This window comes from Buchnera aphidicola (Acyrthosiphon lactucae) (genome assembly GCF_005083565.1).
GTDB lineage: Bacteria > Pseudomonadota > Gammaproteobacteria > Enterobacterales > Enterobacteriaceae > Buchnera > Buchnera aphidicola_AH.
This window is the reverse complement of sequence record NZ_CP034891.1, coordinates 230,687-288,357: the sequence shown is the minus strand read 5'-3', so window position 1 is coordinate 288,357 and position 57,671 is coordinate 230,687. Positions and strand designations below refer to the sequence as shown.

General features: G+C 24.7%; 49 protein-coding genes, 3 tRNA genes, 1 rRNA gene and 2 pseudogenes (2 of these 55 running past the window's edge). 32 read left to right on the top strand and 23 right to left on the bottom strand.

Annotated elements, in window-relative coordinates:
* Positions 1-515 carry the 5' end (the start) of a tRNA 2-thiouridine(34) synthase MnmA gene (gene mnmA, locus D9V61_RS01330; RefSeq protein ID WP_158339447.1) on the bottom strand. The gene continues 592 nt to the left of window position 1, outside the view, so 515 of the gene's 1,107 nt are visible here — the first part of the coding sequence; its start codon is at positions 513-515; its stop codon lies off the left edge, out of view.
* 237 nt (positions 516-752) lie between these two features.
* On the opposite strand from mnmA, the gene lepA reads away from it, so the two are divergent.
* The 5 genes from lepA to acpS all read left to right on the top strand — a co-directional run bounded on the left by lepA (position 753) and on the right by acpS (position 5,668).
* Positions 753-2,546, top strand: a complete 1,794-nt coding sequence (gene lepA, locus D9V61_RS01325) for a translation elongation factor 4 (protein WP_187308782.1) — start codon at positions 753-755, stop codon at positions 2,544-2,546.
* A gap of 15 nt (positions 2,547-2,561) precedes the next feature.
* Entirely contained in the window at positions 2,562-3,506 is a 945-nt protein-coding gene (gene lepB, locus D9V61_RS01320; protein WP_158339445.1) for a signal peptidase I, read from the top strand.
* Between the two features lie 126 nt (positions 3,507-3,632).
* Positions 3,633-4,313 carry a ribonuclease III gene (gene rnc / locus D9V61_RS01315; RefSeq protein ID WP_158339444.1) on the top strand — a complete coding sequence of 227 codons (681 nt, stop codon included), beginning with the start codon at positions 3,633-3,635 and terminating at the stop codon, positions 4,311-4,313.
* Positions 4,310-5,167: a GTPase Era gene (era, locus tag D9V61_RS01310; protein ID WP_410049989.1), complete on the top strand. Its 858-nt coding sequence runs from the start codon at positions 4,310-4,312 to the stop codon at positions 5,165-5,167. Before rnc ends, era begins: the two co-directional genes overlap by 4 nt.
* Positions 5,168-5,287: 120 nt before the next feature.
* Positions 5,288-5,668, top strand: a complete 381-nt coding sequence (gene acpS / locus D9V61_RS01305) for a holo-ACP synthase (RefSeq protein ID WP_158339442.1) — start codon at positions 5,288-5,290, stop codon at positions 5,666-5,668.
* Between the two features lie 25 nt (positions 5,669-5,693).
* Here acpS and tadA read toward each other — a convergent pair whose 3' ends face one another.
* Entirely contained in the window at positions 5,694-6,155 is a 462-nt protein-coding gene (gene tadA / locus D9V61_RS01300) for a tRNA adenosine(34) deaminase TadA (RefSeq protein WP_158339441.1), read from the bottom strand.
* A 22-nt stretch (positions 6,156-6,177) separates the two neighbouring features.
* On the bottom strand, positions 6,178-6,651 hold the full coding sequence (smpB, locus tag D9V61_RS01295) for an SsrA-binding protein SmpB (RefSeq protein WP_158339440.1): 474 nt from the start codon (positions 6,649-6,651) through the stop codon (positions 6,178-6,180).
* A 78-nt stretch (positions 6,652-6,729) separates the two neighbouring features.
* On the opposite strand from smpB, the gene D9V61_RS01290 reads away from it, so the two are divergent.
* Entirely contained in the window at positions 6,730-7,029 is a 300-nt protein-coding gene (locus D9V61_RS01290) for an RnfH family protein (protein ID WP_158339439.1), read from the top strand.
* 77 nt (positions 7,030-7,106) lie between these two features.
* On the opposite strand, the gene D9V61_RS01285 is transcribed toward D9V61_RS01290, so the two are convergent.
* From D9V61_RS01285 to dnaQ, 5 genes are all read right to left on the bottom strand, one after another.
* Entirely contained in the window at positions 7,107-7,685 is a 579-nt protein-coding gene (locus tag D9V61_RS01285; protein ID WP_158339438.1) for a nucleotide exchange factor GrpE, read from the bottom strand.
* 116 nt (positions 7,686-7,801) lie between these two features.
* Positions 7,802-8,281 (bottom strand): xanthine phosphoribosyltransferase, encoded by a 480-nt coding sequence (gene gpt / locus D9V61_RS01280; RefSeq protein WP_158339437.1) that lies wholly within the window; start codon positions 8,279-8,281, stop codon positions 7,802-7,804.
* A gap of 103 nt (positions 8,282-8,384) precedes the next feature.
* A complete protein-coding gene (gene lpcA / locus D9V61_RS01275; RefSeq protein ID WP_158339436.1) occupies positions 8,385-8,966 on the bottom strand; it encodes a D-sedoheptulose 7-phosphate isomerase in 582 nt (193 codons plus the stop codon).
* 78 nt (positions 8,967-9,044) lie between these two features.
* Positions 9,045-9,118 (bottom strand) — tRNA-Asp (locus D9V61_RS01270).
* Between the two features lie 71 nt (positions 9,119-9,189).
* Positions 9,190-9,906, bottom strand: coding sequence for a DNA polymerase III subunit epsilon (gene dnaQ, locus D9V61_RS01265; protein ID WP_158339435.1), 717 nt, complete (start codon positions 9,904-9,906; stop codon positions 9,190-9,192).
* A gap of 54 nt (positions 9,907-9,960) precedes the next feature.
* On the opposite strand from dnaQ, the pseudogene rnhA reads away from it, so the two are divergent.
* Both rnhA and gloB read left to right on the top strand, forming a co-directional pair.
* A pseudogene (gene rnhA / locus D9V61_RS03140) lies at positions 9,961-10,427 on the top strand (ribonuclease HI).
* A 49-nt stretch (positions 10,428-10,476) separates the two neighbouring features.
* Entirely contained in the window at positions 10,477-11,232 is a 756-nt protein-coding gene (gene gloB, locus D9V61_RS01250; RefSeq protein ID WP_158339432.1) for a hydroxyacylglutathione hydrolase, read from the top strand.
* Here gloB and D9V61_RS01245 read toward each other — a convergent pair.
* The 3 genes from D9V61_RS01245 to D9V61_RS01235 form a co-directional block, all read right to left on the bottom strand.
* Positions 11,224-11,296: transfer RNA gene (locus D9V61_RS01245), tRNA-Ala, on the bottom strand. The genes gloB and D9V61_RS01245 overlap by 9 nt on opposite strands.
* An 11-nt stretch (positions 11,297-11,307) precedes the next feature.
* Positions 11,308-11,384 (bottom strand) — tRNA-Ile (locus D9V61_RS01240).
* 54 nt (positions 11,385-11,438) lie between these two features.
* Positions 11,439-12,984 (bottom strand): 16S ribosomal RNA (locus tag D9V61_RS01235).
* 392 nt (positions 12,985-13,376) lie between these two features.
* Here D9V61_RS01235 and argS point away from each other — a divergent pair.
* Entirely contained in the window at positions 13,377-15,101 is a 1,725-nt protein-coding gene (gene argS / locus D9V61_RS01230) for an arginine--tRNA ligase (RefSeq protein WP_158339431.1), read from the top strand.
* A 129-nt stretch (positions 15,102-15,230) separates the two neighbouring features.
* Here argS and flhA read toward each other — a convergent pair whose 3' ends face one another.
* Both flhA and flhB read right to left on the bottom strand, forming a co-directional pair.
* A complete protein-coding gene (gene flhA, locus D9V61_RS01225; protein WP_158339430.1) occupies positions 15,231-17,318 on the bottom strand; it encodes a flagellar biosynthesis protein FlhA in 2,088 nt (695 codons plus the stop codon).
* Positions 17,311-18,462 (bottom strand): flagellar biosynthesis protein FlhB, encoded by a 1,152-nt coding sequence (flhB, locus tag D9V61_RS01220; protein WP_158339429.1) that lies wholly within the window; start codon positions 18,460-18,462, stop codon positions 17,311-17,313. Before flhB ends, flhA begins: the two co-directional genes overlap by 8 nt.
* A 230-nt stretch (positions 18,463-18,692) precedes the next feature.
* Here flhB and D9V61_RS01215 point away from each other — a divergent pair, with 230 nt between their 5' ends.
* Entirely contained in the window at positions 18,693-20,411 is a 1,719-nt protein-coding gene (locus D9V61_RS01215) for a proline--tRNA ligase (protein ID WP_158339428.1), read from the top strand.
* Positions 20,412-20,698: 287 nt separating this feature from the next.
* On the opposite strand, the gene dnaE is transcribed toward D9V61_RS01215, so the two are convergent.
* From dnaE to rpsB, 9 genes are all read right to left on the bottom strand, one after another.
* On the bottom strand, positions 20,699-24,184 hold the full coding sequence (gene dnaE / locus D9V61_RS01210) for a DNA polymerase III subunit alpha (protein WP_158339427.1): 3,486 nt from the start codon (positions 24,182-24,184) through the stop codon (positions 20,699-20,701).
* 32 nt (positions 24,185-24,216) lie between these two features.
* Positions 24,217-24,672: a 3-hydroxyacyl-ACP dehydratase FabZ gene (gene fabZ, locus D9V61_RS01205; RefSeq protein ID WP_158339426.1), complete on the bottom strand. Its 456-nt coding sequence runs from the start codon at positions 24,670-24,672 to the stop codon at positions 24,217-24,219.
* A 160-nt stretch (positions 24,673-24,832) separates the two neighbouring features.
* On the bottom strand, positions 24,833-27,235 hold the full coding sequence (bamA, locus tag D9V61_RS01200) for an outer membrane protein assembly factor BamA (RefSeq protein WP_158339425.1): 2,403 nt from the start codon (positions 27,233-27,235) through the stop codon (positions 24,833-24,835).
* Positions 27,236-27,465: 230 nt separating this feature from the next.
* Entirely contained in the window at positions 27,466-28,221 is a 756-nt protein-coding gene (uppS, locus tag D9V61_RS01195; RefSeq protein ID WP_158339424.1) for a polyprenyl diphosphate synthase, read from the bottom strand.
* Between the two features lie 80 nt (positions 28,222-28,301).
* Complete coding sequence (gene ispC / locus D9V61_RS01190) at positions 28,302-29,498, bottom strand: 1-deoxy-D-xylulose-5-phosphate reductoisomerase (RefSeq protein ID WP_158339423.1); 1,197 nt, start codon at positions 29,496-29,498, stop codon at positions 28,302-28,304.
* An 84-nt stretch (positions 29,499-29,582) separates the two neighbouring features.
* Complete coding sequence (gene frr / locus D9V61_RS01185) at positions 29,583-30,140, bottom strand: ribosome recycling factor (RefSeq protein ID WP_158339422.1); 558 nt, start codon at positions 30,138-30,140, stop codon at positions 29,583-29,585.
* A gap of 79 nt (positions 30,141-30,219) precedes the next feature.
* Positions 30,220-30,948: a UMP kinase gene (gene pyrH, locus D9V61_RS01180; protein ID WP_158339421.1), complete on the bottom strand. Its 729-nt coding sequence runs from the start codon at positions 30,946-30,948 to the stop codon at positions 30,220-30,222.
* 50 nt (positions 30,949-30,998) lie between these two features.
* Complete coding sequence (tsf, locus tag D9V61_RS01175) at positions 30,999-31,808, bottom strand: translation elongation factor Ts (protein ID WP_158339420.1); 810 nt, start codon at positions 31,806-31,808, stop codon at positions 30,999-31,001.
* 77 nt (positions 31,809-31,885) lie between these two features.
* On the bottom strand, positions 31,886-32,620 hold the full coding sequence (rpsB, locus tag D9V61_RS01170) for a 30S ribosomal protein S2 (protein WP_158339419.1): 735 nt from the start codon (positions 32,618-32,620) through the stop codon (positions 31,886-31,888).
* 256 nt (positions 32,621-32,876) lie between these two features.
* On the opposite strand from rpsB, the gene map reads away from it, so the two are divergent.
* Positions 32,877-33,671 (top strand): type I methionyl aminopeptidase, encoded by a 795-nt coding sequence (map, locus tag D9V61_RS01165; RefSeq protein WP_158339418.1) that lies wholly within the window; start codon positions 32,877-32,879, stop codon positions 33,669-33,671.
* Between the two features lie 63 nt (positions 33,672-33,734).
* Positions 33,735-34,559 carry a 2,3,4,5-tetrahydropyridine-2,6-dicarboxylate N-succinyltransferase gene (gene dapD, locus D9V61_RS01160; protein ID WP_158339417.1) on the top strand — a complete coding sequence of 275 codons (825 nt, stop codon included), beginning with the start codon at positions 33,735-33,737 and terminating at the stop codon, positions 34,557-34,559.
* Between the two features lie 46 nt (positions 34,560-34,605).
* On the opposite strand, the gene degP is transcribed toward dapD, so the two are convergent.
* Positions 34,606-36,042 carry a serine endoprotease DegP gene (gene degP / locus D9V61_RS01155; protein ID WP_158339416.1) on the bottom strand — a complete coding sequence of 479 codons (1,437 nt, stop codon included), beginning with the start codon at positions 36,040-36,042 and terminating at the stop codon, positions 34,606-34,608.
* Between the two features lie 349 nt (positions 36,043-36,391).
* Between degP and D9V61_RS01150 the strand changes: the two genes are divergently transcribed.
* The 20 genes and pseudogenes from D9V61_RS01150 to speE all read left to right on the top strand — a co-directional run.
* Positions 36,392-37,387, top strand: coding sequence for an FAD:protein FMN transferase (locus D9V61_RS01150; protein ID WP_261979467.1), 996 nt, complete (start codon positions 36,392-36,394; stop codon positions 37,385-37,387).
* Between the two features lie 266 nt (positions 37,388-37,653).
* The gene (gene ilvI, locus D9V61_RS01145) at positions 37,654-39,369 is read left to right on the top strand and encodes an acetolactate synthase 3 large subunit (protein ID WP_158339415.1); all 1,716 of its coding nucleotides are present in this window, start codon (positions 37,654-37,656) and stop codon (positions 39,367-39,369) included.
* A 3-nt stretch (positions 39,370-39,372) separates the two neighbouring features.
* Positions 39,373-39,849, top strand: a complete 477-nt coding sequence (gene ilvN / locus D9V61_RS01140) for an acetolactate synthase small subunit (RefSeq protein ID WP_158339414.1) — start codon at positions 39,373-39,375, stop codon at positions 39,847-39,849.
* Positions 39,850-40,072: 223 nt separating this feature from the next.
* On the top strand, positions 40,073-41,011 hold the full coding sequence (rsmH, locus tag D9V61_RS01135) for a 16S rRNA (cytosine(1402)-N(4))-methyltransferase RsmH (protein ID WP_158339413.1): 939 nt from the start codon (positions 40,073-40,075) through the stop codon (positions 41,009-41,011).
* 2 nt (positions 41,012-41,013) lie between these two features.
* Positions 41,014-41,268, top strand: coding sequence for a cell division protein FtsL (ftsL, locus tag D9V61_RS01130; protein ID WP_158339412.1), 255 nt, complete (start codon positions 41,014-41,016; stop codon positions 41,266-41,268).
* Positions 41,269-41,314: 46 nt separating this feature from the next.
* A complete protein-coding gene (gene ftsI, locus D9V61_RS01125) occupies positions 41,315-43,015 on the top strand; it encodes a peptidoglycan glycosyltransferase FtsI (protein WP_158339411.1) in 1,701 nt (566 codons plus the stop codon).
* A 41-nt stretch (positions 43,016-43,056) separates the two neighbouring features.
* A complete protein-coding gene (gene murE / locus D9V61_RS01120) occupies positions 43,057-44,550 on the top strand; it encodes a UDP-N-acetylmuramoyl-L-alanyl-D-glutamate--2,6-diaminopimelate ligase (protein ID WP_158339410.1) in 1,494 nt (497 codons plus the stop codon).
* Positions 44,547-45,362 (top strand): Mur ligase family protein, encoded by an 816-nt coding sequence (locus D9V61_RS03175; RefSeq protein WP_261979466.1) that lies wholly within the window; start codon positions 44,547-44,549, stop codon positions 45,360-45,362. Before murE ends, D9V61_RS03175 begins: the two co-directional genes overlap by 4 nt.
* Positions 45,338-45,910 carry a glutamate ligase domain-containing protein gene (locus D9V61_RS03170; RefSeq protein WP_261979465.1) on the top strand — a complete coding sequence of 191 codons (573 nt, stop codon included), beginning with the start codon at positions 45,338-45,340 and terminating at the stop codon, positions 45,908-45,910. The genes D9V61_RS03175 and D9V61_RS03170 overlap by 25 nt, the downstream gene beginning before the upstream one ends.
* Positions 45,904-46,977 (top strand): phospho-N-acetylmuramoyl-pentapeptide-transferase, encoded by a 1,074-nt coding sequence (mraY, locus tag D9V61_RS01110; protein WP_158339409.1) that lies wholly within the window; start codon positions 45,904-45,906, stop codon positions 46,975-46,977. Before D9V61_RS03170 ends, mraY begins: the two co-directional genes overlap by 7 nt.
* Positions 46,977-48,296, top strand: a complete 1,320-nt coding sequence (gene murD, locus D9V61_RS01105) for a UDP-N-acetylmuramoyl-L-alanine--D-glutamate ligase (protein ID WP_158339408.1) — start codon at positions 46,977-46,979, stop codon at positions 48,294-48,296. The genes mraY and murD overlap by 1 nt, the downstream gene beginning before the upstream one ends.
* A complete protein-coding gene (gene ftsW / locus D9V61_RS01100) occupies positions 48,293-49,492 on the top strand; it encodes a cell division protein FtsW (protein WP_158339407.1) in 1,200 nt (399 codons plus the stop codon). Before murD ends, ftsW begins: the two co-directional genes overlap by 4 nt.
* Positions 49,489-50,553, top strand: a complete 1,065-nt coding sequence (gene murG / locus D9V61_RS01095) for an undecaprenyldiphospho-muramoylpentapeptide beta-N-acetylglucosaminyltransferase (protein ID WP_158339406.1) — start codon at positions 49,489-49,491, stop codon at positions 50,551-50,553. The genes ftsW and murG overlap by 4 nt, the downstream gene beginning before the upstream one ends.
* 41 nt (positions 50,554-50,594) lie before the next feature.
* Entirely contained in the window at positions 50,595-52,043 is a 1,449-nt protein-coding gene (gene murC, locus D9V61_RS01090; RefSeq protein WP_158339405.1) for a UDP-N-acetylmuramate--L-alanine ligase, read from the top strand.
* Positions 52,040-52,959: pseudogene (locus D9V61_RS01085) on the top strand (D-alanine--D-alanine ligase). Before murC ends, D9V61_RS01085 begins: the two are co-directional and overlap by 4 nt.
* 146 nt (positions 52,960-53,105) lie before the next feature.
* Positions 53,106-54,362: a cell division protein FtsA gene (ftsA, locus tag D9V61_RS01080; protein WP_158339404.1), complete on the top strand. Its 1,257-nt coding sequence runs from the start codon at positions 53,106-53,108 to the stop codon at positions 54,360-54,362.
* Positions 54,363-54,416: 54 nt separating this feature from the next.
* The gene (gene ftsZ / locus D9V61_RS01075; protein ID WP_158339403.1) at positions 54,417-55,571 is read left to right on the top strand and encodes a cell division protein FtsZ; all 1,155 of its coding nucleotides are present in this window, start codon (positions 54,417-54,419) and stop codon (positions 55,569-55,571) included.
* Between the two features lie 236 nt (positions 55,572-55,807).
* Positions 55,808-56,152 carry an iron-sulfur cluster insertion protein ErpA gene (gene erpA, locus D9V61_RS01070; protein ID WP_158339402.1) on the top strand — a complete coding sequence of 115 codons (345 nt, stop codon included), beginning with the start codon at positions 55,808-55,810 and terminating at the stop codon, positions 56,150-56,152.
* 65 nt (positions 56,153-56,217) lie between these two features.
* Entirely contained in the window at positions 56,218-56,916 is a 699-nt protein-coding gene (locus D9V61_RS01065; protein WP_158339401.1) for a 5'-methylthioadenosine/adenosylhomocysteine nucleosidase, read from the top strand.
* Positions 56,917-57,182: 266 nt separating this feature from the next.
* A protein-coding gene (speE, locus tag D9V61_RS01060; protein ID WP_158339400.1) for a polyamine aminopropyltransferase crosses the window boundary here: on the top strand, positions 57,183-57,671 show its 5' portion. It continues 372 nt past the right edge of the window; only the first 489 of its 861 coding nucleotides appear in the window; the start codon lies at positions 57,183-57,185; its stop codon lies beyond the right edge, outside the window.

Below are 57,671 nucleotides of genomic sequence, written 5' to 3'. Positions count from 1 at the left end.
CCAATAGGAAATAAAATTCTTTTAAGTTGAATTTTATTTAAAGTATATAAAAAATAACTTTGATCTTTGTTAAGGTCGATTCCTTTAAATAGTAAATATTTACCATTTATTTTTTTTATACGAGCGTAATGACCTGTTGCAATATAATCTGCTTTAAGTTCTTGAATCGAATAATTCAAAAACATATTAAATTTTATTTCTTTATTACATAAGATATCAGGATTTGGTGTTTTTCCTTTTTTATATTCACTTAAAAAATTTTTAAAAACATATTCCCAATATTCTGAAGAAAAGTTAATTTTATGAAGATATATATTTAATTTTTTACATACTTTTTCAGCATCAAATAAATCTTTAGTAGAATTACAATATCCTTCTTTGTCATCCTCTTCCCAATTTTTCATAAACAAACCTTCTACTTGATATTGTCTTTTCTTTAAAATCCATGCGGAAACGGATGAATCTACACCTCCAGACATAGCAACAATCACTTTTTTGTTTTTTTTTATTTTCATATTAAAGAACATTATTTTTAATCTTATTATTATAGATATTTTTTAAAATATTTAATGTTACATTATATATTATAAAAAAAATAATAAATGAATTATATTTTTTGTATTTCTAAAATATATTTTTTTGAAAATATTTTTATTTTAAATTAATTATTTTTATTAAAAATTTATAAAAATGATAAAAAACATTTTTACTGCATGTTAAAATATATAAAAAATAAATATGGTATGAAAAATATGAAAAATATAAGAAATTTTTCTATTATAGCTCACATTGATCATGGAAAATCAACTTTATCTGATCGATTAATACAAATATGTGGTGGGTTATCTGAAAGAGAAATGTCTGATCAAGTATTAGATTCAATGGAGTTAGAAAGAGAAAGAGGAATTACTATTAAAGCTCAAAGTGTTATGATTGATTATAAAAATAAATTAGGTAATCTTTTTAATTTAAATTTTATTGATACTCCAGGTCATGTAGATTTTTCTTATGAAGTATCTCGATCATTAGCTGCTTGTGAAGGAGCATTATTAGTTGTTGATTCTACTCAAGGAGTTGAAGCTCAAACTTTAGCTAATTGCTATACTGCATTAGAAATGAATTTAGAAATCATTCCAGTATTAAATAAAATAGATCTACCAAATGCTAATATAGATAAAGTATCTAAAGAAATCGAAGATATTATAGGAATATCTGCATTAGACATAATCAAATGCTCTGCTAAAACAGGAGAAGGCATAAAAAATCTCATAGAACGTATTATTACTAAAATTCCTCATCCTAATGGTTCAATCAATGCTCCTCTTCAAGCTTTAATTATTGATTCATGGTTTGATAATTATCTAGGTGTAGTATCTTTAATAAGAATTAAAAATGGAATTCTATTTAAAAAAGATAAAATTCAAGTAATGAGTACAGGAAAGCATTATTTTGTTGATCAAATTGGAGTTTTTACACCTAAAAAATTAAATAGAAATGAATTAAAATGTGGTGAAGTAGGATGGATTATTTGCGGTATAAAAAATATTATAGCTGCTCCAGTTGGAGATACTCTAACAACTGCTAAAAATCCAGCAAAAAAAAAATTAGTAGGCTTCAAAAAAATTAAACCTCAAATATATGCTGGTCTATTTCCTATTACATCAGATCAATATGAAACTTTCAGAGATGCTTTAGGTAAACTTAGTTTAAATGATGCTTCTTTGTTTTATGAACCAGAAAATTCTACGGCTCTTGGTTTTGGATTCAGATGTGGATTTTTGGGTTTATTACATATGGAAATTGTTCAGGCACGTTTAGAAAGAGAATATTTTATTGATTTAATTTCAACAGTTCCTACAGTTGTTTATGAAATAGAACTAATTAATGGAAAAATAATTTATTTAGATACTCCTTCTAAATTCCCAAACATGAATAATATTAAAATAATCAAAGAACCTATAGTAGAATGTAATATTTTGTTACCTCCTCAATTCCTTGGATCAGTAATGAAATTATGCATAAAAAAAAGAGGTGTACAAATAAATATGGTTTATCATACAAATCAAGTATTATTAAAATATAATATACCTATGAATGAAGTAGTATTAAATTTCTTTGATGAATTAAAATCTATATCTAGTGGATATGCTTCATTGGAATATGATTTTAAATGTTTTCAACCTGCTAAAATAGTACGAATAGATATATTAATTAACTCAGAAAAAGTAGATGCATTAACAACACTGTCTTACTATAAAAATGCACAATATCGTTCTCGCGAAATAGTAGAAAAAATGAAAATTTTGATACCTCGACATCAATTTGATATTTCTATTCAAGCTATAATTAATAATTCAATTGTAGCCCGTTCGACTATTAAACAGTTAAGAAAAAATGTATTAGCAAAATGCTATGGTGGAGATGTTAGTAGAAAGAAAAAATTATTAAAAAAGCAAAAAGATGGAAAAAAAAGAATGAAAAAAATAGGTAATGTTAACATGCCTAAAACAGTATTTCTTTCAATTTTAAATACTAATAAAAATTAATATAAGGAAATTAAAATGGCTAATATATTAACTATTTTTTTATTAATTAGTACATTAGTAACTGGAATACTTTGGATTTTCTATCATATTAAAAATATTAAAAATTATTTAATTAATAAAAAAATAATTAAGAATAATAATTTATATCAAAAAAATACAGTAATTTTAAAAAATAGAATATATTTTTTTGAATCTCTAGCATCATTTTTTCCGATTTTTCTAATAATATTTATTGTACGTTCATTTATTTATGAACCTTTTCAAATTCCTTCAGGCTCTATGATGCCTACTCTTTTAGTAGGTGATTTTATTTTAGTCGAAAAATTTTCATATGGTATTAAAGAACCAATCACACATAAAATATTAATACATACAAAAAATCCTCAACGTGGTGATGTTGTAGTTTTTAAAAATCCTAAAGATCATAATGTAAATTATATTAAACGTATAATAGGATTACCAGGAGATAAAATTAAATATAATATTAATAATAAACATATACATATATATACGAATTATTTAAATAAAAAACAATGTAAAGAAAAATTATTAATTAATTATTCAAAATCTAAAATAAGTAAATTTATTCAAAAAGTATATTTCTTTAATGAAAAAAATAAAAAAGAAGAAAAAAAAATATATAACTCATTATACTTTGATGTTGTTGAAGAAAATATTAACAATGTTAGACATGATATATTATTACTAAATAATATAAAAAATTCAACAAAAGATTATTTTCAACAAGAAAATATGCCAAAATTAACTTGGATTGTACCTAAAGGTGAATATTTTATGATGGGAGATAATCGTGATAATAGTTTAGATAGTCGTTATTGGGGTTTTGTACCTGAAAAAAACTTAGTGGGAAAAGCCATTAAAATATGGATGAGTTTTGATAAAAATGAAAATGAATGGCCTACTGGTATACGTATAAATAGAATTGGAAATATATATTAGAAAACGTAATATAGTAGGAATATAATTAATATTATATATTTATACTAACGTACACCTTCAATTTTATCAAGTTTTCTGTTTTTCCTGTTATATAATCAATTAAAATATTATTGAAATCGGTATAAAATGAATCACATCGTGACAAAAAAAATACAAAAGGTATTAGGATATACTTTTACTCATAAAGATCTTCTAAAACAAGCATTAACACATCGTAGTGCAAGTAGCAAACATAATGAACGACTAGAATTTTTAGGTGATTCTATTTTAAGTTTTGTAATTGCTAGTGCTTTATATCAACATTTTCCATATATTGATGAAGGTGATATGAGTCGTATGAGAGCAACTTTAGTCAGAGGAAACACCTTAGCAGAAATTGCATATGAGTTTGATTTAGGAGAATATTTAAAATTAGGACAAGGAGAGTTAAAAAGTGGAGGATTTCGTCGTGAATCTATTTTAGCTAACACTGTAGAAGCTCTAATTGGAAGTATTTATTTAGATAGTAACATTAAAACAGTAGAAGAGTTAATATTAAAATGGTATGAAAAACGTTTAGAAAAAATTAGTCCAGGAGATACACAAAAAGATCCTAAAACAAGATTACAAGAATATTTACAATCAAAACATTTAGCTTTACCTATATATTTCATAGTTGAAGTATATGGTGAAGCTCATAATCAATTATTTACTATTCATTGTAAAATCAGCGTAATTTCAGAATATTTAATTGGTACTGGTTCAAGCAGAAGAAAAGCTGAACAAGATGCGGCACAAAAAGCACTAATTCAATTAGGTGTAGAGTGAAAAATAAAAAATATTGTGGATACATCACTATTATTGGAAAAGCAAATGTTGGAAAATCAACATTGCTAAACAAAATAATTGGAAAAAAAATTTCTATTGTATCAAGAAAAAAAAACACAACACAAAATAATATTACTGGTGTTAAAACTCAAAAAAATTATCAATCTATTTATATAGATACACCTGGAATAATGTTTGATAAAAGAAAAAATCAAATTAAAAATCAAGAAAAGAATTTTTATAAAATAATAAAAACTGCAATATTAATAATTTTTATTATTGATCGAGTTAATTGGACAGAATATGATGAAATAATTTTAAATAAAATAAAAAAAAATAAAATACCAATTATTATTATAATCAATAAAATTGATAAAATACATAACAAAATTATTTTGTTACCTTTTATTGACTTTCTTAAAAAAAAATTTAATTTTGTAGAAATTATTCCTACTTCTGCAAAAGAAATAAAAAGCATAATTTCATTAAATAATATCATTAAATCTTATTTACCCCAGAAACCTCATGTATATTCTAAATCTTATATTACAACCAATTCTCAAATTTTTACAGTATCTGAAATTATTAGAGAACAATTAATATTATTTTTAGGAGATGAACTACCTTCTATAATAAAAGTAGAAATTGAATATTTTAATAAGAAAGAAAAAATAATACTTTATATAAGAGCTATAATTTGGGTAAAAAATATAAGGCAAAAAGGTATTGTAATTGGTTTTAATGGAGAAAAAATAAAAAAAATTAGTATTATTTCAAGAAAAAAAATAGAAAAAGAATTTCATATTAAAACTCATCTTCTCTTATGGGTTAAATATAATAATTCAAAAAAGTAGAATCAAAAACATAATTAATTTTTTAAAATTAGTTAAAGTTAAAATATTTAACTAATTTTAAAAAAAATCATCATGTTTTTAAATCAAATAAATTATGTTTATAAAAGGTGTACTTTTATCATGTCAATTATAGGTATAGGAATAGATTTTATAGAAATATTACGTATTCAAAATATTATTTTTAACTATGGAAATAATTTTGCTAAAAGAATTTTATCTATAGAAGAATGGGAAAAGTATATTATCAGTAAGAATAATATTAATTTTCTTGCAAAAAAGTTTGTTGCTAAAGAAGCAGCTTCTAAAGCATTAGGAACAGGTATAAATGATGGAGTAACATTTAATCAGTTAGAATTTTATAATAATAAATCAGGAAAACCAAAATTACGTTTTTTAAAAAATGCTCTAAAAAAATCTCAACAAATAAAATGTAAATCTATTCATGTAAGTATATCTGATCAAAAATTATATGCTCATGCTTTAGTTATTTTAGAAAATTAATTTTAATTATTTATAAATATAAATTTTATTCTTTTCTCTTTTCTTTAAAAAAATCTGTTAAAAGTTTAGAACATTCACGTTGCATAACATTTTTTTTGATGTCTAATTTATAATCTTGTTGTGAATTTAAAAAAATATTTTTAAAAAAATATTTATTATCTAATTTTTTACAATTTGCACCAAATACTAAACGTTTAATACGACTATGTATAATTGCTCCACAACACATAATACAAGGTTGCAAAGTTACATATAATGTAGTGTTTAATAACCGATAATTTTTTATTTTTTTTCCTGCATGCCGTATTGCTATAATTTCTGCATGTGCGGTAGGATCATTTTTAGTAATAGAACAATTCCATCCTATTCCAATTATACGTTCTTTAAATACTAATATTGCACCTATTGGAACTTCACCTTTTTCTTTAGCACAATATGCATATTTTAAAGCAATTTTCATCCAATCTTTATCTTTTTTATATATCATAAAAATTTTTAATATATTTTTATTATTTTTTAAGTATTTTAAATTTTTCTTTTTCCCATTCCTTTTTTTTTAAAATTATTCTTTTATCGTGTACAGTTTTACCTTTTGCTAATCCAAATTCTAATTTACACCAAGATTTCTTCCAGAATAAAGATAAAGAAACGATTGTATATCCTATTTTTTTTTTCTTAAGAGATAAAAAATTAATTTCATCTTTATGTAACAATAATTTTCTTTTTCTCATTGGATTACAAAGAATATGACTTGAAGACATATTCAAAGGTTGAATGAAAGAGTTACAAAGATATAATTCATTAAGATGACTTATTATATAGCTTTCTGAAATATTGACCTGACCTGACCTAATAGATTTAACTTCCCAACCTTCTAATACTAAACCAGATTGAAATATTTTTTCTATAAAATAATTATGATATGCTTTTTTATTAATCACAATTTTAGATAGTTTTTTATGAGATTTTTTTTTATGTAACATAATTAGATTCATTCCAAAATTAAAATCAGTTATTATAAAAATAATCTTTATATACCATTAAAAAAATTTTAATAAAATATGAATATTATAAAAGTGACAGTTATTTATGCTTTATCAGAAATTCAATACATTCGTAAAGTTTATATTAAATCAGGTTCTACTGTAAAAGATGCTATCTTAGCATCAAATTTATTAAATTTAATAAATAATTTTTCGTTCTGTAATAATAGTATAGGAATATATAATAAGATAGTACATATAAAATCAAAAATAAAAGATGGAGATAGAATTGAAATTTATAGAAATTTGATAATAGATCCTAAAGAATGGAGAAGAAAAAACATTTTTTTATTAAAAAAAGATAAAAAAAAATACTGATTTTTTAAAAAGTTATTTTTAGATTTAATAACTATAAAAAATTTAATAATATTATTAAATCTAAAAAGATAATATTTTTATTTTCTTTTCTTTGAAACTATAACCATAGCTGGACGTAATAAACGAGTTTCATGAAGAATATAGCCAGGTTGCATAACTGTGACTATTTGATTAGATTCTAATTGATCAGTATATTGAACTGACATTGCTTGATGAATAGATGGATTAAATAATATATTTATTTTATCTATCTTTTTAATATTAAATAATATAAAGGATTTTTTTAACAAATCATAAATACATTCTAACTTATTGAAGATTTCTATGTAACTCTCTTTTGAATCAGTTGTCTCTATTAAATTCATTGCACGTTCAATATTATCTACAATAGGTAGGAAATCTATAATTAATTTTTCTAAAGAAAATTTTATAGAATTTTCAATTTCTTTATTTAGTCTATTATAGACTGATGCAATTTCTTGTTCAGTAATTTTTTCTTTTTCTATAATTTTTTCTTTAGATTCTTTTAATTGAACTTCTAAAAGCTCAGTTAAATTTTTTTTTATTAAATTGTTGCTTTCATCTTTTTCATTATTATTTATTTTTGTATTTTTGTTATTTATTTTTTCTAATTTTTTTTCTTCTTTATTTGTCATAAAAACATCCTTTTTCAGTATGTATTTATTTTTGAAAAAATTTTTAATTTTATTTTTTTGACATGAATATATTAAAAATTTGTTAATGGAAATAATATTATCTTTTTTAAGATGTTTTATTTGATTTTATAATTTTTAATAAGAGGAGGAATATAAGAAATTGACATATCCCATGGTTGTTCGATCCATATATTTTGAGGTATATCTATAATATAGTCATCGACTAATAAACGGCCCATTGGTTTTGCAAAAATAGTTACAAAATATGCTTTTGGATATAAATTTCGAATAATTTTTGCAGTACCTCCAGTGTCTACTAAATCATCTATTACAATAACTTTTTCTCCATTACCTTCTGCTTTTTTAATTATTTTTCTATTTTTTTTTAAGCAATCATAATTATAACTTTCAATACAAACAGTATCAACGCATCGCAAACCTAACTCTCTAGCTAATAAAGCTGATGGAACAAGTCCACCTCGACTTACAGCAATAATTCCATTCCAAGAATTTATTTTTTTTTTAAGTAATCGACTGGCTAGTTTTCTAGTATGAATTTGAAGCATATCCCAAGTGACAATGTATTTCTCACTCATAAAAAGAAATTCCGAAACTATAAAATAGTATTTATAAGAAAGTGGAAATAACTTGAATTATTATAGGATTTGAATATAGTAAAAAAAATTATTTAATAATTAGTTAGTTTTTTTGCATTTCTTTTTCGATAATTAATATCAATATATGAATAATTTTAATATGCATTTCTTGTATTCGATCTGAAAATCCATAGTAAGGAACACAAATTTCTATATCAGATAATTTTTTAATTTTACCTGCATCATTTCCTGTTAAAACAACAACTTTCATCTTTTTTTTCTGTGCTGCTTCTATAGCTTTTATTATATTTAAAGAATTTCCAGAAGTAGAAATTGCTAATAATACATCGCCTGAGCATCCAACACTTTCAATAAATCGTGAAAATACTTGATCATAACCAAAATCATTTCCTACTGCAGAAATATAACTGCTATCTGAAATAGATATTGCAGGATATCCAGCTCTTTTTTTTCTATATACACTAGTTAATTCTTCTGAAAAATGTAGGGCATCACAATGTGAACCTCCATTTCCACATGATATTACTTTTTTACCGTTTTTAAATGATTGAGCAATAAGAATAGCTGATTTTTGAATTTTTTGTATTTGATTGTCATCTTTTAAAAATTTTTTTAATGTCTTTAATGCATTATTAAATTCAGAAAAAATTATTTTTTTATACATAATTTTAAATTTGTTATTTTTTTGATTAAAAAAATAAATATCTTATTCTAAAAAGATAAATTTATATAATATTTTTTTCGGTGCGGACGGGATTCGAACCCGCGACCCCCGGCGTGACAGGCCGGTATTCTAACCAACTGAACTACCACACCTTGTTAGTATTTTTATATTGTACATTTTTTAAAAAAATCAGTCAATAATCTTTTATATATTTATTTAAGAATTAATGCCATAAACACATACTATTATCTTTCATATATTGTAAATATTTTTTATGAAGATCAACTTCTTTTGGTGTAGAATATAGTATTCTTAAAGAAGAATTTGTTATTTTAATATTCTTTTTTAATTTCTGAGATTGTTTTTTGAGACTAATTATATCAGAAGAAAAAAAAGATTCTTGACCACCAGTCATTAAAAGATATAATTTACCTAAAAGATAAGCATCTACCATTGCACTATGTAATTTTCTATGAGATTTATTTATTTTATAACGTTTACATAAAGCATCTAATGTGTTTTTTTTTCCAGGAAATAATACACGTGCTAATTTTAACGTATCAATAATAGAACAAAATGTATTAATATTTTTTATTTTTTTATTTAATATTGATAATTCTTGATTTATAAATCCTAAATCAAAAGCAGCATTATGAATAACTAATGTAGATTTATTAATATATTTTAAAAATTGATCAGCAATATCTTTAAAAAAAGGTTTATCTAGTAAAAAATCATTAGTAATACCATGAACTTTTAACGCTCCAGATTCTATTAATCTATTAGGTTGAATATAAACATGAAAATTATTTCCTGTAAAACGACGTCCAATAATTTCAACAGCTCCAATTTCTATAATTCTATGATTTATATGAGGAAGATTAGTTTTATTTATACCTGTTGTTTCGGTATCTAATATAATTATTCTTTTTTTATTCATAATACCTTTAAATTATTTACATATAATTAAAATTATTTTGGAATAACTATCATTATGTTAAAAATAGTTAAAATGTTTACAGATGGTTCTTGTTTGGGTAATCCTGGTGCAGGAGGATATAGTACAATATTACGTTATAAAAGACACGAAAAAATATTAACTTCAGGATTTCACTTAACTACTAATAATAGAATGGAATTAATGGCTGTAATATCGGGATTAGAATCTCTTAATCAATCATGTTTTGTTGAAATTACAACAGATAGTTTGTATGTAAAAAAAGGAATTGTTGATTGGATGCCTATATGGAAAAAAAAAAATGGAAAACTACTAAAAAAAAATCTGTAAAAAATATAGACTTATGGCTTCGTATTAATGAAGCTTTAAAAAAACATTTCGTAACTTGGTTTTGGATTAAAGCTCATATTGGTCACTTAGAAAATGAAAGATGTGATATAATAGCACGTCAATCTGCTAAATATCCTTCAATTAAGGACATTTACTATGAAAATAGTAAATAATAAAACATAATCTCTTATATAAAAAAATATATAAATAAAATTAAAAAATATGATTTTAAAAAAAATACTTATATTGGTTGATAACTATGTTTGGGTTCTATATAACAATAATGGTTTTTGTATAATTATAGATCCGGGATTATCTGAACCTATAATACAAGAAATAAAAAAAAGAAAATGGTTTCCTATAGCTATCTTATTAACTCATAATCATATTGATCATACAGGAGGAGTAAAAGATATTATTAAATATTTTCCAAATATAACTGTTTTTGGACCTAATGAAACAAAAAAATATGGTGTTAATAAGATTGTAAAACAAGGAGATAAAATTACTATTTTAGATAAAATTTTTTACGTTATTGGTACTCCAGGCCATACTCTAGGTCATGTTTCTTATTATAGCAATCCATATATTTTTTGTGGAGATACTATTTTTTCAGGAGGTTGTGGACGCGTTTATAAGAATAAACACCTAGAAATGTATAATTCTATAAAAATGATTTCTTCTCTACCTGACAATACTATTTTATGTTGTTCGCATGAGTATACTTTATCAAATTTAAAATTTTCTATGTTTTTTTTACCTAATGATTATTTTATTAAATCATATTTTAAAATAATAAAAATGAAAATAAATATTGGAAAGTCTAGCTTACCTTCTTATATTTTTTTTGAAAAAAAAATTAATTTATTTTTGAGAACAAATGAAAATTGTGTTAAAAAATCACTAGGATTAGAAAATAGTTGCAGTTCTTTTGAAGTTTTTTTAAATTTGAGATTAAAAAAAGATTTTTGGAGCTAAGCGGGATTGAACCGCTGACCTCCTGCGTGCAAGGCAGGCGCTCTCCCAGCTGAGCTATAGCCCCAGATAATTTTATGGTAGGCCTGAGTGGAATTGAACCACCGACCTCACCCTTATCAGGGGTGCGCTCTAACCATCTGAGCTACAAGCCTTCTAATTTTTTATTAGATAATTTGTGTGGGCACCTTCAAAAAAGTATATATTTTTAAGGAGGTGATCCAACCGCAGGTTCCCCTACGGTTACCTTGTTACGACTTCACCCCAGTCATGAATCACAAAGTGGTAGGCGCCTTCCTTTTAAGGGGTTAGGATACCTGCTTCTTTTGCAACCCACTCCCATGGTGTGACGGGCGGTGTGTACAAGGCCCGGGAACGTATTCACCGTGGCATTCTGATCCACGATTACTAGCGATTCCGACTTCGTGGAGTCGAGTTGCAGACTCCAGTCCGGACTACGATTTACTTTATGAGGTTTGCTTGTCTTTGCAGATTTGCTTCTCTTTGTATAAACCATTGTAGCACGTGTGTAGCCCTGGTCGTAAGGGCCATGATGACTTGACGTCGTCCCCACCTTCCTCCGGTTTATAACCGGCAGTCTCCTCTGAGTTCCCGGCCGAACCGCTGGCAACAGGGGATAAGGGTTGCGCTCGTTGCGGGACTTAACCCAACATTTCACAACACGAGCTGACGACAGCCATGCAGCACCTGTCTCATAGTTCCCGAAGGCACTTCTTTATTTCTAAAGAATTCTATGGATGTCAAGACCAGGTAAGGTTTTTCGCGTTGCATCGAATTAAACCACATGCTCCACCGCTTGTGCGGGCCCCCGTCAATTCATTTGAGTTTTAGCCTTGCGGCCGTACTCCCCAGGCGGTCGACTTAATGCGTTAGCTTCGGAAGTCACTTCTCTTGGAAACAACCTCCAAGTCGACATCGTTTACGGCATGGACTACCAGGGTATCTAATCCTGTTTGCTCCCCACGCTTTCGCACCTCAGTGTCAGTATTCGTTTAGGAGGCCGCTTTCGCCACAGGTATTCCTCCAGATATCTACGCATTTCACCGCTACACCTAGAATTCTACCTCCCTCTACGAGACTCTAGTTTTTCAGTTTCAAATGCAGTTCCTAGGTTGAGCCTAGGGATTTCACACCTGACTTAAAAAACCACCTACGCGCTCTTTACGCCCAGTAATTCTGATTAACGCTTGCACCCTCCGTATTACCGCGGCTGCTGGCACGGAGTTAGCCGGTGCTTCTTCTGCGGGTAACGTCACGAAATAAAATTATTAGTTTTATTTTTTTCCTCCCCGCTGAAAGTACTTTACAACCCTAAGGCCTTCTTCATACACGCGGCATAGCTGCATCAGGCTTTCGCCCATTGTGCAATATTCCCCACTGCTGCCTCCCGTAGGAGTCTGGACCGTGTCTCAGTTCCAGTGTGGCTGGTTATCCTCTCAGACCAGCTAGAGATCGTTGCCTTGGTAGGCTATTACTCTACCAACAAGCTAATCTCGTCTGGGTTCATCTAGAAGCATGAGGCCATAAGGTCCCCCACTTTAGTTTTACAACATTATGCGGTATTAGCTACCATTTCTAGTAGTTATCCCCCTCTTCTAGGTAGATCCCCAGATATTACTCACCCGTTTGCCGCTCGCCGACAAGAAAGCAAGCTTTCTTTCGCTGCCGCTCGACTTGCATGTGTTAGGCTTGCCGCCAGCGTTCAATCTGAGCCATGATCAAACTCTTCAATTGAAAAACTTTTCTTAAAGAAGTAAATCTTTAAGATTTTTAAAATAACAAAATAAATTTTGTACTTAATTGTTTGTGCCCACACAGATTATCTAATATATTTTTAAAGAGCATTTTTATATGTAAAACTTTATATCAAGAGATTATACTTTTTTTGTTCTGTTGTCAACATTTTTATAAAAAATTTTTTATTTTTATTCCAAAGTCATTTTTATATGTTTTATACGAAATAAATGATTTAAAATCATATTTAATAAATTACTAAAAAAATATAAAATTATAATATATCTTAAAAGATAAAATATTAATTTTTTTAGTAAAATTTCATAAAACATCTATTTTATTTTTTTAAAAATAATAAACATACTTCATATAATATAAAAAAGGCTTCTATAATGAATCTAAAAAATATAATTAAAAAAGACATTAAAAATGCGTTAATTAAAATTGGTACTATAGATTATGATCCTATTATAACATTAAATAAAAAAATAAAATTAGGTCATTACCAAGTTAATAATTTAATTAAAATATCTAATATATTAAATTTAGAGCCATATGAATTGTCAAATAAAATAATATTTAATATTAAAAAAAAATGTATTTATAAAAAAATGACATTTTCTCAACCAGGTTTTATTAATATTTTCATTAATGAAAATTGGATCTCTGAACAATTAGAAAAAATTTTTATTTCATCTCGTCTTGGTATAAAACACTCTAAATCACAAAATATTGTAATAGATTATTCTTCTCCGAATATTGCAAAAGAAATGCATATTGGACATTTACGTTCAACAATTATTGGAGATGTTACAGCAAGAATATTAGATTTTTTAGGACATAATGTAATTAGAGCAAATCATATTGGTGACTGGGGAACACAATTTGGCATGTTAATTGCATATTTAAAAGATAAAAAAATAAAATATGATAATTTATCTCTTATACAATTAGAAGATTTTTATTGTAAAGCGAAAAAAAAATACGATATTGATCAATTATTTGCAGAAAAGTCTAGAGAATATGTAGTAAAATTACAAAATGGAGACAAATACTGTCATTTTATTTGGAAAAAATTAGTATCTATTACTATGTTAGAAAATTATAAAATATATAAGAAACTAAATGTGACTTTAAAAGAGAAGCATACTATGGGAGAAAGTGTATATAATAAAATGCTTCCTGATATTATTCAAGATCTTAAAAATAAAAAAATAGCAATTGAAAAAAATGGTTCTACTATTGTTTTTTTGAAAGAATTTAAGAATAGATTAGGAGAATATATGGGTGTTGTTATTCAAAAAAAAGATAAAGGCTTTTTATATTCTACTACAGATATTGCTTGTTTTAAATATAGATATCAAAAATTACATGCTAATCGTATTATATATTATACTGATCCTCGTCAACATCAACATTTAATACAAGCTTGGACTATAGCAAAAAAAGCTAATTATATATCTCAAGATTTATTATTAGAACATCATACTTTTGGAATGATGCTTTCAAAAAATAAACGCCCGTTTAAGACTCGTGATGGTAACACTATAAAACTTTCTTCACTTCTTAATGAAGCGAAAGAAAGAGCTATGCGTTTAATTAAAAATAAAAAACCTAAATTATCTAAAAAAAAACTTGTAAAGTTGGCTCAAATTATAGGTATTAGTGCAGTAAAATATGCAGATTTATCGAAAAATAGAAACACCAATTATATATTTAATTGGGATGAAATGCTAAGTTTTGAAGGTAATACGGCTCCTTACATTCAGTATGCTTATACTAGAATTAATTCTATTTTAAAAAAATCTATTATTCCTATAAATAAATTAAAAGAAAAAATTATTTTAAAAGAAGAAACTGAAATTAATTTAGCTATCAAAATATTAGAGTTTGAAGAAATTATTCTTTTAATTGCTCAAAAAGGTACACCTCATATCTTATGTAAATATCTTTATCAACTTGCAACAATTTTCTCTAATTTTTATGAAAATTGTTCTATACTTTTTTCAAAAAAAATAAAAACTTGTAAAAGTAGACTTAAATTATCTATTTTAACAGCTAAAACATTAAAAAAAGGACTTAATATGCTTGGTATAAAAATAATAAAAAAGATGTAAAATATAATTCATACAATCTTTAAATCCTAAAAATTCAGCAAGGTGAGGAAATAATATAGTACGAAAATGTACTACTTACTACCACACCAATCTGTATTCAAAATATGAATAAGCTAATTTTATTTCTTATTAAGAACCAATTATATTAGTCATCTTTATTTTTTTTACATCTACAATTTCAAATTGAGATAAAACAGTTAATTCCGGAAAACTTTGTCGTAAAAATTTAGATAAAAAATATCGTAACGGATGGCTAACTAATAATACAAGAGGAGAGCCTATTAATAGTTGTTTTTTAATAGCTTCTTTTGTTTTTATTAATAAACTTTCAGATAAAGTAGGTTCTATAGTATTAGCACCTGATTTTAAACTATTTAATAATAATTGCTCTAAATTCGATTCTAATCCTATTATTTCAATAATACTATCTTGTTTAAATAATTTTTGTATAAGAATTTTTCTCAATGCAATACGTACAATACTAGTTAATTCAATTGGATCTTTTTGAATATCAGCGCATTCTGACAGTGATTCTAAAATCGTTCTCATATCGCGTATTGGAACATTTTCTAATAATAAATTTTTAAGTACTTTATGAAAAACTGTTAAATTGATTATATTTGGAATTAAATCTTCAGTTAATTTTGGCATTTCTATGCTAACATGTTCTAATAATTGTTGAGTTTCTTGACGACCAAATAACTCATCAATATGATTAGTCATTAAAAAATTTAAATGTGTTGAAATAACAACACTAGATTCTATAACAGAATAGCCTTTTTTTTGCGCTGTATTTTTAAATTCTTCATCAATCCAATATCCAGATAAACCAAAAGTTGGTTCATATATTTTTTCAAAAGGCAAAGGTTCCGTTTCTCTACCTGTATGAATAGCCATAAGACGTCCATAAAAACATTTCCCCTGTCCTACTTCTACTCCTTTAATAAAAATACGATAAACATTTCCTGATAAATTCATATTATTTTTAACACGTACTAGTGGAGGTAAAAATCCAATTTCTTGAGCAATTTTTTTACGAACTACACGAATTCTATCTAATAAATCACCCTTTTGATTAACATCAGTCATGGGTGTTAATTTATAACCAATTTCTATTCTAATTGGATCTTCTAATTGAACATCACTCCAAGATGCTTCTGAAATTGAATCATGTATTAATTTATATTTTTTATTAGAATTTAAAAAATTACTTTCTAAATCATATTTTTTTTCATATAACCACCAAGATAAAATAAACAATAAGACTGTAAAAACTAAAAATATAATATTAGGCATACCTGGCACTAAACCAAGAACACCTAAAACTATTGCACTTAATAAAATAACTTGAGGATTATAAAATAATTGACTAACCATTTGTTCACCAACATTTTGATTACTACTAACACGTGTGACAATAACACCTGCTGCAGTAGAAATAACTAATGCTGGAATTTGAGCAACTAAACCATCTCCAATAGTTAATAATGTATAAACTTCTACAGCTTTTTTTAATAACATATGATGTTGTATTAGACCAATAATTAAACCACCAAAAATATTAATAATCATTATTAAAATTCCAGCAATTGCATCTCCTCGTACAAACTTACTAGCACCATCCATAGAACCGTAAAAATCAGCTTCCTGTGTTATTTTTATACGACGTTTTTTAGCTTTTTCTTCACCAATCAAACCTGCATTTAAATCTGCATCAATTGCCATTTGTTTTCCTGGCATAGCATCTAATACAAATCGTGCACCAACTTCCGCTATTCTACTGGCTCCTTTAGTAATAACAATAAAATTAATAATAACTAAAATTATAAATACAACTATCCCAATAGCAAAATTTCCACCTACTAAAAAATGACCAAATGATTCAATTACTTTTCCTGCTGAATTAGTACCAGTATGACCTCTTAAAAAAATAATACGAGTAGAAGCTACATTTAAAGCCAAACGTAACAATGTAGAAAAGAGCAAAATTGTTGGGAAAGCAGTAAATTCTAAAGTATGACGGGTAAACATAGAAACAAGTAAAATTATTATTGATAATGCAATATTAAAAGTAAAAAAAACATCTAAGACAAAAGGTGCTAATGGCAAAACCATCATTGATAAAATCATCAAAATAAGTATTGGACCTGCAAGTATTTGCCATTGAATTGTTTTTAAACTTTTTGTAAAACGAAAAAAATGAGACAAACTAAACATTATTTTTATGCTCTCCTGTAAAAGTTAATTCTGATGGAACTAATATATTTTTAGGTTTTTCAGGGAAAATACCACCTTCTTTTTTCCATTTTCGTACTTTCCAAACCCATGCTAAAACTTCTGCAACAGCTTTGTAAAGAGGACCTGGAATATATTGTCCGATTTCGGAATAACGGTATAATGAACGAGCCAATGATGGGGCGGAAATAATTGAGATATTATGTTTAAGAGCTAAATTTTGTATTTTAATAGCTACTTCACCTATACCTTTAGCTATTACTTTAGGCGCATTCATTTTTGTTTCATCATATTTAAGTGCTACAGAATAATATACAGGATTAGTTATAATTACATCAGCTTTAGGAACATCTGCGATCATTCTTCTACGCATAGCCGCTTTCATTTCTTGACGAATACGCATTTTGATATTTGGATTTCCTTCTTTTTCTCTTAATTCATCTTTGATTTCTTGACGAGTCATTTTTAATTTTTTATAGTAATTGAATTGTTGCCAAATAATATCAAAAAAAACAATCGGAACTAATCCTAGTATAACTAAAAAAGAACAAATAGAAATTATGTTACATCCATCTGATAAAGAAGATATATAATTTTTATTAATTAAGAATAATATTTCAGGAAAATAAATCCATAAATACCAACAAGATATACTACTCACTATAAACAATTTTAATATTATCTTTAAAAACTCTACTATTATTTGAAAAGAAAAAATTCTTTTTAAACCCTGAAAGGGATTTAATTTTATAAAATTAAATTTTAATGATGTAAAATTTAATTTAATACCACTTAAAAGTATAGAAGGTATCGTAACTACAATTAATAAAGATATTAAAAATGGAAAAAAGACAAAAAAGATATTTTTTAAAGATGCAAATATTTCTAATAAAGTTTTATTTGTATTTAAAAAATCATTTTTATCAAAACAAAAACTATTAGACATTATTTTGCTAAGATTAAAAATAATTAAATCTCTATACCACCATAAATTTATAAATCCAACTAATAAAATGAATAAAGAATTTAATTCTCTAGAATATCGTGTTTTTCCTTTATTACGAAATTTTCTAATACGATGTTCAGTAGGATTTTCTGTTTTTTCCTCATTGATATTATGATTCATAAGAAATATATTTAACCACTATTTTTATGCATAAAAAACTCATTAGACCTCTGTATCAAAAAAAAAACAAGTTAATTTTATTGATTATGTAAATAGACTAACTTTATTTTTTCAAATATATTAATTTTTTTAAAATATATTAATTTAAAATAAATTATTTAAGATAAGATTTTATTATATAATGAAATTACATTCACTATTTAAAAATTTTACTTTTGAGATCTTAATAAATGCTTACAAGTCAATATCTATTATCAACTTTAAAAGATACACCTTATGATGCAAAAATTATTAGCCATCAATTAATGCTAAGAAGTGGTATGATTAGAAAAACATCTTCAGGTTTATATATTTGGCTTCCAACTGGAATTAGAGTACTAAAAAAAATAAAAAAAATCATTAGAAAAGAAATGAAAAAAATAAATGCATTAGAAATATTCATGCCTATAATTCAATCTGAATTTTTATGGGAAAAAAGCGGACGATTAAGTATATACGGAGAAGAATTACTAAGATTTTCTGACCGTCGTAAAAACCATTTTATTTTAGGCCCTACTAATGAAGAAATTGTTACTAACTTTATTAGTAATGAAGTTAATTCATATAAAAAACTGCCATTAATTGTATATCAAATACAAACAAAATTTAGAGATGAAATACGACCTCGCTTTGGTATGATTAGAACACGTGAATTTACAATGAAAGATGCTTATTCTTTTCATATTAATCAAAATTGTCTGGAAAACACTTATAATAAATTCTATCAAAGCTATATAAATATATTTAAAACAATGCAGTTAGATTTTTGTGTAGTAAAAGCTGATTCAGGTTCTATGGGAGGTAATATTTCTCATGAATTTCAAGCTTTTTCTGAGAATGGAGAAGATGAAATAGTTTTTTCGAATGATAAATCATATTCTTCAAATATGAATATGGCTAAATCTATAGAAACAATTAATTTTTTTAAAAAAAAAGATGAATACAAAATTATTCATGGCAAAAAAGACAGTAAAAAATCTACAATAATTTCTAAAAAATTAAATACACCATTAAAAAATCAAATTAAAACTTTTTTAGTTAAAATAAAAACAAAAGATACTACTTCAATAGCAGCATTATTAATACGAGGAGATCATGAATTAAATTTATTTAAAATAGAACAACTTAATATAATAAAAAAGCCTTTATCATTTCTTGATGAAAAAGAAACTATTTCATTAATAGGAGTGAAAAAAAAATTCTTAGGTCCTTTAGGATTAAAAATTCCTATTATTGCTGATATCTCTACTTATGAAATGAAAAATTTTACTATTGGTGCAAATATTAACGAACATTTTTTTATTAATGTAAATTGGAATATTGATTTGCCTATACCAATAATTGAAGATATTAGAAAAGTAAATACAAACGACTTAAGTCCTAATGGTACAGGGTATTTGAATGTAAAAAAAAGCATTGAAATTGGTCATATATTTCAAATTGGACAAAAATATTCTAAAATAATGAAAAAATCCATTAAAATACAAGATGGTAAACAAGAAAATTTTTATATGGGATGTTACGGAATAGGAATAACACGAATTGCAGCAGCTATTATTGAACAAAATCACGATGAAAGTGGTATTATTTGGCCAAATTCTATTGCACCTTTTGAAATCGTTATTTTACCTATAAACATGGAAAAATATAATAAAATAAAAAAAGTAGCAAATATTTTATATCAAAATTTTAAAAAAATAGGCATAGATGTTATATTAGATGATCGATCTGAACGACCAGGAATTATGTTTAATGAAATGGATTTGATTGGAATTCCTCATCAAATTATTGTTAGTATACGTTCTATTAATGATAATAATGTTGAATATCGTGAAAGAAAAAATAAAAAAAATGTTCTAATTAAGATCAAAGATATAACAAATTTTGTTTTACAGAAACTAAAAAAATAATGATTTCTTAAAAATATTATTTTAGTAATAAAAAAAATTCTTAATAAAAAATTTTTTTAAAATTTGATTAAGAATTTTATTCTAAATATTTATATTTTTTTATATATCACTCTATCTAAAAAGAATATCTTATTTAATAAAAATTTAAAAAATAAATATAATTTCTATATATCGATACATATTAAGATATAAATTGTATAAAAAAATTCAGCAATATAATATAGACTAAAATATAAAAAATAATTTCTTTTATTTAAAAAAAAAATTTTATAAATTACTTAATTTTTTTAAATATACTCTAATTGTATTTTTTTTGATCCTACTAATAATTTTAATTCATTTAAAAAATCATCAGTAATTATAACAGACCATTTTTTATTTAATTCTAAGTTTAAAGATACTCTTTTTTTATAATAAGAAATACAAACGGGAATTCTCCCTTTAGATTGATTATCTAAACATTTATATAACTTTTTTAAAAAAAACATATTAGTTTTTTCTTCATTTAATATAATTATTAATTTATGTATATGTTTTTCTCTCATAAATTTTAAATCCATAAGATCATAAGCTATCATTTTAATATTTTTATTTACAAAACTAAAATTTAAAACTCCTCTTACAAATAACAGTGCGTTTAGTTTCAAAAAAGATTCTCGTAAATCTAATAAATCTGAAAAGATTACAACTTCTACACGACTAGTATTATCATCTAATATTAAAACCGCTATACGATTCTTATTTTTAGTTACTTTAAACTTAATAGAAACTATAACTCCTACAACTAGAACTTTTCTATTTTTTTCAAAAAATTTTAATTCTGATAACTTTATATTATTCACATAATATTTTAGTTCTTTTTTATATTGATCAATAGGATGTCCTGTAAGATAAAAGCCTAATACTTGATATTCGTTTTCTAATTTGTTTTTTTCAGGATGAGTTAGGTTAAAAAAATTATTCTTTTTTACTTGTTTTAACTCATTTTTAAAAATACCAAAAAGACTTTCTTGTTTAAAAAATTTTGTTTTACGAGATTCTTTTGATGCATTTATAGCATCATCAATTGATTTAAGTAAATAATTTCGACTTTGATTAAAACAGTCACAACTTCCAGACATTATTAACTTTTCTAAAACTTTACGCGTTACTTTATTAGTATCGATTCTCATACAAAGATCAAATAAGTCATAAAAAAATCCGTTTTCTTCACGTTCTTGAATAAGATTTTGTACTGAGTTTTCTCCTATACCTTTAATGGCACCAATACCATAAACTATATTATTTTGATTATCTACATAAAATTTATATTTACTCAAATTAATATTTGGAGGAATAATTTTTATTCCCATATTTAAAGATTCATTAAATAAAATAATAATTTTTTCTGTATTATCTATATCAGATGTCATTGCTGCTGCCATAAATTCAGCAGGATAATGTGTTTTTAACCACAGAGTTTGATAAGATACTAAAGCATAAGCTACAGAATGAGATTTATTAAATCCATATCCTGCAAATTTTTCTAATAAATCAAAAATTTTTACTGATAATTTTTTATTAACACCATTTTTTAAAGCTCCTTTTTCAAATATAGCACGTTGTTTTGACATGTCTTTTAAATTTTTTTTACTCATTGCTCGTCTTAAAATATCTGCACTTCCTAATGTATAACCTGCTAAAACTTGTGCTATTTGCATTACTTGTTCTTGATATAATATGATACCATATGTTGATTCTAATATAGGTTTTAATAATATATGTTGCCATTTATGATCAGGATATGAAATTTTTTCACGTCCATGTTTTCGATTAATAAAATTATCAACCATTCCAGATTGTAAAGGACCGGGCCTAAAAAGTGCTACCAAGGCAATTATATCTTCAAAACAATCAGGTTGTAGTCTTTTAATTAAATCTTTCATTCCATAAGATTCTAATTGAAAAACACCAGTTGTCTCAGATTTTTTTAATAAATCAAAACATTTCATATCATTCAGAGGAATTGAATTAATATTTATTAGATTTTTTTTTTCAATTTTTAGCTTTATATTAATCATTTCTACTGTACTATTAATAATAGTAAGTGTACGTAAACCAAGAAAATCAAATTTTACTAATCCTACATATTCTATATCATTTTTATCAAATTGAGTTACTGGATTATTTCCTTGTTCGTCACAATATAATGGACAAAAATCAGTAATTTTAGTAGGTGAAATCACTACACCTCCGGCATGTTTCCCAACATTTCTATTTATGCCCTCTAATTTTTTCGCAATATTAATTAAATTTTTAACGTCTTCATTATTTTTATAAAGATTAGATAATTCAGATTCTTTAGAAAAAGCTTCATTTAAAGTTATGCCAGGATCTAAAGGAACTAACTTAGATAGTTTATTAATAAATCCATATGAATATCCTAAAACTCGACCTACATCTCTAATAACAGCTTTTGCTGTTAATGTTCCAAAAGTAATAATTTGTGCTACTGAGTTTCTTCCATATATATCTGAAACATGTTCAATTACTTTATCACGTTTTTCCATGCAAAAATCAATGTCAAAATCAGGCATTGAAATACGTTCTGGATTTAAAAATCTTTCAAATAAAAGATTAAAAGATAAAGGATCTACTTCTGTGATATTTAAAGCATACGCTACAAGAGAACCTGCACCAGAACCTCGTCCTGGTCCTACTGGTATATTATTATCTTTTGCCCATTGTATAAATTCCATAACAATTAAAAAATATCCAGGAAAACCCATTTTGTTAATTACATTTAATTCCATATCTAAACGATTTTTATATTTATCAAATATAATTTGATATTTTTTATTATTTAATCGACAAAAAATTAAACGTTTTTTTATACCTTTATATGATTGTGTAATTAAATAATTTTCAACACTTATCTTTCCCGTTGGAAACTGAGGTAAAAAATATTTTCCTGAATTTATAAAAACATTGCAACGTTTCGCAATTTCTACACTATTTATAAGTGCCTCTGGAATATCTGAAAAAAGATCAGACATTTCTTTTATACTCTTTAAAAATTGTTGATTACTATAATTATTTTGAATTTTTGAATGTTGTAATGTTTCCCCCTCATTAATAGCAATTCTAATTTTATGAATTTTAAAATCTTCTTTGTTTAAAAAACAAACATCATTAGTAGCAACAACAGGAACCCCTGTCGACAAAGATAAATCTACAGCTAAATGTAAATATTTTTCTTCATTTTCTCGATTTGTACGAAATAATTCTAAATAATAAGAATCAGGGAAATATTTCTGATAAAATGATAAACAACTTAATATTAATGATGATTGACCATGAAGTAAAACTTTTCCAAGTTCGCCTTGAGAACCTCCAGAAAGTAATATCAATCCTTTATTCATTTCCAACAACCAATTTTTTTCAATAGTAATATCGTTATTATTAATCTGTCTTTTTTGATAAGCACGAGAAATTAATAAAATTAAATTTTTATATCCTTCTTGATTAGATGCTAATAACGTTAATTTTGTTAATTCATTATTTATTAAATTAGAAAAAAATTTTACTGTAATACCAATAATAGGTTTTATGCCTAATTGATGAGCTATATTGTAAAATTTGATCACACCATATAAATTATTATAATCAGTTATTGCAATAGCTGGCATATTTAAAGATACTGCTTTTTTAACTAATTCTTCAGGTTTTGATAATCCATCAATAATTGAATAATCACTATGTACATGAAGATGAATAAATTTTGGTTCATTCATATATTTTCCGAAATTTATATAAATATATATTTTTAAAATAAATATTTTTTAGCAAAAACAATTTTAGATTTACAAACAACATTATCATTTACTAAAGCCATATTTTTGAAAATTAAAATATTTTTATTAGCTTTTAATAAAAACACCTCTATAAACATTTGATCACCAGGAATAACTATTTTTTTAAAACGAGTATTTTCTATACCTACAAAATAATACAATTCATTTATATTTAATTTTTCTGTACTTTCATATATTAGAACACTTGCTGCTTGAGCCATAGCTTCTACTATTAATACACCAGGGAAAATTGGTTCGTTTAAAAAATGACCTTGAAAAAAAGGCTCATTTATAGTGCAATTTTTTATTGCTTGTAAATATTTAAATTTCTCACATTTTAAAACTCGATCAATTAGTAAAAAAGGATAACGATGAGGTAGAATTGTTAAAATTTTTTTAATATTTAATACATTTTTTATAAAATTCAAAATATTTACCTTATTGTAAATATTTTATTATAATAAATATTATAATTCATAATAAAATATAGATGAAATTTCAATTTTATTTTGTATTTGATATCAAGAAGCAAAATATTTATATTTTTTATAATTATATAAAATAATTTTTTCTTAACTTGTATTTAAATTACCAATTCTTACCGACATTAAATTGAAATGGTTCCAACTGATAATTTTTATTTTTTTGAATAGGAATTGCATAAGAAAAAATTAGCGGACCAATTGGAGAAAACCATTGTAATGAAATACCAACTGATGAATAAATATCATTTAATATGTCATTTTGTAAAAATGAAAAAAAATTAACATTTTTGCTATTATTAGATTGTGTATCCCAAATATTACCAATATCTAAAAAACAAGAAGTACGAAAATATTTAGAATATTTATTATTTATAAAAGGAAAAGGTATAACGAGCTCTAAATTAGAAACTAGGTTTAAATTTCCTCCAATAGAATCGATAGATTCACATGTATTATTATTTTTATATCCAATACAATTGTCTGAATTAATACTATCATAGATTTTTTTAGGACCGATAGTATTCATACGGAAACCACGAATATTATTTGAGCTGCTAGCATAAAAATTTTCGTAAAAAGGAAGTTTTTCTTTATTAAAAATATTCCCTATTCCCATGAAAATATGACTGAAAAATATAAAACTTTTTTCTTTATTTAATGGAATATATTGTTCACTATCAAACATTATTTTATAAAAATTATCATCAGATCCTGGAATAGTATTTTTTCCACTAATATGTATTTGATTACCAGAGATCGGAAAATAAAGATATTCTAAATCATCATATATCCAAGAATAATTTATAGTGAAATCATCTACTAAACTATTTCTTAAAAAAATTGAATTTAATGGTTTTTTTATTAATAGACTTTTATCAATTTTTTTTTCTATATTATTAATATCGTTATGAGTATATCCAAATCCAAAGTTTATTTTATTAGTATTATTAATCAAAAATCCTAAATTACTTTCAAAACCATAAGTTTTTTTAATAAGATTTGAAATGCTATTGAAATTATATTTAAAATCATTATAAAAAAATCTAGGATTAAAATCTGTATTATTACAAAAAAAATATGGATAAATTATTGATATATCTGCATATTTCTGATGATCATTTTTAATAGTACTAGCTTTAAAAGAATTTCCAGAACCAAGTATATTTTCTTGAGAAAAAGAAATATTAAAACTCGTACCGCTATCTATTCCATATCCTAGACCAAAATTTATAGAACCAGTAGGCTGCTCTTGTACCTTATAAATAATATCGATTTGATTAGATTTACTAGGATTTATTTTTTTAATTATTTCAACATTACTAAAATATTTTGTTTTTTCTAATAATTTTTTTCCTGATTCTACTAGTTTTATATTAAAATATTTACCTTCTATTTGTTTAATTTCACGACGTAAAACTTTATCTTGAGTTATTTCATTTCCCATGAAATAAATTTTTTTTACAAAAAAACGTTTTTGAATATCAATATTAAAATCTAATATTATTGTTTTTTTTGCATGATCAATTTGTGGATTCACTATAATTTTAGAATCAATATATCCGTTTTCAGATAACAATCTTTTTATTTTACTTGTTATAATATCAATTTTTTCTTTATTATAAAGTTCATAACGATTAATTTTAATTAAATTTTTAATTAATTCTTGATATGGAAATAAATTACCATTAATAAAGAAATTTGAAATTCTATATTTATTTCCTTCGGAAATATTTATTGTAATATTTACCTTATTTTTATCTTGAAAAAAATCTATTTTTTTATTCGTTACATTAAAATAAAAATATCCATGATTTAAATAAAAATGTTTTAAATTTTTTAAATCATTTTTTAATTCTTTTGGAGAGTAAATACATTTATCTAAAAAATTCCACCAAGAATGATGATCTTTTTGCTTAAATAATGAAAAAATTTTTTCTTTCGAAAAATCTTGAATACCTAATATTTTAATATTTTCAATTTTTATTGGCATACCTTCGTTAATTAATATTTTTAAATCAACAGTATTATTTTTAGAAAAAAATTTTAATATTTTTATATTTGGTTTATATCTTCCAAGATCATCATAAAAATCTTTTATTGTTTTAATAAATGTATCATTAAAAAAATTATTAAACGGTTTTCCTTTTTTAATATTTATTTTTGTTAAATATTTATTTAAAATAGAATTACTAACAATATGATTACCAGAAATAGCAACATTAGAAATAATAGGTCGTTCTCTAATGTTAAAGATAATAATTTTTTCTAAAAAAACTACATTAATATCTTCAAATTTTCCAGTTTTAAATAAAGATTTAATGCTATTTTGTATATCATATTGAGATATTTGACTTCCAATACTAAAAAGAATATTTTTTAACGCTTCATTTTGTGAAAAATTTTTTAATCCTTTAAACTGAATATCTTTTACAATGAATGTATCATCCGCATGTACTGCTACACTAAAAAATATTAAAAAAGCTATAAAAAAATTTTTAATTAACATTATTATTATAATTTTTCCTGAAAAATATTTCTTCTTTTATAAAATTTATTAAAAACTTTATAATTTAGGAGGAATTATAAATTAAAAATAAAATTTAAAAGACACTTATTTGTTATTTATGTTTTTTATTAAATTATTGAGTGATTTTTTTTTAAATAGATTTATAAAATTATTATTTAACATAAATTAAAATTTTATTTACGTAAAAAAATGAATAATATAAAAATATTCTATTTTTCATATTTTTTAAATCCACCAAAACGACGTTCGCGAGATATGAAAGTATCTATAGCATGTTGAAAAATATTCTGATTAAAATCAGGCCATAAAACATCAGTAAAATACAATTCAGAATAAGCTATTTGCCATAACAAAAAATTACTCATTCTCTTTTCTCCTCCTGTTCTAATTACTAAATCTACTGGAAGAAGTTTGCTAGTTGACAAATATTGAGAAAGAGTTTTTTCTTTAATATTATTTACATGTAAAACTCCTTGTTGAACTTTGTTAATAATTTTTTTAATACTTTGAATTATATCCCATCTTCCACCATAATTTGCAGCTATATTTAAAATTAAACCGCTGTTATTTAAAGTCATTTTTTCTGCATTATAAATACTATTCTGTAGTTTTTTATCAAAATATTTTATATCACCAATAACTTTAAATCTAATATTATATTTTTTTAAATTTTGAATTTCACTATCTAATGCATAAGAAAATAATTCCATTAACGATTTAATCTCAAATAACGGACGATTCCAATTTTCACTACTAAAAGCATACAATGTTAATATCTTTAAATTATTGATAAGAGAAAATCTTATTGCTTTTTTTACTGCTTTAAAACCTTCTCTATGACCTAAAATACGCATTTTACCTTTTTTATTAGCCCATCGTCCATTCCCATCCATAATAATTGCTACATGACGTGGATTGTGTTTATGATATTTTTCGTTATTTTCTAATGAAGATTTATACTTCATAGTATGTATATATTTCTCTCAAAAATAGAATTTTTTTAAAAAATTCTAAATAAAATCATTAATACATTAATAATGTATGTTTAAAAAACTAAAGATGAAATTTTATTTTTAGCTAATATTCTTGCTTTCCTATCAATTTCTAAAATATCTTCAATACAATTAGGTTCAGAAAAACAGGAAGACATTAATATTTCAAAATTTATCTCATAAATTTTAGTAAAAGAAATTCTAGAGTCAAGAAAAGCTGATACAGCGATTTCATTAACAGCATTTAAAACAATCATAGAAGATTGACCTTGAGCGAAAGAATCAATAGCTAATTTTAAACACGGAAATTGAATAAAATTAGGTTCAAAAAAAGATAGATTATTTATTGCATAAAAATCTAAATACTTAGCTCCTGAATAAATACGATTAGGCCAAGACATCGCATATGAAATAGATATTCTTATATCAGGTATTGATAATTGCGCTAATAAAGAACCGTCGCAATACTGTACCATAGAATGAATTACTGACTCAGGATGAATTAAAATTTTAATTTCTGATTCTGAAGCATTAAATAACCATCTTGCCTCAACATATTCTAAACCTTTATTCATCATAGTTGCTGAATCTACAGAAATTTTTTTCCCCATTAACCAATTTGGATGAGAACATGCTTGAACTGGAGTTACATTAGATAAATCAGATGAAGATAGTTTATAAAATGGTCCTCCAGAACCAGTTAAAACTATATGTTTAATACTATTTTGTTTTAAACTAGAAACACCTAAATTTTTTTGCATTTCTATAGGCAAAACTTGAAAAATAGCATTATGTTCACTATCAATAGGAAAAATTTTAGCACCACTTAAAGCAAGTGCTTTCATGAATAAATAACCACATGTAATCAAAGACTCTTTGTTAGCTAATAATATTGTTTTACCAGCCTTTATTGCAGATAACGTTGGTAATAAACCTGCTATTCCAATGATTGCAGATATAACTTGATCAGTTTCTTTTAATGAAGCTAATTTACAAATATCTTTTTCCCCGGAAAGAACCTGAGTTTTGATTTTTCTACGTTTTAATTTTTTTCTTAATATATTAGCAGATTTCTCGTCTCCCATTGCTACCCAATCAGGTGAAAACAACTCACATTGCTCTAACATGGTAGCAATGTTAGTATTAGCTACTAAAGCGATTACTTTAAATAAATTCGGATTTTTTTTAATAACAGATAATGTACTAATACCAATAGAACCAGTTGATCCTAGAATAGTAATTTTTTTCATAAATATTCTTAATTATAAGAAATTAATAAATTTTTTAATTTATAGTTTATTAGATAATATCTATATATTTTAAAAATAAAAATCTTAAAGTTTCATCAATTCTATTTCTTTTTTAGATAAAATATAATCTATTTTTTTAATATATTCATCTGTCATAATTTGTATTTTTATTTGAGAAGTATGTTCATTATCTTCACTAATAGTTTTATTTTTAAGAAGTTTTTTAATTTTATCATTAGTATCTCTACGAATATTACGTATATTAATACGACTATTTTCAGCATCACTACGAATTACTTTAATTAATTTTTTTCTTCTTTCTTCTGTTAATGAAGGTATGGGTATTAATATATCTTTACCTTGTAGAATTGGATTCAAATCAAGATTAGAATTTAAAATAGCTTTTCTAATTAAAGATGTAATAGAATTATCAAAAACATTAATTTTGAGAGTATGAGAATCTTCAACTATTATATTAGATACTTGACGTAAAGAGGTCTTAGAACCAAAATATTCAATATAAATATTATGAAGTAATGTTGGTGATGCTCGACCAGTTTTAATATTATTAATATTATTCTGAAATGTTTGAATACATATTTCCATTCGTTCACGAGCCTTTATATTAATCTGATTAATCACATGATTACCTATATAATATATTCTTAACTTAATAAAATATCGTTTTATAAAATATATACTATTAAAATTTTTAAAAAATTTATCTAGTAATAAGAGTACCTTCGTCATTACCGATCATAATACGATATAAAGATCCAGGTTTATTTATATTAAAAACTCGAATAGGTAAATAATAATCTCGAGCAAGTGTAAAAGCAGCTAAATCCATTACTTTTAATTCTTTTTTAAGAACATCTTTATATGTTAGTTGTTTGTATAAAATAGCACGATTATCTTTTTTAGGATCATTTGAATATACTCCATCTACTTTAGTCCCTTTTAAAATAATATCAGATTCCGTCTCAATACCACGTAAACAAGCGGCTGAATCCGTTGTAAAAAAAGGATTACCTGTTCCAGCAGCAAAAATTATAATAAAATTATTAGATAACAAATTTATTGCTCGTTCAGAACTGTATATTTCGCAAATACCATTTAATGGTACTGCGGACATCAAACAAGTCTTAATAGAAGAAATTGAATTTATTGTATCTCTCATAGCTAAACTATTAATAACTGTTGACAATATACCAATATGATCAGCAGAAACTCGATTGAGACCTAATTTAGATAATTTTGCACCACGAAATAAATTACCACTTCCAATAACTAAACCTACTTGAATACCAATTTCTACTATAGATTGAATTTCTTTAGCTATTCTTTTTAAAGCATTTATATCAATACCAAATTGATTAACGCCTTGTAATACTTCTCCACTTATTTTCAATAAAATACGTCGATATATAAATTTCTTATTCGCAGACATATTTGTTAACCTAAATATATTTTATATTAACATGTTTTTAAATCTATAATTTATTTAAGGATAACTTCACCTAACTCAAATCTTATAAATGATATAATGTAAGAATTATGTTCCTTTAAAATTTCTCCGACTGTTTTTGTAGGATCCATAATAAAACTTTGACCTGTTAAAGAAATATTATTAATAAATTTATTCATTCTTCCATCAATAATTTTTTTTAATAAATTAGGTGGTTTTTTAAGATTTTTTGCTAATTCTAATTGAATCTCATATTCACGATTAAAAACTATACTGGATACATTTTCTGGACGTAAATATTCTGGTTTACTTGCAGCTATATGCATTGCAATATTTTTTAATATTTTTTTATTTAAAGAACTTGCACTAACTAATACACCAATTCTATTCCCATGAAGGTAGGAAGAAAGATTCTCGCCTTCTATAAAATGAAAACGATTTATATTGATGTTTTCGCCTACTTTTAAAATTAAATCAGTTCTTCTTAATTCAAAAATATTTTTTAAATGATTAATATCTTTTATTTTTCTTTCTAATGCTTGTAGTATAATCTCTTCACCTAAGAAAATAAAAGAATTATCTTTAGATACAAAATCAGTTTCGCAATTTAATTCAAGCATAACACCAATATTATTTTGAATTTTTAAAAAAATTGCACCTTGATTAGTAACATTATTGATTTTTTTTTCAGCATTTAACTGTCCTTTTTTTCGCAAATTATCAATTGCCGATTCAATATTCCCTTTTTCTTCCAATAATGCTCGTTTACATTCTAAAAAACCTACTCCTGTACGAGATCTTAATTCCTTAATAAGACAAGTATCAACATTAGTATTCGTCATATATTAGTTTCCTTTTTTATAAATAATTTATGTAAAATTTATCAATTTATTTTTATAAAATTTTAATAAATCTTTTTTTATTCAATATCTAGACTATTTTTAGAATCAATTAAGACTTTATCTGATAAATTTTGATTTTTTTCTTTAGAAATAATAAGTTCTACAGATTTTAAATAGAGATTGACTGATCGAATTGCATCATCATTACCAGGTATAATATAGTCTACACCGTCAGGATTCGAATTAGTATCAACTATAGAAAATACAGGAATGCCTAAATTATTAGCTTCTTTTATTGCAATATTTTCATGTGCAGCATCAATAACAAATAGACAATCAGGTAATCCTCCCATATTTTTGATGCCACCTAAACTGTTTTCTAATTTACATAATTCTCTTGATCTTATTAAAGCTTCTTTTTTAGTTAACTTAGTAAAAGTACCATCTTTGGATTCTATTTCTAGATCTTTTAAACGTTTTATAGATTGTCTAACAGTTTTCCAATTTGTTAGCATTCCACCTAACCAACGATGATTAACATAAAATTGTTCGCAATTAATAGCTACTTCTTTAATTCCTTTGCTTGCAGCCTTTTTAGTACCTACAAATAATATTCTTCCTTTTCTTAAAGAAATTTTTTTTAATTCAGAAAGAGCAAAATTAAACATTGGAAGAGTTTTTTCTAAATTAATAATATGTACTCTATTACGAGTTCCAAAAATAAAAGGTTTCATTTTTGGATTCCAATAACGTGTTTGATGACCAAAATGAACACCTGCTTTTAACATATCGCGCATTGATACTATTTCCATAATTACCTCTAATGTGAAAATATTAAATACTTAGTAAGTATTATATTAAATAAAAATAAAGATCAATATATTAATTTTTATTTTTCTTTTATATACCACATAAAATAATTTATATCATTTTTTATGTTAATAAAATAAAAAGTTATTGATTTTTTTTATATTTTTACAATTAAATTTTAAAAAAAATATATATTTTACAGTATAATTTAAATAAATCTTAAATTTTTAAAATTGATATAAAAAACGGCTGAATATTATGAGTTGTATAATTAAAACAGAATCAGAAATTAAAAAAATGCGCATATCTGGAAAATTAGCAGCTGAAGTGTTAGAAATGATAGAAAAATATCTTAAACCAAAAATAAGTACAGAAGATATTAACCAAATTTGTCATGATTACATTGTTTACGAAAAAAAAGCTATTTCAGCATGTTTAGGATATCATGGATTTCCAAAATCAATTTGTATTTCTGTTAATGATGTAGTATGTCATGGAATTCCAAATAAAAATAAAATATTAAAAGAAGGAGATATTCTTAATATAGATATTGCAATTATTAAAGATAATTATCATGGTGATACTTCAAAAATGTTTTTTATAGGTAAAACTAGTATTTTATCTAAACGTTTATGTAAAGTCGCTCAAGAAAGCCTTTACCTATCTTTAAAACTAGTAAAACCAGGTATACCCCTCTATAAAATCGGAGAAATTATTCAAAATCATGTAGAAAAGAACAATTTTTCTGTTGTAAAAGAATATTGTGGCCATGGAATTGGTCGTAATTTTCATGAAGAACCTCATGTACTACATTATAAAAATAAAGAAAATAGCATTATCTTAGAAAAAGGTATGATTTTTACTATTGAGCCAATGATTAATGCTGGAAATCCTCAAGTAAGATGCATGAAAGATAAATGGACTGTAAAAACTAAAGATCGCTCTTTATCAGCACAATATGAACATACTGTATTAGTAACGGAGTATGGATGCGATATTTTAACATGGCAAAAAAACGAAAAGATTTCTCAAAAACTATTTAATAAAAATTAACTTTTATCCAATTTTTTATAAAAAATTTTTATTCATTAATAATAAATAAGGTTAAATTAAAAAATGCAAGAACTAAAAAAAATAATTGAAGAAGCTTATGAAAATAAAAATAAAATTGACTTTAATGATATTGAACATGATATTTTAAAAACCATTTTTCATGTAATTAAATTATTAAATAATGGAACAATTAGAATCTCAGAAAAAAAAGACAGTACTTGGATCACACATGAATGGTTAAAAAAAGCAGTTCTACTATATATGTATATCAAAAAAAATAACTTCATAAAAGGTAGTCATACTAATTATTACGATAAAATTCCATTAAAATATGAAAAATATGACGAAAAAAAATTTAAAAAAGAAAAAATAAGAATAGTACCACCAGCAACAATAAGATATGGCGCATTTATCAATCATAGTACAATAATTATGCCTTCTTATATAAACATAGGTGCATATATTGATCAAGGATCTATGATAGATACTTGGGCTACAATAGGATCTTGTGCTCAAATTGGTAAAAATGTACATATTTCTGGAGGTGTAGGTATAGGAGGTGTTCTAGAACCTCTTCAAGACAATCCTACCATTATTGAAGATAATTGTTTTATTGGTGCTCGATCTGAAATTGTAGAAGGAGTTATTGTAGAAAAAGGATGCGTAATTTCTATGGGTGTTTTTATTGGACAAAGTACTAAAATATACGATAGAGAAAATGGAAAAATTTTTTATGGGAAAGTGCCTGCTAATTCTGTAGTAGTTTCTGGAAGTTTACCATCTAAAAATAGAAATTATAATCTTTACGCAGCTATTATTGTAAAAAAAGTAGACTTCAAAACATTAAAAAAAACAGAAATAAATAAATTATTAAGAAATATAACATAAATAAATAAAAACCGCCCGTATTTTTTCGGGCGGGAATATAGCACAATTATTCACTTACTAAATATATACTATCATTGCCTCTTTTTACACTAAAAACTAATATTTTAGGTTTGGTATCTAATATTTTTTTTAATTCTTCTAAGTTACTTATTAATTTCTGATTAACTCCGATAATAATATCATCTTTTTTAAAGCCAATTTTAGATGCAGATGTATTTAATTTTACATTTTCTACTTTGACACCTTTTTGTTGATTAGATGTATAATTACTTAAATCTATACCTTCAATTCCTATATAAATATTCTCTGAATTTGAATTATTTTTTACAGAATGTTTTAATTCAACAATAACACTTTTTATTTTTCCCTCTCTAAATATTCCTAATTCCATTTTAGTTGTAACTGGCAAAGATCCTATTTCAGCACGCAATGCTGAAAAACTAGAAATGGGTTTTTTATTTAAAGAAATTATAATATCACCAGCCTTAATTCCTGCTTCAAATGCAGAAGAATCAGGTAAAACTCGACTAACAAAAGTTCCTTTTTGCGCATTTATTTTCATAATCTGTGCTAAATCTGAATTTAGTTCCATACCTATTATGCCTAATTCTCCTCGTCTTACTTGTCCAAATTGAACCATTTGTGCAGTTAAATTTTTAACCATGTTTCCAGGAATCGCAAATCCTATTCCAATATTGCCACCATCTGGTGCTAAAATAGCAGTATTAATTCCTATTAATTCACCATTCAAATTAACTAGTGCTCCACCAGAATTGCCTCTATTAATTGCTGCATCAGTTTGAATAAAATTTTCATAATGCTCAATATTCAAACCACTTCTTCCTAAGGCAGAAATAATACCTGAGGTAACAGTTTCTCCAAGACCATATGGATTTCCAATAGCTACAGTATAATCTCCCACTCTTAAATTGTCGGAATCAGCAATTGTTATAGCGCTTAAATTATTTGCGTTTTTTAACTGTATTAAAGCAATATCAGAACGTGCATCTTTTCCAATTATATGAGCTTCATAACGACGTCCATCACTTAATTGAACTTGAATTTTACTTGCATGTTCAACAACATGATTATTTGTTACTGCATATCCTTTATCAGCATTGATAATAACACCAGAACCTAATGCACGAAATTTTTCATTTGTATTATCAGAATCAGGATTAACTCGACAAAAAGGAGAATGTCGAAATGGAGAATTTTCCTGACAAAAAGGTGAATTATCGCCAAAAAATGGTTGAAATTGATGCGGTAAACGAGAAGTACGCACAACAGTACTTCCTTCAACATTAATACTAATTACTGAAGGCATAACTTTTTCCAACATTGGTGCTAAACTAGGAGATATTTCTTTTGAAACAGTGCTGTTTTTTGTACTAGGAGAAATATCACTCCAAGACATTCCAAAACTTAGAAAAAGCATTAAAATCAGTGTTACTTTACTTAATATTATGGCTGATTTTTTCATTATTTCTTTCTCATAATTACAATCTACTCTGCAAATAAAAATATTATTATAATGGAGTACACAATAGAATAAATTTTTATTATACACTCCATCGATATTTAACTCTATTGCTCATTAATATCTATAATATATAAAAATTCATACTAATATCAAGATTAGAAAAGAGACTAGCAATATAATAAATATTTATATTTTAAAAAAATTTTTAAAAATTATAACAATAATTATGTTATAAAAAAAATCTACAATTTTATTTTAATAATTTAATTACTAAAATTTATTTTAATTAGGAGAATAAATTCTTTATGTCTTTTAGTATCATTTATAGCCTTTTTTTTTTATCATATTCATGATAGTTAATTTTTATAATAAACCTTTAAATAAAGAAAAACAAAATATTACAACATTAAAAGGAAAAACTATGGGAACATATTGGCAAGTTAAAATTCCAAATTTAAAAAATAAAATATATATAAAAAATTTAATACAAAAAAATTTAGATGAAGATGAAAATCTGCTTTCATCTTGGAAACAAAATTCTCTTGTATCTCAATTTAATAAACGAAAAAAAAATCAACCACAAATAATTAATAAAAATTTTTTTAATATTATTGATACAGCTTTAAAAATTAATAAAAAAACTAATGGAAAATTAGATATAACAATTAGTTCATTAATTAATATATGGGGTTTTGGTACTAGAGAAAAACCAACTAATTATCCTTCTAAAAAAAAAATAAAAGAAAAAATGCAACTTTCTGGTAGTCAACATTTAAAACTTATTAAAAATTCTTTTGGGATGTTTCTAGAAAAAGATATAGATGGAATAGAAATCAATCTTTCTACTCTTGGTGAAGGTTTTGCTGTTGACCATCTATCGTATATACTTAAAAAAAAAATCAAAAATTATACTATCTCAGTTGGTGGAACTGTATTAGTTAAAACAGAAAAAAATAAAGATAAAATAATTGCTATTCAAAAACCAATTGATCAAAAAAAATCAATACATTTATTAGTACATTTAAACAATAATTCAATTAGTACAGCAGGTAGTTACCGTAATTATTATTATCTTAAAGGAAAATATATTTCACATTTAATTGATCCTGATAACGGAAAACCTATCAATCATAACTTAGTTTCAGTTAGTGTTATTTCCTCAACAGGTTTAGAAGCAGATGGTTGGGATACAGGTTTGTTAATATTAGGTTTTAAAAAAGCTAAAAAATTAGCATTAAAAGAACAATTAGCTGTTTGTCTTATTACTAAAGAAAAAAATATTTTTTCAACATGGATTTCTCCTAAATTTAAAAAATTTCTGGTTAAAAAAAATAATTTACACTAATTTTATGTAAAAATTAAATCATATAAATTATACTTAGTTCTTTCTATTCATTGATAATCTCTGATATATTTGTAATAATAAAAATTAAAATTATTATTTAAAATAATTAATTTTTATATAATAAAAAATAAATTTTTTGAAATATTGTATTTTTAAAATTTCTTATACTAAATAGCGCTAATTTTATCTAGATAAACTACAGGATAAACTGATAGATAGCGAACTAGGAAGTAAAACCTAATAAATTAGTGTCCTGGAGGAAAAAAATGGAAATGTTATCAGGAGCCGAAATGGTTGTTCGATCATTAATTGATCAGGGAATACAGCATATATTTGGTTATCCTGGTGGTGCTGTACTAGATATTTATGATGCTCTAAAAACTGTTGGTGGAATTGAACATATTTTAGTAAGACATGAACAAGCTGCAACTCATATGGCTGATGGTTATTCTCGTTCTACTGGAAAGATAGGAGTTGTATTAGTTACTTCTGGACCAGGTGCAACTAATGCTATTACTGGTATTGCTACAGCATATATGGATTCTATACCTATGGTTGTAATATCTGGTCAAGTTGCTTCTTCATTAATCGGTTATGATGCTTTTCAAGAATGTGATATGATTGGTATTTCTCGTCCAATAGTTAAGCATAGTTTTTTAGTTAAAAAAACTGAAGATATACCAGTTGTCTTTAAAAAAGCCTTCTGGTTAGCATCAAGTGGACGTCCAGGACCGATAGTAATTGATTTACCAAAAGATATTTTAAAAAAAGAAAATAAATTCTGTTATAAATGGCCGGAAAATATTCATATAAGATCATATAATCCAACAACTAAAGGTCATATAGGACAAATTAAAAAAGCATTATGTACATTATTAGAAGCTAAACGACCTGTGATTTATGCAGGCGGTGGAATCATTAGTTCTAACAGTAGTGAAGAATTACGAGTTTTTGCAGAGAAAACAAACTGTCCTGTTACTACTTCTTTAATGGGATTGGGTGCTTTTCCGGGAAATCATGTTCAAAATATTTCTATGCTAGGAATGCATGGTACTTATGAAGCTAATATGACAATGCATCATGCTGATGTGATTTTTGCAATCGGAGTGAGATTTGATGATCGAACAACAAATAATTTAAAAAAATACTGTCCAAATGCAATTATTCTACATATTGACATTGACCCTACTTCCATTTCTAAAACTGTTTCAGCTAATATACCTATTGTTGGAGATGCAAAATACGTATTGAAAACAATGCTAGAACTATTAAAAAAAGAAAAGAAAATTTTATTTTTAGAAGATTGGTGGAATACTATTAAAAAATGGAAAAAAATTAATAGTCTAAAATATAATCAAAAAAGTAATAAAATAAAACCGCAAACAGTTATTAAAACTCTTTTTAAACTTACAAAAGGTACATCTTATATTACTTCAGATGTTGGACAACATCAAATGTTTACTGCATTATATTATCCATTTAATAAACCTAGACATTGGATTAATTCAGGCGGTCTAGGTACTATGGGATTTGGATTACCTGCAGCACTAGGTGTTAAATTAGCTTTACCTAAAGAAACTGTTATTTGTATTACTGGAGATGGTAGTATTCAAATGAACATTCAAGAATTATCTACAGCACGACAATATAATTTAGCAATATTAATATTAAATCTTAATAATTCTTCTCTAGGTATGGTTAAGCAATGGCAAGATATGATTTATTCAGGACGACATTCTCATTCTTATATGGATTCACTTCCAGATTTTGTAAAATTATCAGAATCTTATGGACATTTTGGTATCAAAATTACTAAAACCATAGAATTAGAAGAAAAATTAATACTAGCATTAAATAAATTATCTCATGGCCATTTGGTTTTTGTAGACGTTCAAATAGATAATTCTGAGCACGTTTATCCTATGCAGATTCAAGGCGGGGGTATGAATGAAATGTGGTTGAGGAAAAAAGAGGTTTCCTAAAATATGCGAAGAATTTTATCTATTTTATTAGAAAACGAATCAGGTGCATTATCACGAGTAATAGGACTATTTTCACAAAGAGGATATAATATCGAAACTATTACATTAGCACCCACGGAAGATGCTTCTTTATCAAAAATGACTATACAAACAGTAGGCAATGAAAAAGCAATTGAACAAATTGAAAAACAACTTCATAAATTAATAGATGTGTTAAGAGTTGTACAAATTGGACAATCTTCTTATATAGAACGTGAAATTATATTATTAAAAGTTCAGATTAATAACCATATAAAAGATGATATAAAACATATTACTGAAGTATTTCGAGGACAAATTGTAGATATAGCATCTACAACATATATATTACAATTATCTGGTACTACAAAAAAAATTGATTCGTTTTTAAAAAAAATACGTGATATCTCAGAAATTATTGAAGTAACTCGTTCTGGAATTGTAGGTATTGCTCGGGGATAAGTTTTTATACATTATATTCATGTTTATTAAAAATTTTTAAATTATTTATAAATTTTTTAAATGTTTTGATAAAAATATTAAAAAAATTTTTTAAAAATATAAAAATTCTAAAATTCAATAATTTTAAATATTAAATTTTTTAAAACAAAATATATTAAACATGATCATTTTCATAAAAATGGTCATGTATCATATTCTTACTTTAGATTATATGTGTTTCATAATGAATCGTACAATTAAACATATTCCAGTAATGAAAAAAGAATTAATTCAATCTTTAAAAATAAAAAAAAACGGTATTTATATTGACAGTACATTCGGAACAGGTGGACATTCAAATGAAATTTTAAAAAAATTAGGAAAAGATGGAAAATTATATTCTATTGATAGAGATCCAATTGCTTTTTCCATAGGTAATGCAATTAAAGATTCGCGATTTCATATAATTAATGACAATTTTTCAAAATTGCTAGATTACGCAAAAAATAAAAAAATTATAGGAAAAGTTAATGGAATTATATTTGATTTAGGAGTTTCTTCATTACAAATTGATAATCATAAAAGAGGTTTTTCATTCAAAAAAGATGGTCCTTTAGATATGAGAATGAATCCTAACTATGGCATTTCTGCTTCAGAATGGCTTTTTAAAAGTAGTGTTGAAAAAATTTCTTTTGTTTTAAAAAATTTTGGAGAAGAACGTTTTTCCAAAAAAATAGCTTACGCAATTAAAAATGCAAATCAAAAAAAAAAAATAAACAGTACTCTAGAATTAGCTAATATTATTAGAAAAGCTATACCGATAAAAAATAAATTTAAACATCCAGCCAGAAGAAGTTTTCAAGCTATTAGAATTTATATTAATCAAGAACTAGAAGAAATTAAAAAAGCTTTAGAAAGTACACTAAAAATATTAAGTCCAGGAGGACGTATATCAATTCTTAGTTTTCATTCTTTAGAAGATAGAATAGTAAAAAGATTTATAATGGAAAATAGTACAAAAGCAACAGTTCCATATGGAATGCCTATTACAGAAAAACAATTAAATAATTTAAAAATATGTAAATTAAAAATTATTAATCGTATGATACCAAATCAAAGTGAAATAAATAATAATCCTAGAGCTCGTAGCTCAATACTTCGTGTAGCAGAAATAAAAAAATAAACATGAAGACTAAACGTTATGATTTAATAACAATAATTAAAAATGATTTTCTTTTATATGGAAAAACACACTTAATTCTATTAATAGCTATTATATTATCTGCTAGTTTGGTCGTTATAACAGTTTATAAAACTCGATTATTAATTACTCAAGAAGAAAAGCTTATTTTAAAAAAAAAAGAAAAAAATGACGAATGGAGAAATTTAATAATTGAAAAAAATTCTTTATCTATTCATTCTACAATTCAAAAAAAATAATTTTTATTTGATAAAAAAATGTAAATTGATGGATATTTTTTAGAAAATGTACAATAAAGAAAAAATTAATTTTTTAAAAGAAAAAAAAATAAATTATATAAATTGGCGTTTTTTTATATTATATAGTTTTATTTGTTTATCCTTACTTATTTTGACTCTACGTGTAATTTTTTTACAAATAATTCATTCTCATTCACTTATAATAGAAGGAGATCGTAGAACATTAAGAATACAATCCTTACTAAGTACAAGGGGTATTATTAATGATCGCGAAGGTTATCCGCTAGCAGTTACTGTATCAGTCAATGCTATTTGTGCTGATCCATCAGTAATTATTAATACAAAAAATATTAAAAATAATGAACGTTGGAAAGCTTTATCAGAAGCTCTTTCCATTCCATTGAAAGAGATATTTTTACATATAGATTCTTATAAAAAATCAAAATTTATTTATTTAGCTCGTCAAATCAGCCCTGAAATTTCAGAATATATTAAAAATTTACAATTGCCAGGTATTTTTTTGTTAGAAGAATCAAAAAGATATTATCCTTTTGGAAAAATTACAGCTCAACTTATAGGTATAACTAATATCGATGGTATGGGAATTGAAGGTATAGAAAAAAGTTTTAACACATTATTAACAGGAAAACCAGGTAAAAGAAAAATCAGAAAAGATAATAAAGGACAAATTATTGAAAATATATCTTTAATCAATAAAAGTTCATCTAATAATTTAACCCTAAGTATTGATACAAAACTACAAACTATTGTATATCATGAATTAAACAAAGCAGTAGAACAAAACAAAGCTGATTCTGGAACTGCAATTTTAGTTGATATTAAAACTGGAGAAGTTCTAGCTATGGCAAATAGTCCAGCATATAATCCTAATAATATACAGTACGTGATAAAAGAAAATATTCGTAATAGAGCAATTACGGATATTTTTGAACCAGGTTCTACAGTAAAACCAATAGTTATTATGGAAGCATTAAAACTTGGAATAATTCAAGAAAATTCAATAATTAACACAAAACCTTTTTTCATAAAAAGACATCAAATCAAAGATGTTTCTTATCATGAAAAACTTACAATAACTGGAATATTACAAAAATCAAGTAACGTAGGAGTATCAAAAATTGCATTATCTATTCCAATTTTAAAATTACTTGATAGTTATATTAAATTTGGATTAGGAAAACCAACTCAACTAGGATTGATTGGTGAAAACAGTGGTTTTTTCCCTAAAAAAAAAAACTGGTCTGATTTAGATAAAGCTACTTTCTCTTTTGGTTATGGACTAATGGTAACCCCACTTCAACTCGCGCGATTATATGCTACTATTGGTAGTTATGGAATATATCGTCCACTATCAATTATAAAAATTAACAATCCAGTATATGAAAAAAGAATTTTCCCTAAAAAATATGTAAAAAAAGTAATTAATATGATGGAAAATGTTGCTAAACCAGGAGGAGGAGGTATTCAAGCAGCAGTTAAAGGATATCGTATTGCCATTAAAACGGGAACTGCAAAAAAAGTAGGAATTCATGGACGTTATATTAAAAAATATATAGCTTATACTGCAGGTATTGCCCCTGCTAGCAATCCAAAATTTTCATTAATAATTGTTATTGATAATCCTAAGGGAAAAAAATATTATGGTGGTGCGGTTTCTGCTCCAGTTTTTAGTAGCATAATGAAATCAACATTAAAAACAATGAATATAAAACCAGATAATTTATAAAATTAACATTCTATTTTAAAAATTAACTTAAAAGAAAAAAAATGGACCAAACTTGCTTAAAATATTTATTATCACCATGGATTAAAAACATTCCAAATAAATATATTTCAAATTTAAATATGGATAGCAGATCTTTAAATCAAGGTGATTTATTTATAGCCATCCCAGGAACTAAAAAAGATGGACGTAACTTTATTTTTGAAGCTATTTATAAAAAATCAGCAGCAATTCTATATGAAACAGAAAAACAAGAAAATCATGGAATCTTTAAATATATTAATAATATTCCTATAATATATTTTTTTAAACTATCTGAAAATATATCGATGTTAGCAAGTCGATTTTATAAAGAACCAGGAAAAAAATTAAAAATAATTGGTATAACTGGAACTAATGGGAAAACAACTGTAACACAATTAATTAATCAATGGAGAAAAATTTTAGGTAATAAAACTGCAACTATGGGAACTTTAGGAAACGGTTTTTATAACTGCTTGGAACCCACAAAAAATACAACGTCTTCTGCTATTTTTATTCATTTATTTTTATCTATAGTCTTAGAAAAACAAGCTAAATTAGTTACTATGGAAGTTTCTTCACATGGATTAATACAAAATCGTGTTAAAGCCGTTCCTTTTTATATTGCAATATTTACAAATTTAACACAAGATCATCTAGATTATCATCAAAACATGCAAAAATATGAATCTGCAAAATGGTTATTATTTAGTACACATAAAGTTCAAAAAATTATTTTAAATGCTGATGATAAATATGGAAAAATATGGTTAAAAAAACTACTTAATTATTATACTATAGCGGTTACTATTCAAAATTCTAGACAGAAAAAATATTCTACAAAATGGATAAATGCTACTGATATTAAATATTGTAATAATTTTATTTACATTACATTTGAATCAAGTTGGGGAGTAGGTAAAATATCATCTTGTCTCATTGGACGTTTTAATGTAATGAATCTCTTGTTATCATTAGCTTGTCTTTTAGAACTAGGTCACAATTTATCTGATTTAATTCGTACATCTCATAAAATAAAACCTGTACATGGCCGAATGGAAACATTTTCTTTTATTAAAAAACCAACTTTTATTATTGATTATGCTCATACACCTGATGCATTAAAAAAAACACTTAATGCAATTCGTTTTCATTATCAAAGATATATATGGTGCATATTTGGATGTGGAGGCGAAAGAGATCAAAAAAAACGTCCTATTATGGGAGCTATTGCAGAAAAACTTTCAAATAAAGTTATCATTACTAATGATAATCCAAGAAATGAAAAAGAAGAAAAAATTATTCAAGATATTTTAAATGGTTGTCAAAATAAAAGAAAAATACTTATTATTCCAAACAGAAAAAAAGCAATATCTTATGCTTTTTTAAAAGCAAGATATAATCATATAGTTTTGATAGCTGGAAAAGGACATGAAGAAAAACAAATAATTCACAATAAATATATCAATTATTCAGATAAAAAAATAGTCTTAAACTTATTGGAAGAAAAGATATGATTTCTTTATCGTTAAAAAAAATTGCTTCAATCACTCATGGCAAACTACATGGAACAAATTTATTAATAGATAAAATTATTATTGATACCAAAAAGATTATTCCAGGTTGTCTTTTTATTGCTTTAATAGGTAAAAAATTTGATGCTCATATTTTTATAAACGAGGCTATTGAAAAAGGATGTTCCTCTTTTATTACACAAAAATATATAAAATCTCATATTTCATATATTATAGTAGAAAATACATCTATTGCTTTAGGTCAAATTGCTAGTTGGATCCGTAAAAAAAGTCATGTAAAGCTATTAGCTATTACTGGTTCTTGTGGAAAAACTACAGTAAAAGAAATGACAGCATCTATACTTAGAAAGAATGGAAATACGTTATCTACTATTGAGAATTTAAATAATAATATTGGTGTTCCCATGACTTTATTACAGTTAACAAAAGAACATAAATATGCTGTAATTGAATTAGGAGCAAATAAACCAGGTGAAATTTCTTATACTAGTAATATTAGTAAGCCAGAAATTATATTAATTAATAATATTCATTGTGCTCATTTAAAAGGATTTAAATCATTATTAGGAGTGTCTAAAGCAAAATCAGAAATATTTTCTGGTTTAAAAACGAATGGCACAGTTATTATTAATTTAGATAGCCATCATCTTTCAAAATGGAAAAAAGATATAAAAAAAAATAATATTTTATATTTTTCTATTAAAAAAAAAAATGTAGTGACTTTTTTTGTAGTAATATTAAAATTCATGTATATGGTACATCTTTCACAATGCATACACCATGTGGAAAAATAAATATTTCATTACCATTTCTAGGTTATCAAAACATATCTAATGCATTAGCAGCCAGTGCTCTTTCTTTTGCACTTAAAATACCTTTAAAAAAAATAAAAATAGGACTATTAGAAACTCCTGTAATTTCAAGAAGATTAGAATCTATTATATTAGAACCTAATAAAATTTTAATTGATGATACTTATAATTCTAATGTTTCATCTATGATTTCAGCAATAAAAGTATTAGAAAAAATGCCAGGTTATAAAATATTGGTTACTGGAGACATGGCTGAATTAGGAGAAAAAAGTATGTTATACCATAAAATGATAGGAAATACTGCTAATTTATCTAAAATTAATAAAATTTTCAGTATCGGGAATATGAGTAATGAAATTACTAAAGTTTTTAATAATGGAAAACATTTTTTTGATAAAAAAAAATTAAATGAACATTTAAAAAGTTTTTTATTAAAGAAAAAAAAATTTGTAATATTAATTAAAGGATCTCGTAGTGCAAAAATGGAAGAAGTAGTCGAAGAACTTGTTAAGGACAACAAAAAATGTTAATTTTTTTCAATAAATACTTAAATTTGAATTTAAATGTTATTTCTTATCTTCCATATCGTGCAATATTTAGCTTATTCACTTCTTTTTTTATTAATTTATACATTGGACCATATTTTATTTATCACCTAAAAAAATTACAAAAATATCAAATAATACGAAAAAATGGACCAAAAACACACTATTCAAAAAATAATACCCCTACTATGGGTGGAATTTTTATAATTTTTTCTATATTTTTTTCAACAATATTATATTGTAATTTATCTAATATCTATATTTGGTATGTTACCAGTATTTTAATAGGATATGGAGTAATAGGTTTAATAGATGATTATAAAAAAATAAAATATAAAAATACTCAGGGATTACAACTAAGATACAAATATTTTTGGTTATCTATTTTTGCTTTAGGATTTATTTGTATAATAAATTTTTATAATAAAGATATCATTTCTACTGAATTAATAATTCCTTTTTATATAAAAAATTCTTTTGAAATAAATTATTTATACATATTTCTTTCTTATTTTATAATAGTAGGAACTAGTAATGCAGTCAATCTTACAGATGGATTAGATGGTTTAGCTATTATGCCTGTTATTTTTTTAACTTGTGGTTTTACATTAATAGCTTTATTTAGTGAAAATATAAATAACTCTAATTTTCTACATGTTCGTTATGTAAAAAATTCAGGAGAATTAGCTATATTATGCATGGCAATTATTGGTTCAGGATTAGGTTTTTTATGGTTTAATAGCTACCCAGCCAAGGTATTTATGGGAGATGTTGGTTCTCTATCATTAGGTGGTTCTTTAGGGACTATAGCAATATTATTACATCAAGAGTTATTGCTAATTATTATGGGTGGTGTTTTTGTTTGTGAAACAATATCTGTTATATTACAAATTATATCATTCAAAATTAGAAAAAAAAGAATTTTTAAAATGGCACCAATTCATCATCATTATGAAATCAAGGGAATATTAGAACCTTTAATTATTATAAGATTTTGGATCGTGTCATTAATATTACTATTAATAGGACTTATTTCTTTAAAGGTGTGTTAATGTCATATGATTATTTCGGTAAAAAAATATTAATTTTAGGTATGGGATTAACAGGAATATCATGTCTGAATTTTTTTTTAAAAAAAGGAATAAAACCTAAAATTATTGATGAATCTAAACATCCTATAAATTTAATTAAAATTCCTAAAAAAATTAAATATAGTTTAGGAAATTTAGAACATCAATGGATTTTAGAATCAGATTTAATTATTATAAGCCCAGGAATTTCTTCATTTAGACCTATTTTAATTAAAGCTCGCTTACTAGGAATTGAAATTATTAGTGATATTGAATTATTTGCTAGAGAAGTCAGTTTTCCTATTATTGCAATTACAGGAACTAATGGGAAAACTACTGTAGCGACAATGATTACAAAAATCGCAAAAGAATCAGGTTATAAAGCTTCTTTAGGTGGAAATATTGGTTTTCCTGTACTTAAAATGCTTGATAAAAAAACAGATTTATACATAATAGAACTATCTAGTTTTCAACTAGAAAACACATTTACTTTAAAATCAAAAATAGCAGTTATTCTAAATATCAGTGAAGATCATATCAATCGATATCCTCAGGGATTTCAACAATACAAAAAAACTAAAACATCTATTTATAATCAAGCAGAAATTTGCATAGTTAATTCTAATGATAAATTAAATCATCTTGTTTTTAATGACAATAAAAAATGGATTAGTTTTGGAACAAGTAAAAGTGATTATTATATCTCTCGTAAAAATCATGAAACTATCTTAGTTTATAAAAGTAAAAAAATATTAAATACTAATGAAATATTATTATCAGGTTATCATAATTATAATAATATATTAGTCTCTATCGCTATTTCAGATGCAATGCAGTTTCCTAGAAATCACGTAATAAATACACTTAAAAATTTTTCAAACTTACCACATCGATGTCAAATAATAAAAAGTAAAAAAGGAATAGTTTGGATAAATGATTCTAAATCTACAAATGTAAATAGTACTAAAGTTGCTTTAAATTCTATAAAAAAAACAGGGAAAATACGATTATTATTAGGTGGAGATAGCAAATCTGCAAATTTTAATATATTAAAAATCTATTTTGAAAATCTAAATATAAAAATTTACTGTTTTGGAAAAGATGGTATTAAATTATCAAAAATATGTAAAAAAAAATCTATTTATGTTGAAAATTTAAAAAAAGCAATGATATTAATTTCCAAACAAGTTGAACCAGGTGATACAGTACTTTTATCTCCGGGATGTAGCAGTTTAGATCAATTTTCTAACTTTGAAGAGAGGGGTAATCTTTTTATAAAGTTAATAAAGGAAATAACTTGATATATTTACAAAAAAAAAATAAAAAAAATAAAACAAATATTAAAGAAAACAACGATAAAAAAGATTCTTTTTTTATACTATATGATCGTATATTAGTATGGTTAACTATAAGTTTATTTTCTATTGGATTAATTATGGTTATCTCTGCATCAATTCCTATAAGTCAAAAAATATATGATAATCCATTTTTTTTTATAAAAAGAGAAATTTTTTATTTTTTTTTAATATTTTTGTTATCTTTTATTTTTTTACGCACCCCAATTATTTTTTGGAAAAAAAATAGTAATATTATACTAATTATTTCAATTTTATTACTGATTCTTGTATTACTAATAGGTCATTCAATACATGGATCTTTTCGCTGGATTAGCTTAGGTTTTTTACATATACAACCCTCTGAAATATGCAAAATTTCTTCATTTTGTTATATATCTAGTTATTTATCACGAAAATCTAACGAAGTATGTAATAATTTTTGGGGTTTTTTTAAACCTATGAGTATTATTATAATACAATCAATTCTTCTATTAGCAGAACCTGATTTAGGAACTGTTATTGTTCTTTTTTTTACTACTTTATCAATTTTATTCCTTTCTGGTGCTAAGATAGGACAATTTTTTATAATTATCACTATTAGTATAGTAATAGTAATGTTATTAATATTATTAGAACCTTATCGTATTAAAAGAATTTTATCTTTTTGGAATCCTTGGGAAGATCCATTTGGAAATGGATATCAATTAACACAATCATTAATAGCATTAGGTCGTGGAAATTTTTTAGGACAAGGTTTAGGAAATTCAATACAAAAACTAGATTATTTGCCTGATGCACATAGTGATTTTATATTTTCTATTATAGGTGAAGAATTAGGTTATATTGGTTCTTCTTTAATATTATTAATAATTTTCACTCTTTCGTTTCGTGCTATGTATATTGGACAAAGAGCTTTAGCAAAAAAACAAACTTTTCCAGGATTTTTAGCATGTTCTATTGGTATTTGGTTTAGTTTTCAAACATTGATTAATGTTGGTGCTGTTACTGGTATTTTACCAACTAAAGGATTAACTTTACCATTTATTAGTTATGGTGGTTCAAGTTTAATTATAAATTCAATAGCTATTTTTTTTCTATTAAGAATTGATTTTGAAACAAGATTAAGAACATCACAAGCATTTCCTAGAGGACCTAAATGATTTCCAAAAAAATAATAATTATGGCAGGTGGAAGTGGTGGCCATGTTTTTCCAGGACTAACTATAGCACAATATTTAATTAAAAAAGGATGGTGTGTTAATTGGATAGGTACAAAAAATAGTATAGAATCTAAAATTATACCTACATATGGCATCAAAATTCATTTTATAAAAATTAAAGGATTACGTAATACTAGCTTAAAAAATTTAATTATTTCACCAATATATATATTACGTGCTTATTGTGATGTTAAAAAAATAATAAAAAATTGGTCTCCAGATGTTATTTTAGGTATGGGAGGATATGTCTCTGGTCCAGGAGGAATAGCTGCTTGGAATTGTAAAATTCCTTTTATTTTACATGAACAAAATAAAATTGCGGGTATTACAAACTACTGGCTTTCTAAAATATCTACAAAAAACATGCAAGCGTATCCTGGAGTTTTAAAGAATGCAGAAGTAGTTGGAAATCCAGTTTGTGAAAAAATTATTAACATTCTTCCTCCTATTTATCGTTTTAAAAATAGAAAAGGTCTTTTACGAGTATTAGTTGTTGGTGGTAGTCAAGGTTCTTCAGTTTTAAATTATATATTACCAGAAGTATCATTTTTATTAAAAGAAAAAATTATTGTTTGGCATCAAACAGGAAGCTATCAATTTGAAAAAACAAAAAAAAAATATAAAAAATTTCAATTAAATCAATGTTTAATCACTTGTTTTATAAAAAATATAGCTTCTGCATATGAATGGGCTGACATAATTATTTGTCGTTCTGGAGCATTAACTGTAAGTGAAATATCTATAGTAGGAATAGCTGCTATATTTATACCTTATCCACATAAAGATAAACAACAACATCTAAATGCAGAAAATTTGGAATCGATTGGTGCTGCGAAAATAATTGATCAATCAAAATTAAATACTACATTAATAGTTAACATACTTAATTCTTTAAATAGAGATAAACTTTTAATTATGGCAGAAAAAGCTTTTTCTCTCGGTGTTCGTGATTCAATGTTAAATATTTTCAATATTATTAATAATATTGCGAAAAAAACATAAATCTTATAATTTCAACTAATAAAAATTAAAAAGATAAAGGTATGAATACGAAAGATATAAAAAAAATTAACTTTTTTATTTCTGAAAAAAAAAATAAAAATATTCATCTTATTGGAATTGGTGGTACAGGAATGGCAGGAATTGCTTTAATTTTATTAAAACTAGGATATAAAATTAGCGGTTCTGATTTGTCAAAAAATTTAATTACAAAAAAACTAATCGATTTAGGAGCAATTATATATTTTAGACATGCTGAAAAAAATGTTAAAAATATTGATTTTATTATTAAATCTAGTGCTATATCATCACAAAATAAAGAAATAATTGCTGCTAAAAAAAACAATATTCCTGTATTATTAAGAGCAGAAATGCTTGAAATATTGATGAGTTTTAAATTTGGAATAGCAATTTCTGGAACACATGGAAAAAGTACCACCACCTCAATGATTTCAGATATTTTTATGGAAAATGGTTTAAATCCTACTATAATTAACGGAGGAATAATAAAATCAATTGATTCTTATGCAAAATTAGGCTCTTCTCGTTATTTTATTGTAGAAGCAGATGAAAGTGACGCTTCTTTTTTATATTTAAGTCCAAAAATAGTGATTGTAACTAATATTGAAGCTGATCATATAGATTATTATCATAGTTTTAAAAAATTACAACATGCCTTTCTAGTTTTTTTAAAAAAAATTTCTTTACACGGAACTGCTATAGTATGTATAGATAATAACGCTATTTGTGATATTTTACCTAATATTAAATGCAAATTAATTACATATGGATTTAATAAAAATTCAGATATACAAATTCTTTGCTATAAACAAAATGGTTTCGTTGGAAGTTTTAAAATCATTATAAAAAATAATAAAAAATTGAATATAACACTAAATATACCTGGTAAACACAATGCATTAAATGCAGCCGCTGCTATTGCTCTTGCGATCCATGTGGGTCTAAAAAATCATGATATAATTTTATCGTTAAAAAAATTTCAAGGTACCTGTAGAAGATTTGAATTCCTTGGATTTCTTTCAATGAAAAAAGGTATTTATACTAATAATAATTGTATGTTAATAGATGACTATGGACATCATCCTACAGAACTATCTGAAACTATTAAAACTATACGTCTTAGCTGGCCAAATAAGAACTTAATAATGATATTTCAACCTCACCGGTATACAAGAACACATAATTTATATCATGATTTTGTTCACATTTTATCTAAAGTTGATGTGCTTTTAATATTAAATGTATACTCTGCAAACGAAAAATTTATTATTGGTGCAGATAGTTTTTCGCTTTATAGTGATATAAAAAAATTAAGAAAAAATCATGTAACTTTAATTTCTGATAATAATATAATATTAGATACTCTTGTATCTAAATTAAATGGAAACGATATTGTTTTAATACAAGGTGCCGGAAATATAGATACAATAATTCATAAAATATTAATTAAAAATAAAAAAGTGATAAAATGAAAAAAAAAATAGCAGTTTTATTAGGTGGAATATCTTCTGAAAGAAAAATTTCAATTAAATCAGGATATGCCATTCTTAAAAGTTTATTAAAATCTGGAATAAATGCACATCCAATTGATACACGTGATCATTCTATAATGCGGTTAAAAAAAGAAGGTTTTGATAAAGTATACATTTCATTACATGGAAAAGGTGGTGAAGATGGTAGTATTCAAGGAGTTCTTGAATATTTAAATATTCCTTATACAGGTAGTGGAATTATGTCTTCTTCAATTTCTATAGATAAATTTAGAACTAAATTATTATGGAGATCTCAAGGTCTTTTGACAGCGCCTGATATTTATCTTTCAAAAAAAAAAATACTCCATCTTTATATGAATCTATATTAAAAAAAACATTAAAATTAGGATTTCCTCTTTTAATTAAGCCAAATAGTCAAGGATCAAGTATAGGTATAACACTAGTATCTTGTCTTGAAGAACTTAATAATGCTATAAAAAAAGCTTTTAATTATGATGATAATATTCTTATTGAAAAATTTATAAAAGGAAAAGAATATACAGTATCTATTCTAGGTGAAAAGATATTACCTTCTATTCATATTTCTACTAAAAATAATTTTTATGATTATAATGCTAAATATATATCTTCTTCTACTCAATATTTATGTCCAAGTGGATTAAATACAACTCAAGAAACAGAACTAAAAAAAATAGCAATCTTAGCATGGAATACACTAGGATGTAGTGGATGTGGGAGAATTGATTTTATATTAGATAATCAAAATAAATTTTGGTTATTAGAAGTAAATACTATACCTGGTATGACAAATAGAAGTTTAGTTCCAATGTCCGCAAAAGAAATAGGAATATCATTTGATGAACTAGTCTTATTAATTTTAAATATGAATAATTAAAATTTGTTTCAAAATAAAGTTAACTAGAATAGTTTGTTTTTAAAAAATATTAATGTGACTTTTATACTTAAATATATAAAAAAATAAGAAATTAGCTAATTTAAAAAAAGAAATGACTAAAGTAATAAAGTACAGGCTAAAAAATAATGATCATATCAAAAGACAGAAAATTAGTAGTCGGATTAGAAGTTGGTACTACTAAAGTCGTAACTTTGGTAGGAGAAATATTAACAGATAACACTATTAAAATTATTGGATTTGGAACTTGTGCATCTAAAGGCATAGATAAAGGTAGAATAAATAATTTAGATTTAATAGTTTCATGTATACAAGAATCTATTAATAAAGCTGAAATTATGGCAGATTGTCAAATTACTTCTGTATATCTATCTTTATCTAACAAATATATTCACTGTCAAAACGAAATAGGTATAATTCCAATTTCTGAAGATGAAGTAACAAAAGAAGATCTAGAAAATGTAATACACATTGCAAAATCTGTTCAAATTCCTAATGAACATCATATATTACATGTAATACCTCAAGAATACTCAATTGATCAACAATCTGGAATAAAAAATCCTATAGGTTTATCTGGAGTTCGTATGCAAGTAAGAGTTCATTTAATTACTTGTCATAAAAATATGGCTAAAAATATTATTAAAGCTGTAGAAAAATGCGATGTAAAAGTTGATCAAGTTATTTTTTCAGGCCTCGCTTCAAGTAAAGCTGTTTTAACTGAAGATGAATGCAATCTTGGCGTATGTATGATTGATATAGGTGGAGGAACAATAGATTTTACTATTTATATTAATGGTTCTATACAATATAGCCAAGTTATACCATACGCTGGAAATATTGTAACTAGTGATATATCCTATGCTTTTAGTTCTTCTTACTATGATGCAGAAAATATGAAAATTAAGTATGGTTCTATAAAAAAACCATCTTTAGGATTATCAAAAAATATTGATTTGTCTGATACTAATAATAATTTTCAAAATACTTTTCAAGAAGATACATTAATAGAAGTCATTGAATCTAGATATATTGAATTATTATCTTTGGTACAAGATAAGATTGTTGATATACAGAAAAAACTTCATAAAGGAGGAGAAAAATATGAGTTATTAAGTGGCATAGTACTTACTGGAGGTGGGTCAAAAATTTCATATTTAAGCGACTGTGCAGAAAAAATTTTTAATAAAAAAATACGAATTGCTAAACCTTTTAATATTTCTGGATTAATAGAAAACATAACTGAATCAAATTATTCAACAGTAATTGGTTTATTACATTATGGAAAAGAATCTTATATAAACATTGATAAAAAAAACAAAGAAATTTCTTTTCTTAAAAAAATGTTTAAACAAATTAATAATTGGTTTAAAAAAGAGTTTTAAAAATATATTATACTTAAAACTTTATAAAATATAGATATATAATGGAAATAAATCATGTTTGAACCTGCAGAATTAAGTAATAACGCAATAATTAAAGTAATTGGTGTCGGAGGTGGAGGTGGAAATGCAGTAGAACATATGGTTAGAGAACGTATTGAAGGTGTTGAATTTTTTGCAGTGAATACTGATGCACAAGCCTTAAGAAAAATAGAAGTAGGACAAACTATACAAATAGGTAATAATATAACAAAAGGATTAGGTGCTGGAGCTAATCCAGAAATTGGACGTAATTCGGCAGAAGAAGATAAAGAACTACTAAAATCCGCATTAGATGGTTCTGACATGGTTTTTATAGCAGCTGGTATGGGAGGAGGAACTGGAACTGGAGCTGCTCCTGTAGTAGCAGAAATTGCAAAAGAATTAGGTATTTTAACTGTTGCTGTAGTAACAAAACCCTTCAATTTCGAAGGTAAAAAAAGAACCATAGTGGCAGAACAAGGCATAATTGAACTATCAAAATATGTAGATTCTTTAATTACAATTCCTAATGATAAATTATTAAAAGTTCTAAGTCGAGGAATTTCTTTACTTGATGCTTTTAGTGCAGCTAATAACGTTTTGAAAGGAGCAGTACAAGGAATTGCTGAATTAATTACAAGGCCTGGATTGATGAATGTAGATTTTGCTGATGTACGTACTGTAATGGTAGAAATGGGATATGCAATGATGGGAACTGGAATATCTTCTGGAGAAAATCGTGCAGAAGAAGCTGCAGAAATAGCTATATCTAGTCCTTTACTAGAAGATATAGATTTATCTGGTGCACGCGGTGTATTAGTTAATATTACTGCTGGTTTTGATTTAAAATTAGATGAATTCGAAACAGTTGGAAATACTATTAGATCTTTTTCTTCAGATAATGCAACAGTTGTTATAGGTACTTCTTTAGATCCTGATATGAATGATTCTCTTCGTGTAACAGTTGTTGCTACTGGTATTGGAATAGAAAAAAATGCGGAAATTAATCAAATAAAAAACAAATCTTCTCGAGAAGTTTTAATGGATTATCGTTATCAATATTTAAATATCTCTCCAACAAAAATAGATAAAAAAATTATAAAAAAAGAAATAAAAAATTCAGAGGAAAAAATTAAAAAACAACCAGAATATTTAGATATTCCATCTTTTCTTCGTAAAAGAGCAGATTAATTTTTTTAAGTTTTTTTAGACATCCCTTTAAAAAAAATTGAATTCAGTATTAACTAATAATATTATTATCCTTAATAACCTGCGCCAATAATGACTGTATTTTTTATCGGCGCATGGACATACTATAAATTAAAAAAATATAAAATATTTAAAAAATATTTATTTATGGTAAAATTAAAATAGAACATCTATGTCAAATATATATGCATTTAAAAAATTATGAGAATAAAATAAAAATGGAAAAATCTTCTAAAGATTATCTTAAATTTACTGAAAAAGCAATTAAAAAAATAAAACATCTTATGGAAATACAAGAGAATAATAGTTTAAAACTAAGAATTTATATAATTGGGGGTGGATGTAGTGGTTTTCAATATCAGTTTATTTTTGATTCATTAATAAACGAAGATGATATTATCATCACTCAATCAGATATTTCATTAATTATTGATCCTATTAGTTTGCAGTATTTATATGGTGGTCAAATAGATTATTTAGAAAACCTAGAAGGTTCTAAGTTTATAGTTTCTAATCCAAATGCAAAAAATACATGTGGATGTGGTTCATCATTTAGTATTTAAAATATAACAAGATATATTAAATAATCTTGTATGATTTTTTATCATTCAACATAAATCATATTAAAATGAAAATTGGAATAATAAGCGCTATAAGTCAAGAGACTGAAACAATTAAAAAAATAATAAAACCATATATAGAGAAAAAAATTGAAAATTACAAAATTCATATAGCAAAATTTCAAAAAAATGATATTTTTTTAATACAATCAGGAATAGGAAAAGTTTCAGCTAGTATCGCAACCATGATTCTTATTAATTTATATCAACCAGATATGATTGTTAATAGCGGTTCTGCTGGAAGTTTAAGTTCATTATTAAAAATTGGTGACATTATTATACCTGATAAAACATGTTATTATGATGTAGACTTAACAAATTTTGGATATTTTCGAGGGCAAATACCTCAATACCCAAAAAATTTTATAATTAACAAAAAAATATATAAATTTTGTAAACAGAATTCTTATAAATATGAATTAAAATTTACAAAAGGACTAATTATTAGCGGAGACTCATTTATTAGAGAAAATTTACGCATAAAAAGTTTAAAAAATCACTTTCCTTCTGCAATAGCTGTTGAAATGGAATCTGCTGCAATAGCTCAAGTTTGCTACAAATTTAAAATTCCTCTTATCGTTATAAAATCTATTTCTGATTTATCTGATAATAATGCCACTTTAAATTTTAAAAAAAATATTTCAATTGCATCATTTCAATTTTCTAAATTTTTAAAAATAATTTTAGAAAATCTAATCAATATATAAATATCATGTAATCTATTTAATAAATAATAGCATTCTTATATTATTTTTGATAACCTCTATTAAGATAATTTTTTCATAATTTTCATTTTTTTAAAAATTTTCATAAAAAATTTGTGATATAAGTAAGAAATTCATTTTTACAAAAATTATTATTCTTCTTTTTAAAATTCCGAAAATAAAATCTACTATTTCATAATAATCGTAATTTTTTATTAATCCCAAAATCATCTATAAGGTTAAATTTTATAGGATATACAAATATACCCATGGATCAGAAAAAAATATGGCATGAAAAACTTTATTGTCATCTTGGACAATATTTTCTAATTGAAAAGTTAATATATAAAAAAAAAACTCCTCATCACAAAGTGATGATTTTTCAAAATTCTATATTTGGCAAAATTATGGTAATAGATGATATTGTTCAAACAACTGAAAATGATGAATTTATATATCATGAAATGTTAACTCATATACCCATATTTGCTCATGGTTCAATAAAAAACGTATTAATCATAGGCGGAGGTGATGGAGGTATACTTCGTGAAGTATGTAGACATAAAAATATTAAAAAAATTACTATGGTGGAAATTGATATTAATATCATTAATTTATGTAAAAAATATTTTCCAAATCATAGCAATAATGCTTATGAAGATTCTCGATTAAAACTAGTTATTGATGATGGTTTAAATTTTACAAAGAATACTAAAGAGAAATTTGACTTAATCATATCAGATTCTACAGATCCAGTT

What these genes read in the sequence shown, in the direction of transcription:
- bamA (WP_158339425.1), bottom strand. Translation starts at nt 27,235, where the DNA reads ATGTTAATTAAAAATTTTTTTATAGCTTTTTTAATATTTTTTAGTGTA.
- ilvN (WP_158339414.1), top strand. Translation starts at nt 39,373, where the DNA reads ATGCGAAGAATTTTATCTATTTTATTAGAAAACGAATCAGGTGCATTA.
- D9V61_RS01150 (WP_261979467.1), top strand. Translation starts at nt 36,392, where the DNA reads ATGATAGTTAATTTTTATAATAAACCTTTAAATAAAGAAAAACAAAAT.
- acpS (WP_158339442.1), top strand. Translation starts at nt 5,288, where the DNA reads ATGTCAATTATAGGTATAGGAATAGATTTTATAGAAATATTACGTATT.
- ftsL (WP_158339412.1), top strand. Translation starts at nt 41,014, where the DNA reads ATGAAGACTAAACGTTATGATTTAATAACAATAATTAAAAATGATTTT.
- dnaQ (WP_158339435.1), bottom strand. Translation starts at nt 9,906, where the DNA reads ATGAATAAAAAAAGAATAATTATATTAGATACCGAAACAACAGGTATA.
- lepA (WP_187308782.1), top strand. Translation starts at nt 753, where the DNA reads ATGAAAAATATAAGAAATTTTTCTATTATAGCTCACATTGATCATGGA.
- dapD (WP_158339417.1), top strand. Translation starts at nt 33,735, where the DNA reads ATGCAAGAACTAAAAAAAATAATTGAAGAAGCTTATGAAAATAAAAAT.
- D9V61_RS01285 (WP_158339438.1), bottom strand. Translation starts at nt 7,685, where the DNA reads ATGACAAATAAAGAAGAAAAAAAATTAGAAAAAATAAATAACAAAAAT.
- rnc (WP_158339444.1), top strand. Translation starts at nt 3,633, where the DNA reads ATGAATCACATCGTGACAAAAAAAATACAAAAGGTATTAGGATATACT.
- D9V61_RS01290 (WP_158339439.1), top strand. Translation starts at nt 6,730, where the DNA reads ATGAATATTATAAAAGTGACAGTTATTTATGCTTTATCAGAAATTCAA.
- flhB (WP_158339429.1), bottom strand. Translation starts at nt 18,462, where the DNA reads ATGAATCATAATATCAATGAGGAAAAAACAGAAAATCCTACTGAACAT.
- D9V61_RS03170 (WP_261979465.1), top strand. Translation starts at nt 45,338, where the DNA reads ATGCATACACCATGTGGAAAAATAAATATTTCATTACCATTTCTAGGT.
- degP (WP_158339416.1), bottom strand. Translation starts at nt 36,042, where the DNA reads ATGAAAAAATCAGCCATAATATTAAGTAAAGTAACACTGATTTTAATG.
- flhA (WP_158339430.1), bottom strand. Translation starts at nt 17,318, where the DNA reads ATGTTTAGTTTGTCTCATTTTTTTCGTTTTACAAAAAGTTTAAAAACA.
- ftsA (WP_158339404.1), top strand. Translation starts at nt 53,106, where the DNA reads ATGATCATATCAAAAGACAGAAAATTAGTAGTCGGATTAGAAGTTGGT.
- gpt (WP_158339437.1), bottom strand. Translation starts at nt 8,281, where the DNA reads ATGAGTGAGAAATACATTGTCACTTGGGATATGCTTCAAATTCATACT.
- D9V61_RS03175 (WP_261979466.1), top strand. Translation starts at nt 44,547, where the DNA reads ATGATTTCTTTATCGTTAAAAAAAATTGCTTCAATCACTCATGGCAAA.
- D9V61_RS01065 (WP_158339401.1), top strand. Translation starts at nt 56,218, where the DNA reads ATGAAAATTGGAATAATAAGCGCTATAAGTCAAGAGACTGAAACAATT.
- mraY (WP_158339409.1), top strand. Translation starts at nt 45,904, where the DNA reads ATGTTAATTTTTTTCAATAAATACTTAAATTTGAATTTAAATGTTATT.
- dnaE (WP_158339427.1), bottom strand. Translation starts at nt 24,184, where the DNA reads ATGAATGAACCAAAATTTATTCATCTTCATGTACATAGTGATTATTCA.
- ilvI (WP_158339415.1), top strand. Translation starts at nt 37,654, where the DNA reads ATGGAAATGTTATCAGGAGCCGAAATGGTTGTTCGATCATTAATTGAT.
- rpsB (WP_158339419.1), bottom strand. Translation starts at nt 32,620, where the DNA reads ATGGAAATAGTATCAATGCGCGATATGTTAAAAGCAGGTGTTCATTTT.
- murG (WP_158339406.1), top strand. Translation starts at nt 49,489, where the DNA reads ATGATTTCCAAAAAAATAATAATTATGGCAGGTGGAAGTGGTGGCCAT.
- rsmH (WP_158339413.1), top strand. Translation starts at nt 40,073, where the DNA reads ATGAATCGTACAATTAAACATATTCCAGTAATGAAAAAAGAATTAATT.
- lpcA (WP_158339436.1), bottom strand. Translation starts at nt 8,966, where the DNA reads ATGTATAAAAAAATAATTTTTTCTGAATTTAATAATGCATTAAAGACA.
- map (WP_158339418.1), top strand. Translation starts at nt 32,877, where the DNA reads ATGAGTTGTATAATTAAAACAGAATCAGAAATTAAAAAAATGCGCATA.
- murD (WP_158339408.1), top strand. Translation starts at nt 46,977, where the DNA reads ATGTCATATGATTATTTCGGTAAAAAAATATTAATTTTAGGTATGGGA.
- murE (WP_158339410.1), top strand. Translation starts at nt 43,057, where the DNA reads ATGGACCAAACTTGCTTAAAATATTTATTATCACCATGGATTAAAAAC.
- tsf (WP_158339420.1), bottom strand. Translation starts at nt 31,808, where the DNA reads ATGACGAATACTAATGTTGATACTTGTCTTATTAAGGAATTAAGATCT.
- ftsZ (WP_158339403.1), top strand. Translation starts at nt 54,417, where the DNA reads ATGTTTGAACCTGCAGAATTAAGTAATAACGCAATAATTAAAGTAATT.
- D9V61_RS01215 (WP_158339428.1), top strand. Translation starts at nt 18,693, where the DNA reads ATGCTTACAAGTCAATATCTATTATCAACTTTAAAAGATACACCTTAT.
- pyrH (WP_158339421.1), bottom strand. Translation starts at nt 30,948, where the DNA reads ATGTCTGCGAATAAGAAATTTATATATCGACGTATTTTATTGAAAATA.
- ftsI (WP_158339411.1), top strand. Translation starts at nt 41,315, where the DNA reads ATGTACAATAAAGAAAAAATTAATTTTTTAAAAGAAAAAAAAATAAAT.
- uppS (WP_158339424.1), bottom strand. Translation starts at nt 28,221, where the DNA reads ATGAAGTATAAATCTTCATTAGAAAATAACGAAAAATATCATAAACAC.
- ispC (WP_158339423.1), bottom strand. Translation starts at nt 29,498, where the DNA reads ATGAAAAAAATTACTATTCTAGGATCAACTGGTTCTATTGGTATTAGT.
- erpA (WP_158339402.1), top strand. Translation starts at nt 55,808, where the DNA reads ATGGAAAAATCTTCTAAAGATTATCTTAAATTTACTGAAAAAGCAATT.
- lepB (WP_158339445.1), top strand. Translation starts at nt 2,562, where the DNA reads ATGGCTAATATATTAACTATTTTTTTATTAATTAGTACATTAGTAACT.
- gloB (WP_158339432.1), top strand. Translation starts at nt 10,477, where the DNA reads ATGATTTTAAAAAAAATACTTATATTGGTTGATAACTATGTTTGGGTT.
- argS (WP_158339431.1), top strand. Translation starts at nt 13,377, where the DNA reads ATGAATCTAAAAAATATAATTAAAAAAGACATTAAAAATGCGTTAATT.
- tadA (WP_158339441.1), bottom strand. Translation starts at nt 6,155, where the DNA reads ATGATATATAAAAAAGATAAAGATTGGATGAAAATTGCTTTAAAATAT.
- murC (WP_158339405.1), top strand. Translation starts at nt 50,595, where the DNA reads ATGAATACGAAAGATATAAAAAAAATTAACTTTTTTATTTCTGAAAAA.
- smpB (WP_158339440.1), bottom strand. Translation starts at nt 6,651, where the DNA reads ATGTTACATAAAAAAAAATCTCATAAAAAACTATCTAAAATTGTGATT.